The sequence below is a fragment of the Haloferax gibbonsii ATCC 33959 genome, assembly GCF_000336775.1.
In the GTDB taxonomy this organism is placed as follows: Archaea; Halobacteriota; Halobacteria; order Halobacteriales; family Haloferacaceae; genus Haloferax; species Haloferax gibbonsii.
This window is the reverse complement of sequence record NZ_AOLJ01000025.1, coordinates 109,353-150,267: the sequence shown is the minus strand read 5'-3', so window position 1 is coordinate 150,267 and position 40,915 is coordinate 109,353. Positions and strand designations below refer to the sequence as shown.

44 protein-coding genes, 1 tRNA gene and 1 other RNA gene (1 of these 46 running past the window's edge) are annotated in these 40,915 nt (G+C 69.0%); 18 read left to right on the top strand and 28 right to left on the bottom strand.

The features are described from left to right. A partial coding sequence (locus tag C454_RS17400) for a PQQ-dependent sugar dehydrogenase (RefSeq protein WP_004977610.1) occupies nucleotides 1-791 on the top strand: 791 nt, incomplete at its 5' end. 32 nt (nucleotides 792-823) lie between these two features. On the opposite strand, the gene C454_RS17395 is transcribed toward C454_RS17400, so the two are convergent. Then, nucleotides 824-1,822: a Gfo/Idh/MocA family protein gene (locus C454_RS17395; RefSeq protein WP_004977609.1), complete on the bottom strand. Its 999-nt coding sequence runs from the start codon at nucleotides 1,820-1,822 to the stop codon at nucleotides 824-826. Nucleotides 1,823-1,901: 79 nt separating this feature from the next. Here C454_RS17395 and C454_RS17390 point away from each other — a divergent pair, with 79 nt between their 5' ends. Both C454_RS17390 and C454_RS17385 read left to right on the top strand, forming a co-directional pair. Further along, nucleotides 1,902-2,123: a hypothetical protein gene (locus tag C454_RS17390; protein ID WP_004977608.1), complete on the top strand. Its 222-nt coding sequence runs from the start codon at nucleotides 1,902-1,904 to the stop codon at nucleotides 2,121-2,123. Between the two features lie 52 nt (nucleotides 2,124-2,175). Then, nucleotides 2,176-3,198: an aldo/keto reductase gene (locus C454_RS17385; protein WP_004977607.1), complete on the top strand. Its 1,023-nt coding sequence runs from the start codon at nucleotides 2,176-2,178 to the stop codon at nucleotides 3,196-3,198. 45 nt (nucleotides 3,199-3,243) lie between these two features. On the opposite strand, the gene C454_RS17380 is transcribed toward C454_RS17385, so the two are convergent. From C454_RS17380 to C454_RS17365, 4 genes are all read right to left on the bottom strand, one after another. Further along, entirely contained in the window at nucleotides 3,244-3,648 is a 405-nt protein-coding gene (locus tag C454_RS17380) for a metal-dependent hydrolase (RefSeq protein WP_004977606.1), read from the bottom strand. Nucleotides 3,649-3,660: 12 nt separating this feature from the next. Continuing rightward, nucleotides 3,661-3,894 carry a SelT/SelW/SelH family protein gene (locus C454_RS17375; RefSeq protein WP_004977605.1) on the bottom strand — a complete coding sequence of 78 codons (234 nt, stop codon included), beginning with the start codon at nucleotides 3,892-3,894 and terminating at the stop codon, nucleotides 3,661-3,663. Between the two features lie 66 nt (nucleotides 3,895-3,960). Then, on the bottom strand, nucleotides 3,961-4,617 hold the full coding sequence (locus tag C454_RS17370) for a DUF7546 family protein (protein WP_049905256.1): 657 nt from the start codon (nucleotides 4,615-4,617) through the stop codon (nucleotides 3,961-3,963). A gap of 20 nt (nucleotides 4,618-4,637) precedes the next feature. Then, nucleotides 4,638-6,044: a heme o synthase gene (locus C454_RS17365; protein WP_004977603.1), complete on the bottom strand. Its 1,407-nt coding sequence runs from the start codon at nucleotides 6,042-6,044 to the stop codon at nucleotides 4,638-4,640. A 162-nt stretch (nucleotides 6,045-6,206) separates the two neighbouring features. Between C454_RS17365 and coxB the strand changes: the two genes are divergently transcribed. Then, a complete protein-coding gene (gene coxB, locus C454_RS17360) occupies nucleotides 6,207-6,968 on the top strand; it encodes a cytochrome c oxidase subunit II (RefSeq protein WP_004977602.1) in 762 nt (253 codons plus the stop codon). Nucleotides 6,969-7,095: 127 nt separating this feature from the next. Here coxB and C454_RS17355 read toward each other — a convergent pair whose 3' ends face one another. Both C454_RS17355 and C454_RS17350 read right to left on the bottom strand, forming a co-directional pair. Beyond that, entirely contained in the window at nucleotides 7,096-7,524 is a 429-nt protein-coding gene (locus tag C454_RS17355; RefSeq protein ID WP_004977601.1) for an adenylyltransferase/cytidyltransferase family protein, read from the bottom strand. After that, entirely contained in the window at nucleotides 7,521-8,006 is a 486-nt protein-coding gene (locus tag C454_RS17350) for a Mov34/MPN/PAD-1 family protein (RefSeq protein WP_004977600.1), read from the bottom strand. The genes C454_RS17355 and C454_RS17350 overlap by 4 nt, the downstream gene beginning before the upstream one ends. A gap of 102 nt (nucleotides 8,007-8,108) precedes the next feature. Here C454_RS17350 and C454_RS17345 point away from each other — a divergent pair, with 102 nt between their 5' ends. Together C454_RS17345 and C454_RS17340 are read left to right on the top strand one after the other, a co-directional pair. Further along, the gene (locus tag C454_RS17345; RefSeq protein WP_004977598.1) at nucleotides 8,109-8,963 is read left to right on the top strand and encodes a fructosamine kinase family protein; all 855 of its coding nucleotides are present in this window, start codon (nucleotides 8,109-8,111) and stop codon (nucleotides 8,961-8,963) included. 105 nt (nucleotides 8,964-9,068) lie between these two features. Next, nucleotides 9,069-10,970 carry a DHH family phosphoesterase gene (locus C454_RS17340; RefSeq protein ID WP_004977597.1) on the top strand — a complete coding sequence of 634 codons (1,902 nt, stop codon included), beginning with the start codon at nucleotides 9,069-9,071 and terminating at the stop codon, nucleotides 10,968-10,970. 32 nt (nucleotides 10,971-11,002) lie between these two features. Here C454_RS17340 and C454_RS17335 read toward each other — a convergent pair whose 3' ends face one another. Together C454_RS17335 and C454_RS17330 are read right to left on the bottom strand one after the other, a co-directional pair. Then, the gene (locus tag C454_RS17335; protein WP_004977596.1) at nucleotides 11,003-12,691 is read right to left on the bottom strand and encodes a phospholipase D-like domain-containing protein; all 1,689 of its coding nucleotides are present in this window, start codon (nucleotides 12,689-12,691) and stop codon (nucleotides 11,003-11,005) included. Nucleotides 12,692-12,817: 126 nt separating this feature from the next. After that, on the bottom strand, nucleotides 12,818-14,077 hold the full coding sequence (locus tag C454_RS17330; protein ID WP_004977595.1) for a HEAT repeat domain-containing protein: 1,260 nt from the start codon (nucleotides 14,075-14,077) through the stop codon (nucleotides 12,818-12,820). A gap of 118 nt (nucleotides 14,078-14,195) precedes the next feature. On the opposite strand from C454_RS17330, the gene C454_RS17325 reads away from it, so the two are divergent. The 3 genes from C454_RS17325 to C454_RS17315 all read left to right on the top strand — a co-directional run bounded on the left by C454_RS17325 (nucleotide 14,196) and on the right by C454_RS17315 (nucleotide 17,009). Then, nucleotides 14,196-14,960 carry a carbon-nitrogen hydrolase family protein gene (locus tag C454_RS17325; protein WP_004977594.1) on the top strand — a complete coding sequence of 255 codons (765 nt, stop codon included), beginning with the start codon at nucleotides 14,196-14,198 and terminating at the stop codon, nucleotides 14,958-14,960. A gap of 63 nt (nucleotides 14,961-15,023) precedes the next feature. Next, on the top strand, nucleotides 15,024-16,112 hold the full coding sequence (locus C454_RS17320; protein ID WP_004977593.1) for an NADH:flavin oxidoreductase/NADH oxidase: 1,089 nt from the start codon (nucleotides 15,024-15,026) through the stop codon (nucleotides 16,110-16,112). An 81-nt stretch (nucleotides 16,113-16,193) separates the two neighbouring features. Beyond that, nucleotides 16,194-17,009 carry a DUF7547 family protein gene (locus C454_RS17315; RefSeq protein ID WP_004977592.1) on the top strand — a complete coding sequence of 272 codons (816 nt, stop codon included), beginning with the start codon at nucleotides 16,194-16,196 and terminating at the stop codon, nucleotides 17,007-17,009. A gap of 39 nt (nucleotides 17,010-17,048) precedes the next feature. Here the strand turns inward: C454_RS17315 and C454_RS17310 are convergent, their stop codons facing one another. From C454_RS17310 to C454_RS17300, 3 genes are read right to left on the bottom strand one after another with little or no spacing between them, the layout of a single operon-like run. Beyond that, complete coding sequence (locus C454_RS17310) at nucleotides 17,049-17,516, bottom strand: hypothetical protein (RefSeq protein WP_004977591.1); 468 nt, start codon at nucleotides 17,514-17,516, stop codon at nucleotides 17,049-17,051. 40 nt (nucleotides 17,517-17,556) lie between these two features. Next, nucleotides 17,557-17,934 (bottom strand): OB-fold domain-containing protein, encoded by a 378-nt coding sequence (locus tag C454_RS17305; RefSeq protein WP_004977590.1) that lies wholly within the window; start codon nucleotides 17,932-17,934, stop codon nucleotides 17,557-17,559. Further along, on the bottom strand, nucleotides 17,934-19,085 hold the full coding sequence (locus tag C454_RS17300) for a thiolase family protein (protein WP_004977589.1): 1,152 nt from the start codon (nucleotides 19,083-19,085) through the stop codon (nucleotides 17,934-17,936). The genes C454_RS17305 and C454_RS17300 overlap by 1 nt, the downstream gene beginning before the upstream one ends. A 93-nt stretch (nucleotides 19,086-19,178) precedes the next feature. Here C454_RS17300 and C454_RS17295 point away from each other — a divergent pair, with 93 nt between their 5' ends. Then, nucleotides 19,179-19,592 carry a DUF7548 family protein gene (locus C454_RS17295; RefSeq protein ID WP_004977588.1) on the top strand — a complete coding sequence of 138 codons (414 nt, stop codon included), beginning with the start codon at nucleotides 19,179-19,181 and terminating at the stop codon, nucleotides 19,590-19,592. Nucleotides 19,593-19,742: 150 nt separating this feature from the next. Further along, an RNA gene (gene ffs / locus C454_RS19985) (signal recognition particle sRNA) lies at nucleotides 19,743-20,054 on the top strand. A 167-nt stretch (nucleotides 20,055-20,221) separates the two neighbouring features. On the opposite strand, the gene C454_RS17290 is transcribed toward ffs, so the two are convergent. The 10 genes from C454_RS17290 to C454_RS17245 all read right to left on the bottom strand — a co-directional run bounded on the left by C454_RS17290 (nucleotide 20,222) and on the right by C454_RS17245 (nucleotide 29,938). Next, entirely contained in the window at nucleotides 20,222-20,497 is a 276-nt protein-coding gene (locus C454_RS17290; protein WP_004977587.1) for a twin-arginine translocase TatA/TatE family subunit, read from the bottom strand. Nucleotides 20,498-20,696: 199 nt separating this feature from the next. Beyond that, nucleotides 20,697-21,467 (bottom strand): SDR family oxidoreductase, encoded by a 771-nt coding sequence (locus C454_RS17285; RefSeq protein ID WP_004977586.1) that lies wholly within the window; start codon nucleotides 21,465-21,467, stop codon nucleotides 20,697-20,699. A gap of 113 nt (nucleotides 21,468-21,580) precedes the next feature. After that, a tRNA-Gly gene (locus C454_RS17280) sits at nucleotides 21,581-21,651 on the bottom strand. 177 nt (nucleotides 21,652-21,828) lie between these two features. After that, a complete protein-coding gene (locus C454_RS17275) occupies nucleotides 21,829-23,031 on the bottom strand; it encodes a DUF4382 domain-containing protein (RefSeq protein ID WP_049905255.1) in 1,203 nt (400 codons plus the stop codon). A 122-nt stretch (nucleotides 23,032-23,153) separates the two neighbouring features. After that, nucleotides 23,154-24,182 carry an NAD(P)/FAD-dependent oxidoreductase gene (locus C454_RS17270; RefSeq protein ID WP_004977584.1) on the bottom strand — a complete coding sequence of 343 codons (1,029 nt, stop codon included), beginning with the start codon at nucleotides 24,180-24,182 and terminating at the stop codon, nucleotides 23,154-23,156. Between the two features lie 125 nt (nucleotides 24,183-24,307). Beyond that, nucleotides 24,308-24,961: a class I SAM-dependent methyltransferase gene (locus C454_RS17265; protein ID WP_004977582.1), complete on the bottom strand. Its 654-nt coding sequence runs from the start codon at nucleotides 24,959-24,961 to the stop codon at nucleotides 24,308-24,310. Between the two features lie 85 nt (nucleotides 24,962-25,046). Further along, nucleotides 25,047-27,173, bottom strand: a complete 2,127-nt coding sequence (locus C454_RS17260; protein ID WP_004977580.1) for a type II secretion system F family protein — start codon at nucleotides 27,171-27,173, stop codon at nucleotides 25,047-25,049. Between the two features lies 1 nt (nucleotide 27,174). Then, nucleotides 27,175-28,869, bottom strand: coding sequence for a type II/IV secretion system ATPase subunit (locus C454_RS17255; protein ID WP_004977579.1), 1,695 nt, complete (start codon nucleotides 28,867-28,869; stop codon nucleotides 27,175-27,177). Nucleotides 28,870-28,971: 102 nt separating this feature from the next. After that, nucleotides 28,972-29,469 (bottom strand): DUF7549 family protein, encoded by a 498-nt coding sequence (locus C454_RS17250; RefSeq protein WP_004977578.1) that lies wholly within the window; start codon nucleotides 29,467-29,469, stop codon nucleotides 28,972-28,974. A gap of 100 nt (nucleotides 29,470-29,569) precedes the next feature. After that, complete coding sequence (locus C454_RS17245) at nucleotides 29,570-29,938, bottom strand: cupin domain-containing protein (RefSeq protein WP_049905254.1); 369 nt, start codon at nucleotides 29,936-29,938, stop codon at nucleotides 29,570-29,572. Nucleotides 29,939-30,078: 140 nt separating this feature from the next. Here C454_RS17245 and C454_RS17240 point away from each other — a divergent pair, with 140 nt between their 5' ends. Both C454_RS17240 and C454_RS17235 read left to right on the top strand, forming a co-directional pair. Further along, nucleotides 30,079-30,552 carry a DUF5793 family protein gene (locus C454_RS17240; protein ID WP_004977575.1) on the top strand — a complete coding sequence of 158 codons (474 nt, stop codon included), beginning with the start codon at nucleotides 30,079-30,081 and terminating at the stop codon, nucleotides 30,550-30,552. A gap of 124 nt (nucleotides 30,553-30,676) precedes the next feature. Further along, entirely contained in the window at nucleotides 30,677-31,303 is a 627-nt protein-coding gene (locus tag C454_RS17235; protein WP_004977574.1) for a uracil-DNA glycosylase family protein, read from the top strand. A gap of 411 nt (nucleotides 31,304-31,714) precedes the next feature. Here the strand turns inward: C454_RS17235 and C454_RS17230 are convergent, their stop codons facing one another. Together C454_RS17230 and C454_RS17225 are read right to left on the bottom strand one after the other, a co-directional pair. Beyond that, the gene (locus C454_RS17230) at nucleotides 31,715-32,389 is read right to left on the bottom strand and encodes an MBL fold metallo-hydrolase (RefSeq protein ID WP_004977573.1); all 675 of its coding nucleotides are present in this window, start codon (nucleotides 32,387-32,389) and stop codon (nucleotides 31,715-31,717) included. Nucleotides 32,390-32,451: 62 nt separating this feature from the next. Next, complete coding sequence (locus C454_RS17225; protein ID WP_004977572.1) at nucleotides 32,452-33,603, bottom strand: J domain-containing protein; 1,152 nt, start codon at nucleotides 33,601-33,603, stop codon at nucleotides 32,452-32,454. Nucleotides 33,604-33,770: 167 nt separating this feature from the next. On the opposite strand from C454_RS17225, the gene C454_RS17220 reads away from it, so the two are divergent. Both C454_RS17220 and C454_RS17215 read left to right on the top strand, forming a co-directional pair. Continuing rightward, complete coding sequence (locus C454_RS17220) at nucleotides 33,771-34,763, top strand: MBL fold metallo-hydrolase (RefSeq protein ID WP_004977571.1); 993 nt, start codon at nucleotides 33,771-33,773, stop codon at nucleotides 34,761-34,763. A 26-nt stretch (nucleotides 34,764-34,789) separates the two neighbouring features. Next, the gene (locus C454_RS17215) at nucleotides 34,790-35,080 is read left to right on the top strand and encodes a DNA-directed RNA polymerase subunit L (RefSeq protein WP_004970976.1); all 291 of its coding nucleotides are present in this window, start codon (nucleotides 34,790-34,792) and stop codon (nucleotides 35,078-35,080) included. Nucleotides 35,081-35,131: 51 nt separating this feature from the next. Here C454_RS17215 and C454_RS17210 read toward each other — a convergent pair whose 3' ends face one another. Together C454_RS17210 and hisF are read right to left on the bottom strand one after the other, a co-directional pair. Then, complete coding sequence (locus tag C454_RS17210) at nucleotides 35,132-35,692, bottom strand: DUF1684 domain-containing protein (RefSeq protein WP_004977570.1); 561 nt, start codon at nucleotides 35,690-35,692, stop codon at nucleotides 35,132-35,134. 184 nt (nucleotides 35,693-35,876) lie between these two features. Then, the gene (gene hisF, locus C454_RS17205; protein WP_004977569.1) at nucleotides 35,877-36,689 is read right to left on the bottom strand and encodes an imidazole glycerol phosphate synthase subunit HisF; all 813 of its coding nucleotides are present in this window, start codon (nucleotides 36,687-36,689) and stop codon (nucleotides 35,877-35,879) included. A 189-nt stretch (nucleotides 36,690-36,878) separates the two neighbouring features. On the opposite strand from hisF, the gene C454_RS20860 reads away from it, so the two are divergent. The 3 genes from C454_RS20860 (at nucleotide 36,879) to C454_RS17200 (ending at nucleotide 38,401) form a co-directional block, all read left to right on the top strand. Further along, nucleotides 36,879-37,034 (top strand): hypothetical protein, encoded by a 156-nt coding sequence (locus C454_RS20860; protein WP_004977568.1) that lies wholly within the window; start codon nucleotides 36,879-36,881, stop codon nucleotides 37,032-37,034. Between the two features lie 136 nt (nucleotides 37,035-37,170). Then, nucleotides 37,171-37,344 carry a DUF7550 family protein gene (locus tag C454_RS20855; protein WP_162832764.1) on the top strand — a complete coding sequence of 58 codons (174 nt, stop codon included), beginning with the start codon at nucleotides 37,171-37,173 and terminating at the stop codon, nucleotides 37,342-37,344. 85 nt (nucleotides 37,345-37,429) lie between these two features. After that, nucleotides 37,430-38,401 (top strand): quinone oxidoreductase family protein, encoded by a 972-nt coding sequence (locus C454_RS17200; protein WP_004977566.1) that lies wholly within the window; start codon nucleotides 37,430-37,432, stop codon nucleotides 38,399-38,401. Between the two features lie 47 nt (nucleotides 38,402-38,448). On the opposite strand, the gene purL is transcribed toward C454_RS17200, so the two are convergent. Beyond that, complete coding sequence (gene purL, locus C454_RS17195) at nucleotides 38,449-40,557, bottom strand: phosphoribosylformylglycinamidine synthase subunit PurL (protein WP_004977565.1); 2,109 nt, start codon at nucleotides 40,555-40,557, stop codon at nucleotides 38,449-38,451. Between the two features lie 96 nt (nucleotides 40,558-40,653). Next, nucleotides 40,654-40,915, bottom strand: the 3' portion of a protein-coding gene (locus tag C454_RS17190) for a CBS domain-containing protein (RefSeq protein ID WP_049905253.1). Its footprint extends 173 nt past the window's final position; 262 of the gene's 435 nt are visible here — the last part of the coding sequence; its start codon lies off the right edge, out of view; its stop codon occupies nucleotides 40,654-40,656.

Here is a 40,915-nt window from a genome sequence, read left to right as displayed (position 1 = left end):
CATCAGAGATGTGTATAAGAGACAGCCTCTACGTCGCCACGGGCGACGGCGGCGGCGCGAACGACGAGGGGCGCGGCCACGTCGACGACTGGTACGACGCCGTCGCGGGCGGCAACGGACAGGACGTGACCGAGAACCTCCTCGGGAGCGTCCTCCGCATCGACGTCGACTCGACCGGCGGCGTCTCCGGCGACGACGACCGCCCGTACGGAATCCCCGAGGACAACCCGCTCGTCGGCTCCGACGGCCTCGACGAGCAGTACGCGTGGGGGCTCAGAAACCCGTGGCGGCTCTCGTTCGACGGCGAGGACTGTTACGTCGCCGACGTGGGACAGGGCGCGTGGGAGGAGGTGAACCTCCTGGAGCGCGGCGGCAACTACGGCTGGAACGTCCGCGAGGGCGCACACTGCTTCCGCGCCGACGACTGCCCGACCGAGACGCCCGACGGCGCGCCGCTTCTCGACCCGGTGCTGGAGTACCCCCACAGCGGGGACGGGCCGTCCGGGGTAGCCGTCATCGGCGGCCACGTCTACCGCGGCGAGTCGATTCCGGCGCTCTCGGGCGCGTACGTCTTCGCCGACTGGCAGTCCGAGGGGAGACTGTTCGCCGCCCGCCCGAGCGAGTCGCGGCCGTGGGACATCGCGGAGATTCCCGTGACGGACCGCGACGACGGCGGGACGAACGTCCTCGCGTTCGGCCGCGCCCCCGACGGCGAACTGTACGTCTGCACCAGCGGGCGGCCGATTGTCACCGGGTCGTCGGGCGCGCTGAACCGGTTGACCGGCGTCTGAGGTCGGGGGCAGGTCGTTCCAGCGCCCGCGACTCAGGCGTCGCCGTCGACGTTGACTCGCCTGCCCGTCGTCGCCGACTCGTAGGCCGCCTCGGTCAGCGCGGTCACTCGGAGAGCGTCCTCGGCCGGGATGGCGAGGTCGGCCTCGTCGCGCGCGGCGTCCACGAAGTTCCGGAGCTTCTTCCGGGTCAACTCCTCGAAGTCGGGCGTCGGCGGCGTGGCGGTGTAGGTCATCCCCCCCTCGGCCACCTCGATGGTCTCGCCGTCGAAGGCGACCATCCCCTCGGTGCCGATGACGCGGAGCGACTCGCCGGGGTCGGGGACGCTCTGTCCGTCGCCGGAGACGCCCACGCTCGCGGTGAGGCGGTCGCCGTCGCGGTCGAGGACGACCGCGAGCGCCGAGTTCACGTCCACGTCGTGGCCGCGGTGGTCGACCGCCGCGGCGACCGTCACCGGTTTCGAGCGCGTCACCCAGAGCATCGCGTCGAGGAGGTGCGACCCCGAGTCGTACAGTTGGCCGCCGCCCGACAGCGACGGGTCGCCGCGCCACTCGTCTTTCGTCCAGCGAATCCACTCCTGTTCGAGGTGGCAGACCACCATGTGCGGGTCGCCGATGCGACCGCTGTCGACGACGCGCCGCAGTTCGTGGAACCGCGGGTCGAAGTGCCGCTGATAGCCGACCGCGAGCGTGAGTCCGCGTTCCTCGGCGCGGTCGACGAGCGCCCGCGCGCCGCCGAGGTCGGTCACCATCGGCTTTTCGAGGTGGACGTGGAGGTCGGCGTCGAGCGCCGCGAGCGCCTGGTCGAAGTGCTTGGTGTGCGGCGAGGCGATGGTCACCGCGTCGAGGAACTCGGCGTCCAGCAGTTCCTCGGTCGTCTCGTAGGTCGGCACGTCGAACTCGTCTCCGAACCGCTCGCGAACCTCGTCTACGGGGTCGACGCCGGCGACCACGCGCACGCCGTCGAGTTCGTTGAGCAAGCGGCACTCCAGCACGCCGAGGCTTCCGAGGCCGATACCTGCGACTCTGAACATGCCGTACCAGTCGCGGGGAAGCCGCAAAAGCGTGCGGGCGAGTCGCAAGGAATTACCGGGGGACCGGCGTGGGTCGGCTATGGACGACGCAGTCCTCCAGCGGTTCGCCGTCGTACTCGCGTTGGTCGGGGTGGCCCTCCACGTCACGTCGCTCGCCGAGAACCCGTCGCAGGGGTTCGTCACCGTGGGGTTCGCGGTGCTCCTCCTCGCGCTCGCGCTCGGCGGCGCGCCGGTCGCGCGCGAACTGTTCGAGGCGGACGCGACCCGCGCCGAATCGCCCGACGCCGACGAACAAGGCTGAACGTCTCGCCGCTACTCGCACGCTTTAGTCGCCCGCCGTCGTGGCATCGACCATGAGCCTCGACTATCGACGACTCGGGTCGACCGGCACCCGCGTCTCTGAGTTGTGCTTCGGCACGTGGCGGTTCGGACGGAAGAGCAGCGGCGTCCTGGAGACCGACGAGGAGGAGGCCCACGAACTCCTCGACGCGTTCGAGGAGCGCGGCGGGAACTTCATCGACACCGCCAACGTCTACGGCAACCCGAACGGTACGTCCGAGGAGTACATCGGCAACTGGCTGGCCGAGCGCGACCGCGAGGACTACGTCCTCGCCTCGAAGGTGTACTTCCCGTTCGACGAGGACAACCCCAACGGTCGCGGCCTCTCGCGGACCCACATCCGAAACCAGATCGAGGGTACGCTCGACCGACTCGACACGGACTACCTCGACCTCTACTACATCCACCGCTGGGACGAGGAGACGCCCATCGAGGAGACGCTCCGGGCGCTCAACGGCCTCGTCGAGGAGGGGAAGGTCAACTACCTCGGCGCGTCCACGATGGCCTCGTGGCAGCTCACGAAGGCGCTGTGGAAGTCCGACGTGCACGACTACGCCCGCTTCGACGTGACCCAGCCGCTGTTCCACGCCGGCTACTACGAGGACGTGAAAGACTACCTCGACGTGTGCGGCGACCAAGACGTCGCGGTCTGTCCGTACTCGCCGCTCGCGGGCGGCTTCCTCACGGGCAAGTACGAGCGCGCCGACTCCGACGACCCGACCGAGTACGTCGCGCCCGACGGCGCGCGCGGGTCGTTCGACGAGCGGTTCGACCGGTTCTACGTCTCCGAGCGCGGCTGGAAGGTGCTCGACGAGATTCGCGCCGTCGCCGACGAGGTCGACGCCAGCCCCGCGCAGGTCGCGCTCCGCTGGCTGATGGACTACCCCGAGGCGACTGTCGTTCCCATCGTCGGTGCGCGGACGACCGAGCAACTCGACGAGAACGTCGGCGCGGCCGACGTGGACATCTCGACCGACCAGTGGGAGCGCATCATGAACGCCCGCTACGACGAAGACGGTCGGCGCTGGGGCCACTAAGCGACCGCGGGCGGCGCGGGCGACCGGACCGCCGTTCGACTCTTTTCACGCGATGCCGAGGTCTCGCAGGAAATCGCAGACGACGTGGACGTAGAGCACGACCGCGAGGAACGCCGCGAGCGACCCGAGTCCCGAGAGCGCGAGCGCGCCGACCGCGACGCCGCCGACGAGGTGGTGGCTCAGGAGTCGCTTGCGGTTGAAGTCGGTGCCGAACTCCTCGAACACCCGCTCTTGGTCGAGGAGGCCGACCCGCGGGTTCGTCACCGCGAGCCGCAGGTTCGCCCAGTCGCCGCGCTGGACGCGGGCGATGACGAAGTGGTCGAGGTCGATGAAGACGCTCACGAAGACCGCGCCGGCGACGAGAAGCGGCAGGCTCCCCGGTGGGTCCAACGCTACCGCGGCGACTGTTCCGGCGACCGCCCCGACGACGGCGTGTTCGAGTGACTTCACGTCCCGCCCCGCTCAGTCGACGTGCGGACGGACCCGCCGGAGCACGAGGTCCGGGTCGAACTCGTCTTCCGACTTGTCCCAGACGCGCTCGTCGTCGACGGTGACGGTGAGAACGCCGTGGTCGCCCGTCACGAGCGCCACGCGGTCGAGCCGGTCGCCGAACTGTTCGAGCAGCGCGTGCTGTAGTTGCTCGGCGCGGTCGAGGAAGCCGCAGGGAACGCAGTATTCGATTTCGACGCTTGTCATGGTCGGACGTTCACGGCGAGCGCGTAAAAGCGAGGGGGCGAGTGACCGCTGCCGCGACCGCGACTGTCACTTCCCGAAGCCGGGCCGCCACCGGAGCAAGACGACGGTGACGAGAAAGACCAGCGTCGAGAGGTCGTACGAGAGCGTCGTCACGGTCGCCGCGATGGCCGTCCCGCCGCCGAAGACGCTCGTGGCGACCGAGGCGAGAATGGGCCACGAACACGAGACGCAGGAGAACAGGCCGACGACCCCGGAGACGGCCGCGCCCGCCGCCTCGACGACCGTGTCGTAGACGAGGAACGCGAGCGCCGCGTAGCCGACCACGCGCGCCGGCATGAGGACGAGGTTGAACAGGTCGCCGCCGTAGACGAGCGCCGGACCCCACCCCGGCGGGAGGAAGGCGACGCGAAGGCCGTCGGTCCCGCCCGGCACGGGCGAGGTGACGAGGCCGCCGGCGACCGCCAACAGCGCGAAGTAACCGACCGCGACGGCGGCCGCCTTTCGCTTCGTCGCGGCCGAGGCCGGTGCCACGTCGGTGTCGAACATGACCCAGAGGCCGACGATGACCCACGCGACGCCGTAGAGCGCGTACCGCGGCGCGCCGACGCTCGCCTCGGTGAAAAGCAGGTAGACGAACGCCAGAATCAGCGTCGTGTTCACGGCGAAGGCGGCGCGGAGCAGACTGGCCCGCGAGGGGCGGGGAAGTGCGGATGCGGTTGCCATGTGTGGGGGAGTAGCGGGGCTCAGAGCGCGAGCGTGTCGACGACGATGGCGAGGAGCAGCATGCCGAGGTAGGCGTTCGAGGCGTGGAACGCCCGGAACGCGGCGGTGTCGTCGCGCTCGTAGTGCAGGCGCACGACGAAGTAGAGGAACGCGCCGCCGAAGAGGATGCTCGTCACGAGGTAGACGACCCCGAGGGCGTCCATGACCGCGAGGCCGGCCGCGGCGACGAGCGTCGCGCCGAGCCACCAGAGGATGTGCTTTCGCGTCTCGGTCTCGCCGCGGACGACGGGCATCATCGGGAAGCCGCCGCGGGCGTAGTCGTCCTTGTAGGCCAGCGCGAGGTTGTAGAAGTGCGCGGGCGTCCACAGGAAGATGACCACGGCGAGGACGACGCCCCCGAGGCCGACGTCGCCGGTGACGGCGACCCAGCCGATGAGCGCCGGAAGCGCGCCGGCCGCGCCGCCGATGACGGTGTTCTGGACCGTGTTTGGCTTCAGGATGAGCGTGTAGACGACGCTGTAGAAGGCGATGGCGACGACGCCGAGGACGGCCGCGAGCCAGTTGACGGACGCGAACAGCGCAACCGACGCGACCGTCAGGAGCAGGCCGAACGCGACGGCGTTGCGGACGGGGACGAGGTCGACCGCGAGCGGCCGGTCGCTGGTCCGCTGCATCCGGCGGTCCACGTCGCGTTCGAGGACGTGGTTGAACGTGCCGGATGCGCCGATAGAGAGGACGCCGCCGCCGAGCGTCGCCGCGATGACCTCGGGCGTGAGGCCGGGCGAGACGGTGCCGGCGAGCGCCATCGCCGCCGACGCGACGAGACAGAGGAGCCACATCAGCCGCGGCTTCATGAGCCGGAAGTACGCGTTGACCGTCGCCTTCGCGCGGGCGACGGGCTCGGTCGGGACGGGCGGTCGCTCGCCGTCGTCGGTCGGGGGACTCATCGAGGGGGTGCCGACCGGCGCGTCGTCGGGGTCGCCGGTGGCCGCTTCGAGCGTCCACGCGAGCGCGGCGACGAGGCCGCCGAAGATGACCATCCCGAGAACCAAGTGGAGCGTCGAGAGCGCGGGGCCGACGCCGACGGTGGCGACGACCGCGCCGAGACCGGCCTGCGCCGGGTAGAGCACCGCCGACGCGGTGACGGTCGCTCTCACGCGGCGGGACGTGTCGGTCCGCCACGCCGAGACGAGCGTGGCGAGCGTGAGGAGACCGACGAGGACGGCCGCGACGCGGTGGCCGAGGGCGACCCAGCCGTCGAGCGTCGCGGGGAGCGAAAAGCCGTCTCCGCACGCGGGCCAGGCGCTACACGCGGCGGTCGCGTCCGTGAGCGCGGTCGTCGCGCCGACGATGAGCAGCAGATAGACGCCCATCGCGGTCGCGGCGAGCAGGCCGTGGAACGTGTTCGAATCGCGATTCGTGGCCACGAAATTCACCTACGGGCCTGTTGGGCCGTCCCGTATTTAGGACCCGCGCTTTTCCGCCTCGCGTTCGGGTGCCGCTCCCCCCGATATGGCGGGGGCGGGTTGATAAACGGCGGGCCGAGAGTCGGTATGCATTTATGCGGTTGTTCCTAAGTCTCGCTCAGCATGAGAAAGACGCGTTTCGCGCTCGCGTCCCTGCTCGCGACGGTCGTGATGGCGCTCGTTGCCACCCCCGCCGCCGCGCAGGCGTCCGCCACGTCGGAACTTATCAATCAGCTCAACGGGAAGCTGCTGTACGTCGCTATCCCGATTACCGTGCTGGTGGAGGTCATCCTCCTCTACACGGTCATCAAGTTCCGCAACAGCGAGCGCGCACTGCCGACCAAGGAGAACCGCCGGCTCGAAATCACGTGGACCATCGCGACAGCGATTATCCTGCTTTTCGTCGGCGTCGCCTCCTACGGCGTGCTGGCCAACGAAAACGTCACGCACCAGGGCAACGACATCGCCATGGACGACGACCCGGTCGTCGTCACGGCCGAGGCCTACCAGTGGGGCTGGAACATGTACTACCCCGAGGAGGGTAACTTCACGTCCGGCAACGAGATTGTCATCCCCAAGGACCGCCCGGTCTACTTCCAGGTGACCGCAACGGACGTGATACATGGATTCCACGTCCCTAAACTCGGCCTCAAGCAGGACGCGATGCCGGGTTCGACGAACACCATCAAGACCGTCGCCTACGAGGAAGGCACCTACCAGGGCTACTGTACTGAGTACTGCGGCGTCGCGCACTCTCAGATGTACTTCACCGTCGAAGTCGTCTCGCAGGAAGAGTACCAGAACTGGCTCGACGAGCAGCAGTCGGCCAACAGCGAGTCGTCGTCCGGCGGCTCGAACTCGACCGCGACGAACTCCACGCAGTAACGGACCTCCCTTCTCTTTCGACGCTCCCCGCCGAGTGACGACGCTCGCGCTCGTCGCGTTCGGCCGTCGGAGAATGCTTCGAAACGTCGGAATCGAATCGGGTCGTGCCTCGAAGGCGGGCGAGGTCTCAGCAGCGCCGCTCGACGATGCGGTCGATGATGCGGCCCGTCGAGAGGAGTTCGTCGTCGTGGCGCTGCTCGCGCGGCGTCGCGCGCGTGACCTCGCAGTCGATACCGCGGGCGTCGAGGGCGGCTTTGATGCCCGCCTCGTCGTGGTGTTGGTCGTAGCCGAGGACGATGACGTCGGGGTCGATTTTCTCGATAGGGACGAAGATGTCCTCGGCGTGGCCGAGGTGGGCCTCGTCGACCACGTCGAGCGCGGCGACCATGTCGCGGCGCTGGCGGTCGTCGAGTATCGGCTTCGGCTTGTGCGTCACGTTCTCGCCGCGGGCGATGATGACGTGGAGTTCGTCGCCGAGCGACGCGGCGTCAGACAGGTAGTGGACGTGGCCGGGGTGGAGGATGTCGAAGGTCCCCTGGGCGATGACCCGTCTCATCGGTCCAACTCCGCGTCGATGTCGTCCTGCGTGAAGTCGAAGAACGATTCGGGGTCGGGGAGGTCGACGTCGAGCACGTCGAGGTCGCGAACCTCGCCCGACTGGTCGAACGCCTCCCAGTCATCGAGGCCGTAGGGCGCGCCGATGATGATGTGGACCCGGCCGCTCCCGAAGGTGTCGAGGTCGGCGTCGCTCGGTCGGAGGACGCCGTTCGGGTGCGAGTGAATCGACCCGACGGCGCGGAAGTCGTTCGGCACGAGGTCGTTCCTGACGGTCGCGCTGTAGGGGTCCGAGACGGTCCCCGGGATGATGAGCACGTCCGTCACGACGTAGCCGTCGCGGTCGACGCCGAGTCGGCGGGCGTCCTCGCCGCGGAGGAGTCCCATGTACTCGTTCGGATGCGTCTCCGCAGAGGCTTCGAGCGCGAAGTCGAGGGCGTCGGCGGCGATGCCGACGACCTCCCGCGACCGGAAGAGTCGCATACCGAACCGTCCGCGGGCGCTCCATCTAAGGGTTCCGGAACGCCGAGTCGGTCGCCGGAACGGAACCGCCATACTGAGGTCGGCGCTCGCCCGAACTCGGGTGTGACGCTCGATTCCGACCTCGTCGCCCGAGCGACGAACGCGCTCTCCGCGGACGCGCCGCCGACCGCGACGACCGAGCTCGACGGCGGGCACGTCGGGCGCGTCTACCGTCTCGACTTCGACGGGCGCGACCCCGTCGTCGCCAAGGTCGGCGACACGCCGCTCGACGTGGAGGCCGCGATGCTCGACTCGCTCGGCTCCGCCGGGCTCCCGGTCCCCGCGGTCCACCACGCCGACCCCGACCTGCTCGTCCTCGACTACGTCGAGGGTTCGTCCGAGTTGACCCCCGCCGCCGAGCGCGACCTCGCGGCCCACCTCGCCGCGCTCCACGAGACGACCGCGCCGGCGTTCGGCTTCCCCTACGACACGCTCTCCGGCCCGTACCGCCAGCCGAACCCGTGGACCGACTCGTGGGTCGAGTTCTTCTGCGACCAGCGCCTCCTCCCGTGGTCCGATGCGGCGCTCGATTCGGGACTCCCGGACGCGACCGCCGAGCGAATCGAGTCGGTCGCGGGCGACCTCGACGCGCTCCTCGTCGAGCCGGCGGCACCCCGACTCGTCCACGGCGACGTCTGGGGCGCGAACCTCCGCGTCCGCGACGACCGCGTCGTCGCCTTCCTCGACCCGGCGTGTTACTACGGCCACCCCGAGGTCGAACTCGCCTACATCGACTGGTTCGACGCCGCGGGCGACGATTTCTTCGACGCCTACGACGAGTCCCGACCCATCGCCGACGGCTTCTTCGAGGAGCGCTCGCCCGTCTACGCGCTGTTTCCCCTCCTCGAACACGTCCGCGTCTTCGGACGAGACTACGTCCCGTCGGTCGAAGACGCGCTTGACGAACTCGGGTACTGACGCCCGGGTCCCCGCAGTTTTCGGGGCGAATCGAGTCGTGGGAACCGGTCGCGCACGTGAGATGCTTTTGTAAAGCTTAACACTACCCCCTGACCTAGCGGGACCATGAGCGACGAGCACGCCGGGGATTCCGGCGACGACTCGGGTCCGAATTCGGACGCACGACCTATCGTCTACGATCTCGCACCGAACTGTACCGCCGACGACGTCGAGACCGACGCCTACTACCACGCCGTCGTCAACGGCGTCGTGGAGTACGGCATCTTCGTCGACATCTCCGACTCCGTCTCCGGTCTCATCCACGAGTCCAACCTCTCGACCGACTACGAGGTCGGCGACCGATTGGTCGTCCGCCTCGAATCCGTCCGAGAGAACGGCGACATCGCGTTCGCCGAGGAAACGCCCGACGACTACCGCACCCTGACCGTCGACCACGAGCCGACCATCACGCCTATCTCCGACCTTACAGTCGGCGATTCGGTCACCGTCGAGGGCGTCGTCACGCAGATTAAACAGACCGGCGGCCCGACGGTCTTCCGCATCGCCGACGACTCCGGCATCGTCGCGGCCGCCGCCTTCGAGGAGGCTGGCGTCCGCGCGTTCCCCGAAGTCGACCTCGACGACGTGGTCCGCATGGCCGGCACCGTCGAAGACCACGAGGGAACCCGCCAGCTCGAAGTCGACGGGCTGACCGTTCTCGACGACGAGACCGCGGCCGACGCCCGCCAGCGCATCGACGCCGCGCTCGACGAGCGCGCCGAGCCCGAGCCGGTCGAACCGCTCGTGGAGTGGCCGGCGTTCGAGAAGCTCCGCGGCGACCTCGAAGACGTGGCGCGCCTGCTCCGCCGGACGGTCCTCGAAGGCCGCCCGATTCGCGTCCGCCACCACGCCGACGGCGACGGCATGTGCGCGTCCGTTCCGGTCCAGCTGGCCCTCGAACGCCTCATCACCGAGGTCCACGACGACCCCGACGCGCCGCGTCACCTGTTCAAGCGCCTGCCGAGCAAGGCCCCGTTCTACGAGATGGAGGACGTGACCCGCGACCTGAACTTCGCGCTCGAAGGTCGCGCCCGCCACGGTCAGCGGCTCCCCTTCCTGCTCATGCTCGACAACGGGTCGACCGAGGAGGACGTGCCCGCCTACGAGAACCTCGCGCACTACGACGTGCCCATCGCCGTCGTCGACCACCACCACCCCGACCCCGAGGCGGTCAACCCCCTCCTCGACGCGCACGTCAACCCGTACCTCCACGACGAGGACTACCGCATCACGACCGGCATGATGTGCGTCGAACTCGCGCGGATGATTCACCCCGACGTGACCGACGAACTGCGTCACGTCCCCGCAGTCGCCGGGCTGTCGGACCGCTCGAAGGCGGAGGTCATGGACAACTACATCGCGCTCGCCGAGGACGAGGGCTACGACCGCGAACAGCTCCTCGACGTGGGCGAGGCGCTCGACTACGCCGCCCACTGGCTGCGCTACAACGACGGCGCGTCCATCGTCAACGACGTGCTCAACGTCGGCTGCGACGACGAGGAGCGACACCGCGAGCTCGTCGAGTTCCTCTCGACGCGCGCCGAGCGCGACGTGGACCGTCAGCTCGAAGCGGCCGAACCGCACCTCGAACACGAGCGCCTCGACAGCGGGGCCAACCTCTACCGCATCGACCTCGACAAGTGGGCCCACCGCTTTACCTACCCCGCGCCGGGCAAGACCACGGGCAAGCTCCACGACCGCAAGGTCCAGGAGACGGGCGAGCCGGTCATCACCATCGGCTACGGTCCCGACTTCGCCGTCCTCCGCTCCGACGGCGTCCGCCTCGACATCCCGCGGATGGTCGCCGAACTGAACGAGGAGGTCGTCGGGGGCGGCGTCTCCGGCGGCGGTCACCTCGTCGTCGGCTCCATCAAGTTCGTCAGCGGCATGCGCGAGGAGGTCATCGACAGCCTCGTCGAGAAGATGGCCGAAGCCGACATCGACGAAGAGCTGTCGACGACGGCGTAAGGTCGCAGTCGCGGCTCACGCGGACACTTATTTTATTCTTCGAACTCCAGTCGCCTGAGCGCCGCGACTCCGACGACGACCGCGAGGGCGGCCGCGGCGACGAGCCCCGGCTTCGACTCCGCCCCGCGCCCGCTCGCCCGCCAGTCCGCCGCGAACGCCCCGCGGAAGTACGCCGCCGCGGCCGGGTCCGACAGCGCGAGGACGACTTCGCGGTTCTCGCGGGCCGAGTGGCGGTTCCAGTTGAGACTGCCGACGAGCGCGGTGTCGTCGGCGACGACGCCCTTCGCGTGAATCGCGCCGTACCGGCCGCCGGGTCGCGCGAGGCGGACCGAAAGCGGCGTTCCGGTCCTGTCGGCCCACTCGTTCAACCGCTCCGCGAGCGCGCGGTTTTCCTCCTCCACGTACCACGCGCTTCCGAGGAGGAGCCGAACGCGGACGCCGCGGTCGGCGGCGCGCTTGAGCGCGCGGACGAACGGCCCGTCCGCTTCGACGGTCGGCTGTAACACGTCGATTCGGGCGTCGGCGGCGTCGAGTCGAGAGACGACCGCGGACTCGGCGTTGTCGGGCGCGCGGAGGACGGCGATGCGGTCGACTCGAACGGACTCGGGGGCGATGCGCGAGGGGTACGAGCCGTTCGCCGACTCGGTGCGGACGAACGACCGGCCGACCCGGTACGTCTCCCACGGGGCCGTCCCCGGGAGCGACGCGTCGTCAGCGAAGGTGGCCGCGAGGTCGGCCGCGACGCTCGGCGAGCGCGCGACGACGCCCCAGCCGCGGCTCTTTCGCCCGCCGGTCCCGGCCGGTTTCCAGTTCTCGGTCATCACGAGCGCCGCGTCGTCGACGACGGCGTACTTCGGGTGGTGAAACGAGTGCGGGTCGCCGACGACGCGGACCGAGACGCCGGCGTCGACGAGGCGGTCGAGGACCCGCGCCGACCGCCGCGGAAAGCCGCCGACCGGGCTGTCTTCGACCAGCACCGACACGGCGACGCCGCGCTCGCGGGCGGCGACGAGTTCGTCGGCGACGCGCGCGGAGGAGACGACGTAGCCGGCGAGCAGAATCCGCTCGTCGGCGGACCGGAGCGTCGAGACCGGGCGCTCGGGCGAGTCGGGAAGGACGAACAGCGTCGCGTTCGCGGGGCCGTGGGTCGCGACGTCCCGTCGGGGGAGGGACCGCGGCCACCACGACCACGCGCCGTCCCGGCGTTCGAGGAGCGCGCCCTCACGGCTCCGGTCGTAGGTAAGGCGGTCGGCGACGACGCCGTTTCCGCCTTCGATGGCGGCGCTGGCGCTCCCCTCGTAGCCGCCGTCACCGACGACGCGGAGCGTGACCGTCTCGCCACCGTTGGCGAGGCCGAGGCCGGGCGCGACGACGGGGAAGTCGGTCAGGTTCGCCGCCGCGTTCGGGTCGGCGGCGACGGCGACCGTCCCGCCGGGTGCGGCGAACGAGACGGTGTCTTCGCCGTCGGACAGCGAGAGTTCGGTTCCCGCGGGCGCGGCGACGGCGACGAACTCCCCGCGGTCGCCGGGCGTCGCCGGGTCGGGCAGCGCGGAGACGATTCGAGGGCCGCCGGACGCCGACGAGTCGGCGGGCGTGGGCGAGTCGGTCGCGTTCGTCGCGTTCGTCGCGCCCGGCGCGGCCGCTATCGGCGCGGGAACGACGGCCGCGAGCAGGACCACGAGCGAGGCGGCGAGCGCGGCGACGAGAGCGCGACGTGACACACCCCGCGGTGGTCGCGTCACCCTACAAAAACGTTCGCGACCGGTGGCTCAGCGCGAGCGGTTTCGAGAGAAAGAACACGAGAGGAGAACCGCAGAACCGCGAGGGTGTCGCGTCGTCGTGCGGCCTCAGACGGTCGCTTCGGCTTCGACGTCGTCGCCGAGGAACTCGGCGGCGAGTTCGGCCTCGCGCTGGACGAGGAACGAGCGGTCGTCGACGTAGCCGGCGGCCGCTTCGAGCGCGTCTTCCGTGCCGATCTGTCGGAGCGCCCACGCGGCGCTGGCGCGGACGGAGTCCACGTCGTCGTCGGCGGCGACGTCCGAGAGCGGTTCGACGGCGCGGGTGTCGCCGATGAGACCGAGCGCGCGCGCGGCGGCCGAGCGGACGTTGTCGTTCTCGGTGACGAGTTTGTTCGCGATGGGCTGGGTCGCCTCCTCGGAGCCGATTTCGCCGAGCGCCTTGAACACGACCTTCTGGAGCGCGGGGTCGCTGTCGGTGTCGACGTAGTCGACGAGCATCTCGACGCCCTCCTCGGCCGCCATCTTGCCGATGGCCTTGATGACGCCCTTGTCGCGGCGCTTGGCCTGCCCCTCGATGGTCTCGTAGGCGCTGTCGTCGTTCATCCGCGTGAACGCCTCGATGCAGTACTCCTGCATGAAGTCGGACTGGAAGCTCTCGAAGGCGAGCGCGATCATCTCGACGTTGCCGCGCTTTTCGTGTTCCTTCAGCGCCGACAGCTCCGGCGGGTAGTCCTTGTAGTGGCCGAGCACGTCGTAGAAGCCCTGCACTTGGAGCTTCTCTCGCGTTTCGAGGTCGTCCCACTCCTGGGCGTCGTCGAGGCCGTCCGCGAGGCCGTCGGCGACCTCGATGAGGTCCGCGATGGTCTCCGCGTCCTCGTCGGCGTCGAGGTCGGCGGCTTCGACGGCCGCGATGGCGTCGTCGACGGCGGCGGTCAGCGCGTCCTCGTCGTCGCCGTCGACCGAGACGCCCGCGTCGAGCACGCCGTTGAACTCGTCGGCGAACGTCTCGACCGCGGCGACGATTTCGCCTTCGCCCTGCTCGGTCCACCGGGTGTCCGCGATGGTGGACTTGGCCTCTTCGAGCGTCTCGACGGCGTCTTCGGCGTAGGGACCGCGCTGGGATTCGAGTTCGTCGCGCAGGTCGGACAGGCGCGATTCGAGTTCCTCGGCGGGGTCGTCCTCGTCTTCGTCGTCCGGTTCGGGCAGGTCCGCGGCCTCCACGTCGGCCTCGATGTCGTCGAGCGTGGCCTCGACCTCGTCGAGGTCGGTTTCGGTCTCGGCCGCCTCGAGAGCCTCCTCGGCCTCGGTCAGGCGCTCGTCGAAGCTCTCGGGCGAGAGTTCTGTCGTATCGTCGTCCCCGTCACTCATATGCCGGAAGTCCGTTCGACTGTAAAAAGAGCGTTTCCCTTCGCTTCGCGTCTCCGGGTGGCACCGACCGCCGATTCCATCCGGGCCACTTTTTCGCGGCCCGTCCGTTCCTCCGAGCGTGACCGGTCCAACCATCGCCGTGCCACAGCGCGCGGCGTTCGACCTCGACCCGGCGCGAAACGAGGCTGACGTGCGCGCCCGCGTCGCCGACCTCCCCGAGTCGGTCGACATCGCGCTGTTCTCCGAGTACGCGCTCACGGGCTTCGTCGCGGACAACCGCGCCTTCAGCGGTGCAATCTCGCGGGAGCGCGCGACCGACTTCCTCGCGTCCGTCGCCGCCGACAACGAACTCGACGTGCTCGCGGGCTACCTCGAACGCGACGGCGAGACGCTCTACAACGCGGCCGCCTACGTCCGTCCCGACGGCTCCGCCGCGGTCTACCGAAAGCGACACCTCTGGGGCGGCGAATCCGAGGTCGTCACGCCGGGCGACGAACTCGTCGTCACGGACACGCCCGCCGGACGGACGGGACTGCTCACCTGCTACGACCTGAACTTCGTCGGCGACAGCGCCGCGCTGACCGACGAGCGAATCGACGCCCTGTTCGTCGTCGGCGCGTGGCCCGCCGCCCACTCGACGAACTGGCGACTGCTCTGCCGCGCCCGCGCCCTCGACGGGGTGCGGTGGCTCGTCGGCGCGAACCGGACGGGGAGCGGAACGGTCTCCGGCTCCGCGGGCACGGAGTACGCGGGACGCTCGCTCGTCGTCAGACCCGACGGCGTCGTCGCGGCGGCGCTGAACCGCGGCGAGCGCGACCTCGTCTGGACGCTCGACCGCGACCTGCTCGCCGAACAGCGCGCGTTCGTCGGGTCGGTGGAGTAGCCGAAACCGGACTGCATCACCGGAACCGAGGGGGGTTTTTCCGACCCCGCCCAATCGGGGTCGATGACGGACACGCTCTTTACGCCGCTCTCGCTCCGCGACACCGAGGTTCGGAACCGAATCATGGTCTCGCCGATGTGCCAGTACTCCTCGACCGACGGGTTCGCCGAGGACTGGCATCTCGTCCACCTCGGGAGCCGCGCCGTCGGCGGCGCGGGCATCGTCATGTCCGAGGCGACGGCCGTCTCCCCGGAGGGTCGCATCTCGCCGAACGACCTCGGCATCTGGTCGGACGACCACGTCGAGAAGCTCCGGCAGATAACCTCGTTCGTCTCGTCGATGGGGAGCGTACCGGCAATCCAACTCGCCCACGCGGGCCGGAAGGCGAGCAAGTCCCGGCCGTGGGAGGGGAGCGAGCCGGTCGCGCCCGAAGACGGCGGGTGGACCACCGTCGCCCCCAGCGACGTGCCGTGGCCCTACGAGGGCGAGGCCCCGCCGCTCCGGAAGCTCTCGACCGACGGAATCGACGGCGTCGTCGACGACTTCCGCGCCGCGGCCGAGCGCGCCCTCGACGCCGGCTTCGAAATCGCCGAGGTCCACGCGGCCCACGGCTACCTCCTCCACGAGTTCCTCTCGCCGGTCACGAACCGCCGCGACGACGAGTACGGCGGCTCCTTCGAGAACCGGACGCGGCTCCTCCGCGAGGTCACGGAAGCGGTCCGCGAGGTCTGGCCCGACGACAAGCCCGTCTTCGTCCGCATCTCGGCGACCGACTGGCTGAACGACCGCGAGTCGTGGGACATCGAGCAGTCGGTCCGCCTCGCGGCCGACCTCGACGACCTCGGCGTCGACCTCGTCGACGTGAGCGCCGGCGGCATCCACCCCGACCAGCGGATTCCGAACACCGGCCCCGGCTATCAGGTCCCCTTCGCCGAGGTCATCCGCGAGGAGACCGACGTGATGGTCGGCGCGGTCGGCGGTATCCGAACCGCGCGCCACGCCGACGAGGTCGTCAGCAACGGCCGGGCCGACCTCGCCATCGTCGGGCGCGAGCACCTCCGCGACCCGTACTTCGCGCTCCACGCCGCCGAGGAACTCGACGCCGACGCGGCGTGGCCGCCGCAGTACCAGCGCGCCGTCCCGCGCCGGTAGGGTACCGACCCCGACCCGCGCGGGTCCGCCACCCCTCGAATCCCTCGAACGCTTATCCCCGCGGCGGTCCAACCGTGGGCCATGAGCGACCGACGACGCGACGACGACATCCTCGACTTACTCGACGAACTCGGGGACACGCTCGACGAACTCGGCGCGGAACTCCGCGAGGAGCGCGACCGCGGTCGCGGCCGCGACCGACGCGGCTACGGCGACGACCGCTTTCGGCCCCCGCGTCCGCCGACGTTCGGCGAGGTACTGCGATTCACCGAGTCGTACACCATCCCGACGGTCATCGCCGTCCTCGAAGCGACCATCGCCTCCCTCGAACTCCTCCGCCGTCTCATGCGGCTGTCCGACCCCGGCCGCGCGATGGAAGACGCCAGAAGCGAGACGGAGTCCCGGATGCGGAGCGTCCCGAAGAGCGCCGTCTCCGGCGTCGACCGCGCCCTCGACGAACTCAGAAACGCGCTGTCGGAGGCCGACCTGCCGACGAACCCCGAGGCGCGCGACGTGATGGACCGCGCCCGCTCGCTCGCCGACGAACTCGACGAGCGAATCACCGAGGCCGAGCGCGAGCGAACGACCCGAGAGCGTCGCTGGCGCGAGGACGAACGCACGTTCGAATCGGAGTGGCAACGGCGCGACGACGCCCGGCGTTCCCGCGACGAGGGCCGCGCCTCCAGCGACGCCGAGCCGGTCGGCACGGGGCCGGTCCGAATCGACGTGACAGAGGAGGCCGACCCGGACGGCGGGGACGACGAGAGCGACGGGCCGAAGGTCGACGTCGACGCCGAACTGGAGTCGATTAAGCGCGAGGTGAAGGGCGGTGAGGCGGGCGACGACGACGGAGACGGGTCCGACGCCGATGCGGGCGACGAGCCGAGCGACCGCTGAGCGGCGGCACGCGCGCCCTCCGTGCGGAGCGATTCCCGGTTACCGCGCCGGTCGAACGTCCACGCGAACCACGTCGCCGACCCACGCCGCAAGCGCGAGGAGCGCGATGCCCGCGCCGCCGGTCACGAGGACGGGCGTGAACTGCACGCCGTTGACGAGGACCAACAGCGCGAACAGCAGCGAGATGACCCCCACGACCGCCAGCGCCGACGCCGCGCCGACGCGCCACCACGCGAGGCCGGTCGTCTTCGACTTCCCGCGGACGACACGGGAGACGCCCGCGGCGACGACGCCGAGGGCGACGAGATAGGCGGCGAAAAACAGGTCGTAGCCCGCGCCCGCGGAGCCGAACGCGACTTCGAGGGCGTCGAAGCCGACGATGAGCAGGTACGTCGGCAGTTGGAACGGTTGGAACTGGACGCCGTAGCCGAGGCCGTACAGCCCGGCCAACACCGCCGTGGCGACCGCCGCGTCGCGCGCGAAGGTGACGCCGCTGGTGCGGTTCATAGGCGAGATAGAAGGTGTAGTTATATCAACACTCGCCCGCTCAGAGCGGTTCGAAGCGGTAGCCGTCCCACTCCTGACTCGCGGGCTCGCGGATGCCCGCGCCGGGTTCGCGGAGTTCCTCGCAGTAGACCGGGCGGACCTCGTCGCCGATGTCGACGTCGTCCTCGCCGGTGACCTGCCCGATGGCGCGGACGGGTTCGCCGTCCACGTCGAACTCGACGATTGCGAGCGTGTTTGGCTGTCGGACGCCCGGCGGCGTCGCCGTGGAGGTGGTCCACGTCAGCACCGTCGCCGTGTAGTCGCTGAGGTCCACCGTGCCGACCGGTTCCTCGCCGCCGGGACCGACCGGGTGGCCGGGGTAGGTGATGCTCCCGTCGGGGTAGCGGTACGCCTCCATCGCGGGTTCGTCGTCGGACATTATCGGGACTCCATGATGGTCGTGGTCACGCAGTTGCCGAAGCCGCCGACGTTGCACGCGAGGCCCACGTCAGCGTCGACCTGCCGCTCGCCTGCGTCACCGATGAGCTGTTTGTAAATCTCGTACACCTGCGCGACGCCCGAGGCCCCGAGGGGGTGGCCCTTCGACTTCAGGCCGCCGGACGTGTTGATGGGAAGGTCGCCGTCGCGGTCCGTGACGCCCTCCTCGACCGCCTTCCAGCCCTCGCCCTTCTCGAAGAAGCCGAGGTCCTCCGACTGGAGGAACTCGAGGATGGTGAACATGTCGTGGAGTTCGGCCACCTCGATGTCGTCGGGTTCGAGGTCGGCCATCTCGTAGGCGATTTCGGAGGAGTTGACGACGCCGCCCATCGTGGTCGGGTCGGCGCGCTCGTGGACGACGTGGGTATCGGTCGCGCCGCCGATGCCGGAGATGACGGCGTAGTCGTCGGTGTACTCGCGGGCGACCGACTCGGGGCAGAAGACGAGCGCCGCCGAGCCGTCGGTGATGGGACAGAAGTCGTAGAGGCGAAGCGGGTCGGCGACGACCGGCGAGTCCATGACGGTGTCGAGGTCGACCTCCTTGCGGAACTGGGCGTGGGGGTTGTCGACGCCGTTTTTGTGGTTCTTGACGGCGACCTTCCCGAGCGACTCCCGCGGGGCGTCGTAGGTGTCGAGGTAGAGCCGTGCGGTCAGCCCCGCGAAGGAGGGGAGCGTCACGCCGTGTTTGTACTCCACCGGGTGCGTCAGCGAGGCGATAACGTCGGTCGCCTCGGCGGTCGAGCGGTGGGTCATCTTCTCGCCGCCGACGAGCATCGTCATGTCGGACGCGCCGGAGGCGACCGACTGCCACGCGGCGTAGACGCCCGCGCCGCCGGACGAGGAGGTCTGGTCGATTCGGGCGGTGTAGGCGGGCATCGCCGCGAGGTCGTGGGCGAGGGCGTTCGGGACGCCCGTCTGGCCCTCGAACTCGCCGCTCGCCATGTTCGAGACGTAGAGGTGCTCGATTTCGTCGGGTGAGACGTCGGCGTCCGCGAGCGCGGCCTGTCCCGCTTCCGCGAGCAGTTCGCGAATCCACGCGTCTCGCTGCCCGAACTGGGTCATCGATGCACCGATAATCGCTACGCGGTCCATACGCGCACGTCGTCGCAGCGCGATTTAAAACCGGGCAATCCCTCGCCGGCACGTCTCAAACCGTTTATCAGTCGGTCGCCCGAACGACCGGCCATGGACGCCGAACGCCTCGCGCCGACCGTCGGAATCGTCGGCGCGCTGCTCCTCGCAATCGCCGTCGCGATTCCCGCCGTCGCCATCGAGGGTGGGGACGGACAGGTGGCCGCCTACTACGCCGCCGGTCCGGTCGGCATCTCCTTCGTCGGGATGCTCGCGCTCCTCGAAATCATCGTCTTCCTCTCCGGCGGACAGGAGCGGACCGACCCGGCGACGGCCGCCGGACTCGCCTTCGTCCTCTCGCTTTCGATGCTCGGCATCGCCGCGCTGTGGTCGTTCTCCATCGACCCGACGCTCCTGTTCAGCTTCGACCAGCAGTACTCGTGGCTCACCTACCACCGCTGGTCGGTCGTGGCCGCCGCGTTCGTCACCTTCGTCGGCGGCGCGTGGTACGCCCGCGGCGTGTTGTAAGCCGGCGTCGGCGGTGCCGGTGTCGACGCCGGTATTGACTCGTTTTCTCGCGCTCCGCTCTCGGAGCGCCGCGTCGAATCACCCCGACGGTGTCCCTCGATTTCACCGCACCCGAGTCGAAAGGCCCTTAACAGTCGATGGATAATGAGGGAGTGGACTAGGTCGGGCAGTTAGGCCCTGCTCTTCACCCGCGAAATAGGTCTTCAGCGGGGACCGAACACGGGCGCGTCCGGTCAGACCGGCGCGGGCCCCGGAAGCCAACGTAGAAACCTCGTCCTTCGGGGACAGCGGCTCCGCGTACCCCTTCCGCAGGGAAGGGTTCGCGCGGTTCATCGGTGGTACCCCGCCAGGCGCGGAAGCGAGCAGCGGACCATCGGACGTGCGTCGCTCGAGGGATCGCGGGGTGGAGGAGGCAACCGGGATTCCCCACGTCGGAACGCCGGGCAACCTCGCTGTCCACCCATTCATACCTCATCGCAGTCACCCGCCGACCGGCCGGTCTCTCGGTCGCGGATTCGACGTACAGCGTCCGAGAGCCCTTGCTCCGGCGGTGCGTACCGCACGCGCGACTGTCGGCACTCGGCGAACTGAAATACCGCACAAGGGGTCTGTTTCCCCGGGGGAGACGCTTACTGTTTGTTCTCGGCTTCCGTCTCGGTCGCTTCGGCCGCGGCCTCGGTCTCGTCTTCTTCTTCGTCGTCGTCGCTCTCGCCTTCCTCTGCGCCCTTCTTCAGTTCGTCTTCGATCTCCTCGCGGCCGCGGCGGAACTCGCCCATCGCCTGGCCCGACGACCGGGCCAGTTGGGGGAGTTTGTTCGCGCCGAACAGGAGGACGATGATGAGCAGGACGATGAGCAGTTCTGGGCCGCCCGGGAGTCCGGGGAACAGCGGAATGGAATCCAGCATTACGTTCGGTTACGTTCGGGGGGAAGATAAGAGAGACGGTCCGGGATTGAGACCCGAAGTCGCCGTAGTCCGCGTATCTCGGGGGCTCGTGGACGTTCGAGCGGCACGACGGACCGAGCGTCGGACCGACCGCGTCAACCGCGTATCGGTCCCGCCTCAACCTCGGAACTGACCGCGTCAGCCGCGGGCCAGCCCCGCGTCACCGCCAACTGGTCCAGCCGCCGTCGACGACGATGGACTCGCCGGTGACGTACTTCGAGAGGTCGCTGGCGAGGAAGACCGCCACGCCGGCCACGTCGTCCGGTTCGCCCTGCCGACCGAGCGGAATCATCGCGTTCAGCTGCGCCATCTGTTCCTCGCTCGTCTCCTCGGCCCCTTCCGGGCCGATTTTGGTCTTGATAGCGCCGGGGTGAATCGCGTTCACCCGGACGTTGTCCCCGCCGAGCCCGTGGGCGAGCGAGTACGAGAGCGTCCGGACGGCCCCCTTCGACGCGCTGTACGTCGGGTAGTTACCGTTGCCGAAGATGCCGTTGACGCTGGAGACGTTGATGATGCTTCCGCCGCCGGACTCGACCATTCGCGTTGCGGCCGCCTGCGCCCCGAAGTAGACGCCCTTCAGGTTGATGTCCATCATCCCTTGGAACTCCGCTTCGGTGACTTCGAGGAACTCCTCGGGCCGCCAGATGCCGGCGTTGTTCACCATCACGTCCACGCCCCCGAACGCCTCGGCGGCGTCCATCGCCTCCTCGAACGCGGCCGGGTCGGTCACGTCGAGTTCGACGTACGTCGCCGACGAGTCGGTGTCCGATTCGATTTTCTCGTGGGTCGGCGCGCCGCCTTCCTTCGGCTCTTCGCGGATGTCGCAGACAACCACGTCCGCGCCCGCCTCGGCGTAGGCCAGCGCGATTCCCCGTCCGATACCCGAGCTACCGCCGGTGACGACCGCGACGCGGCCGTCGAGCAGACTCATCTGTAATACACCTCACACGAATATGGTGGGAACGATAGTTAAGGATAGCCGCCAGTTCCGACGACGTGAGAGTCGCTGAACGCTCTCCGTGGCGAACAGCGGTCCGGAGAAGATGCACCGGCTGGGAATCGAACCCAGATAATTGGCTTGGAAGGCCAATGTCTTACCATTAGACCACCGGTGCTCATTTCATTCGCACCGTGCATCGACGGACTCCGTCCGTCTCAACACCGGTGCTCGCTCGCTTCACTCGCTCGCACCGAGCCTCGGCCTCGCTTCGCTCGGCCGAGACACCGGTGCGCGCGAACGTCGCGTCTATCCCTTCATTCTCGACGCCCCAATAAGGATGTTACCTTTTCGGTCAGGCGACGAGGGAGGTCGATTCGCCGCCCTCTGCGGGGTTGTCGGGGGCGCTCCCGAGGAACTCGAACTCGAACTCCGACTCGGCCTCGGTCTCACCGTCGACGACGACGACCGTCACGTCCCGCTCGTCGGGGATGGCGACGCCTAACTCGCCGTCGGCGTCGGTCGTGCCGGCGGTCTCGCCGTTTATCGTCACCGTCGCGTTCTCCACGGGCGTCCCGTTCCGCGTGACGACCACCGTCACGTTCTCGCCGGCGGAGACGTTCCCGTCGAAGCTCACGGTGAGGTCGCTCTCGGCGTCGACTTCGGCGCGCTCGCCGTCGTCGGTCCCGTTTTCGCCCGCTTCGACCTCGGCGTTCGCCTCAGCCTCGGCCTCGGCTTCCGCGTCTGCCTTCTTTTCCGCGCCGACCTTCGTAATCGGCACGTCCGTCCCGGACTCGCTCACGACGGGCTTGAGGATGTACTTCCCGCTGCCGCCCGCCTCGAACGCCGTGATGTCGAAGACGAAGTCGACGGATTCGCCGTTGCCGACTTCGAAGTCCGTGTTGAGCTGAAGCTTGTTACTCGGGAGCTTCACGTTGACCCGTTCGCCGGTCTTCAGCGTCCCGTTCACGTCGCTCACGTGCACGAAGACCTTCGTGTAGTTGCCCTCCGGCACGTCGTACTCGCCGACGAGACTCGCGTTTTCGCCCTGCAGTTCGGTCAGGTCGACGGTCACGTTGTCGACCTCGTAGGTGACGCTCGATTCGCCTTCGGCCGCGTCGGTGTCGTTCGCGTCGACCGATTCTTCGACCTCGGCGTCGGCGTCGGCGTCAGCGTCGACCGACCCGTTGGTCGAGGCGGACGCGTTCGTCGCGTTCGCCGTCGCGTTGGCTTCGAGTTCGACCTCGACGCTCGCGTTCGCCTCCGCGTCGGCGTTCGTGTCGTTCTCGGCGGACTCGGAGTCTGCGTCCTCGGTTTCGACCTCGGTCTCCGACTCGGCGTCGCCGTCCGCGCGGACGAGCGTCACGCGTTCGATGGTGACGTTGAGGTGTTCGAAGTCGGCGATGGCGTTCTGCTCGTCGCTCACGTAGAAGTTCACGGTCCCCGTCCGGGCGGCGTCGCCGTCGGACGACGCGGTCGTCGTCGCGTCGGCGGCCCCGTCGGTCTGCGTCTCGGTCAGCGTGCCGGTCCCGCCCGCGCAGCCGGCCAGTACGACCATGAGCGCGAGCAAGACAGTCGCAAGTCCAGTACGTTTCATCGTGGGAGACCGTACTGGCCGAGAGAACTTTAGAAGGGTGTTCGTACGCCTCGGTTTTCACCGAATTTCGCCGAATTACGGCCTCAGTCGTCCGCGTGTGACTCGTTAAACTGTTTCGCCTTGTCGAGCAGTCCGGGGGAGATACCGGGCACGTCGTCGACGCTCACCGCGCCCTCGGCGCGAATCTCGTCGAGGCTCTTGGGGAACTCGCGGAGCTCCATGTGGATGGCGATGCCGGCTTTCGCTCCCTTGCCCATCGCCACCGGAATCTGGTTGTGACCGGGGGTGATGTCGCCGACCGCGAACACGCCGTCGACGTTGGTCCGGCCGTGGTCGTCCACCGGGACCGTCTCGTCGTCGTTGAGCTCCACGTCGAGCGCCTCGAACAGCGTCGTGTTGTAGTTCGAGCCGTACATGGCGAAGCCGCCTTTGTACTCGCGGACGGTGCCGTCTTCGAACTCGAAGCTCTCCAGCCAGCCGTCGTCGCGCTTCGTCATGCCCGAAATCTCCGATTCGACGATGTCGACGGGGTGCGCGCGGACGAGTTCGTCCGTCTCGTCGGACCACGTCGGCTCGTCGCCGCGGAGCAGCAGGTCCACCTCGTCGGTGAAGTTGAGCATTATCATGGCGACGTAGGCCGCGGAGTCCGAGTGGCCCATCACGTACACCGACTCGTCGACGAACATGTAGGCGTCGCAGTGCAGGCAGTAGTGCAGGCCCTTCCCGGTGCGGGGAAGTGGCGGGTCGGGTCGCTCGTCGTTGAAGCCGACGCCGAGGACGACGCGGTCGGCGACGAACTCGCCCTCGTTGCCGACGAGGCGGAACCGGCCGTCGTCCAACCGCTCCGCGTCGGTCACGAAGTCGCGGTGGATGTCGGTCCCGTAGTCTTCGAGTTGCCCGCGCGCCGTTTCGAGGAACTCGTTGCCGGAGACGTCCTCAGTGACGCCGATGACGTTGTGCGTGTCGAGCATCATGGCCGCGCGGCCGCCGCCGCGGTCCACGAGCGCGGTGTCGTGGCCCAGCCGCGTCGTGTAGAGCGCGGTCTGGAGCCCCGCGGGGCCGCCGCCAACGACGACAACCTCGTACTCCCGTGGTTCGTCGGTCTCGGTCATACACGGAGATTCGTCCCGGCGCTCTTAAGCCCACATCACCTGTGCGCGGCCGGCATCCACCCGGAACGTGTTAGCAATTAACACTGCGAGCCGCGCCCGCGACGCCCGCAATCCCCAACCGACGTTCAGCGGCCGGCGACGACGGCGTAGCAGTTCCCGCTGGACACCGTCGATTCGACGACTGCGAGGTCGCTCGCGTCGAGGTCGGCGTCGAACTCGTCGGGCGCGTAGATGTGGTAAAATCGGGGCACCGTCTCGCCGCCGGGGAGCGTCCAGTCGACCGTCGTGTCGAAGCCGTCCTCGCGGTCGAACGTGTCGTGGGCGGTGCTCCACGCGCTGACGACCGCGCGGCCGTCGGCGTCGAGCACGCGCGCGAGTTCGTTCAGGCTCGCCACGCGCGCCGCCCGCGGCGCGAGGTGGTGAATCGTCGCCACGTACACCGCGAGGTCGAAGGCGTCGTCGGCGAAGGGGAGCCGCGAGGCGTCGCCCTGCACGAGTCCGGCGTCGAAGCCGCGCTCGGCCGCTCTCGCGACCGCCTCGTCGAGCAGGCCGCGGCTCACGTCGAGGCCGACGACTTCCTCGGCGTGCGCGGCGAGGAGTTCCACGTGCCGGCCGTTGCCGCAGCCGAGGTCGAGCGCGCGGGCCGCCGCCCCCGACTCGGTCGCGTCGGCGACGAACGACTCGACTTCGGGCCACGGGTACTCGCGGGTCGACGCGAAGTGCGACGCGATGCGGTCGTACGTCTCGCGGACCCCGTCTCGGGGTTCGTCTCCGTCCATGCCGGTCGGTCGAGGCGGCGAGACAAAGACCGCACGGGTCGCGGGCGCGGCCGGCGGCTCCGGTCGTCGGCCGAGCCGCGCCGGTTCAGATGAACATGAACGTCACGTAGGTGATGACGAGCAGGACGGCGGCGTGTTTGACCCCGTCGGCGACCTGTCCCTCGCCGAGCTGTCCGGCGATGAGTCCCGAGCAGAGCCCCTGAATCGCCGTGACGTGGAAGAACAACAGCGTGTAGGAGGCGGTGTTCACGTCGCGGAGGCCGGAGAACGCGCCGGAGGTGACGCCCGCGACCTCGCCGGAGCCGATGGCACCGGCGCTGGCCTGCTCGACCGCCGGGATGAACGACACCGTCAACGCGGCGACGATGCCGAGGAAGACGAGAAACGAGATGTAGATGACGAGGAGGTAGGTGACCATCTCCTGGTTCCGCTCGCGGGCGAGTCGGCGGCTGTCTTGGGCCTCGTTGGCCGCGATGCGGAGCACGGGCGCGAGGTCGCCGCTCGCGCTCATCGCGTTGGTGATGAGCGTCACCGACCGCGACACCATCGGGCTCGTCGTCCGGCGGTCCATCCGCCGGAGCGCGGTCTGGGCGTCGGCCCCCCAGTCGATGTCGCGGACGGCTCGGTCGACCTCGTCGCCGAGGGGGCCGAGGTCCGACGCGGACACCCGGCGGAGGCTCTGAACGACCGTCAGCCCGGCCTCGTTGACGCTCGCGAGGCGGTCGAGGAAGTCGGGCATGCTCCGCTCGATGGCGCGAATCCGCCGCTTCCGAAGCTCGTGAAACGCCGAGACGACGACGAGCGCGCCGATTGCGGCCTCCACGACGTGTTGGTCCACCGCGTCGGCGACGCCGAGGAGCGTCGGGTCCGCGGGGAACGTGGTCCGCAGGGCGACCCAGACGAGCCCCAGCGGAACGGTGAGCGCGAGCGTGGCGAGCGGATGGCGGCCGAGGGTGTCGAGCGGGCGGTCGAACCAGTCGCGAACCGCGCGGAACCGGTCGTAGGCGGCGAGTCGCTCGCGGTTCGCGCGCCACGGGTCGCCTCCGGCGTCGGTCTCGCCGCCGTCGGTCGCCGGGGCCGAACCGACGCCGCCAGTCGCGTCGATGCGCCGGAGCGACGCGCCCGCGGTCTCCGCGTCGTCGTCGGCGACCGCCGCGCCCCGGAGCGACTCGGTGATGCTGTCGATGTAGACGACGAAGCCGAAACTCGCCAGCGGGATGCCGAGGTAGCCGACGATTCGGATGAGCGTCAGCGTGTCCGCGAGGACGAGACCGATGACGACGAGGACGGTGATGAAAAACAGCGGCCCGGCCACGAGGACGGTGACGTACACCTCGGCGAACGTCGACAGGAGGTCGAGATACTGCTGTTGTTGAGCCTCCGCCTCCGCCTGAAACCGCTCGTACTGCTCTTGGAGGAACGACGAGAGGTTGCGACCGCTCCCCAGCACGCTGGCGAGGTTCTCGGCGAACTCTTCGAGGCTCGGACTCGGCGTCCGCGTGGCCATCGTCTGGAGGGCGGAGAGCACGTCGGTGCCGAAGGCGTCCATGTCGCGGACGACGATGCTGACCTCCCGCGCCGCCTCGCCGTAGATTGCCTCGTTTCGGGCCAGCGTCTCCAGCACCTGCGGGAACGGCATCCCCGACCGCGACAGCGCGAAGACGAACGCGACCGTCCGCGGGAGCGTCGCCTCGATTTCCGACGAGCGGGTGCGGGCGCGCTCGGTGAGGACGTACCACCGACCCCAGTAGACGCCGAGCGCGAGGAGCGCCCCGAGCGTCGCGCTCGAAAGCAAGAGCGCGAGAAACAGGTCGCGGAGCGGGAGCGCCTGGATGCTCGTGAGCCCGCCGAGGAAGCCGAGGGCGGCCGGAAGAACTTCGCGAATCGCCTCGGACTGAACGGCGAGCGTTTCGAGGGTCACCGCGGCGAGATAGACGCCGAAGACGCTCCCGGCGACGCCGAAGACGGCCGCCATGAGGAGCGTCCGCGAGGCGTACACGCGGTGGGTGACGCTCACGTGGGCCGCTCGCAGTTGGTTTCGCTGCTCCCTGCGCCGGGGGTTCTCGTTGGCGACGTAGAAGCCGAAGACGGAGAGGGCGACCCGCGAGACGAGGAGGTCGGCCGAACGGCTCACCGGCGACAGGACGACGGGGAGAACGAGGAGGACGGCGAGAACGAGGGGGAGCAGGTACAGGTACTGCGCGGCGGCCATCTCAGGCCTCCGTGCCGGCGTCGACGATGTCCTCGTCGGCCTCGACGCGCCGCATCACGTCCTCGGAGTCCGCGTAGTACTCGTTGATGAGCGCGGTAAAGCGCCGGTAGTCCGAGACGTCCTTGTCGAGGAGGTACTTGAGGAACACCTCGCGGCGACGGAGTTCCCGACGGAGCTCCGTCCGCGACCAGCCGTTCTCGCGCTGGATTTCGGTGAGCAGCGAGCTGTCGTTCTGACTGAACGTGTCGGTCTCTGGCTCCCACGCGAACGCCGACGAGTAGTCGAGTTCGCCGGTCCGCTGGTCGATGTCGCCGATTTCGCCGATGGTCTGCGAGCGGCGGACGCGCTCGCCGTCGTGGCGGGTGAGCGTCTGGACGCACAGCAGGTCGAGCGACTGCACCATCGCGCGCGGGACGTTGATGGGCTCGTTTTCGAGGCGGTTGATGACCGTCTCGATGCTGTCGGCGTGCATCGTCGAGAACGTCGTGTGCCCCGTGTTCATCGCCTGGAACAGCGTCACGGCCTCGTCGCCGCGGACCTCGCCGACGATGATGTACTCGGGGCGGTGCCGGAGCGCCGAGCGAAGCAGGTCGTACATCGAGATGTCGGTCCCTTCGTGGAGGCGCTCGCGGGTGACAGACGACAGCCAGTTATCGTGGTAGAGCGCGAGTTCGCGGGTGTCCTCGATGGACAGCACCTTCGACCGCGGGGGGACGAACATCGACACCGCGTTCATCGAGGTTGTCTTCCCCGAGGCGGTGCCGCCCGCGAAGATGAGGCTCTTGTTGTGTTCGATACAGAGCCACAGGTAGGCCATCTGCTCGATGGAGAACGTGCCGTAGCGAACGAGGTCGATGGGCGTGAACGGCTCTTCGGCGTAGAGGCGGATGGTGAAAGCCGACCCGCGCGGGGTGACCTCCTCGCCGAGGGCCAACTCGGCGCGCGCGCCGTTCGGGAGCGTCGTCCCGAGCACGGGGTCGCCGACGCTGATGTGCTGGCCGGAGCGCTGGGCGAGGCGGATGACGAAGTTGTCGAGTTCCTCGGCCTCGAACGAGACGTTGGTGGCGATGTCCGTGTACTCGTCGTGGTAGACGAAAAGCGGCAGGTCGTAGCCGTCACACGAGATGTCCTCGATGTGCGGGTCCTTCATCAGCGGGTCCAGGCGACCGTAGCCGTGGAAGTCCCGCCGGAGGTAGTACAACAGCGTGTAGAAGGTGTTCATGTCGAGTTCCAGCCCGTACTGTTCGAGAAGCGACTGGAGCTCTTCGACGAGCGCCGACTCGGTCCGCGGGTCCGCCTCGCGGCGGTACAAAAGCGGGTCGCGCACGTCGGTTCGAACGCGTTCGAGCAGCGACGCCTCGAACTCGTCGAGGTCGGGTTCGACGGTGTGGTACTGGTGGGCGGTCGCGTCCGTGTCGTAGGTGACGACGACGTAGGCGAAGGGGGCGTTCACCCAGTAACGCTCGACCTCCTCGTGGCCCTCGGGAATCTCGTAGGTCCCGAGCGGCGTGTCGTCCGGCGTCAGCGGGAGCACGTCGAGCTTCGACCCCCGGAGCATCTCCGCGGTCCGGCGCAGGAGCCGCTGGGTCTCGGCGGTCGCGGCGTCGAACTCCCCGTCGGCGAGGAGTCTCAACACCCCTCGGTCGCCCCGCGGGTCGCGCGTCGCCTTCGTCTCGCTCGTGATATCTCGTGCCATCGTCACCCGGTTGGTTGGTCGGGAGGTATGGGGGGTTGGAACTTAAAAGGTCCGCGCGGGAGACTGTCACTCGGCGAGAACGACCCGGCCCGCGGCTCGCGTTCAGGTCCGGTCGACCGTCAGGAGCACGCCGGCGAGAACGAGCGAGATGACGACGCCGAGCGGGAGCGGGATGCCCGGAAGCCCGCGCGTCGCGAGCAGATACGTCGACGCGGCGAGGACGACGCCGACGACGCCGAGGAGGCCGCCGAGGACCCGAACGGGGTCGACCGGCCCGGCTTCGACCCGCTCGTCGCGCAGGTAGTAGACCAGCGAGAACAGGACCGCGAGCGCCAGGACGGCCGCGCCGACGACCCACGCCTGGTAGGCGACCGCGACGGTCTGTCCCGACTGGAGCGACAGCGCGGACAGCGGGCTCCTGACCGCGACGCGGCTGGAGAGGCCCCACGCGAACTGAATCTCGGCGAAGGGGAACCGGACGAAAAGCAGGCTCACGCCCGAGAGGTTCGGCGTGTACGTGACGTTCCACGGGAGGAGCGCACAGAGCCACGTCGAGACGACGGCCAGCGCACCCGCGTGTTCGGAGCGGACCCAGACCATAGGACAATCGCACGGGCTGACAGGTAAAAACTACCGACAGTAGGGGCGGGCCGACGAGACGACGGGGCCGCGGTCGGGAACGAACACGCCCGGCCACCCCTCAGGAGAGCCGTTCGGGGTCGCCGTGAGTCAGGTCGCTCGCCTCGGCGTCGCCGGTGTTGAGCGTCTCGGTCGGCTCGACGAGGAGGACCTCGGTCGGTTCGAGCGCCACGGGCCGGTGTTCGACGCCGCGGGGGACCACGAGGAGGTCGCCCGACCCGAGTACCGCGTCGTCGCGGTCGCGGAACTCGATTCGAAGCCGCCCGTCGCGGACGAGGAACAGCTCGTCGGTCTCGTCGTGGGCGTGCCAGACGAACTCGCCGTCGAGTTTCGCGACCTTCACCGCGTAGTCGTTCAGCTCCGCGGCGATTCTCGGGGCCCACGTCTCGTCGAACGACGCGAAGCTCTCGTCGAGGTTGACGGGTTCCATATACGGTCCGCTCGCGGCGGCGGCCGATAACCGTTGCGTCGAGAGCGCGTCGAACCGGCGTAATCGGCCGGTTTCGGCGTCGGAACGAGGGTCCGGCGGCGTCACGTTAATAGGCCGCGCAGTACAATCGACAGTACGGAATGCGGCGTGACTACTTCGAACTCGATGTCCGCGATGTCGATTGGTACGAGGACGACGGCGACCCTCGCCAACCGACGGTATCTATCGACTTCTACGGCCCGGCCGAGGAGCTCCGGTCGCGGTTCCTCTCGACCAGCGGCGACGTGCTCGCCGCGGAGGAACTGGACGTCTCCTTTCGGCTGCAAGACTCCGTCGACGACTCCGACGCCCGAGGCGTCGTGAGCGTGACGGACCGACTCACCGGCGACTACGTCCTCGAACTCAACGCCCGCGCCGACGACGTGTTGGACTTCATCCGCGCGGCCCGCGAGTACGGGCGCGCCGCGGGCGACGACGAGGGCCGCTACCGCGTCGACGTGGCCATCGAGGGCGACCACTTCGAGACCTTCGAGAAATCGACGTTCCTCGTCTACGACGGCGACGGGACGCTCCTGCGGAGCCAGAGCCTCATCCCCTCGGGCGTCGAACTCTGACCGAGGCCCTCGGCGGGGCGACCGCGCGGACGACGTTCTCTCTCGACGCGTCCCTCACGCTCGTTCGTGTACGATATCGGGGCGAACCACGTCTTCTTTACCGACCGCTCCCACAGAGAGTACCGTGAGAAACGTAACCGACCGCACGAGAAACCCGTTCGACATGCGACCGTCGTGTGACCGGTACGTCCCCGGCTACGGCGACGCCAACGCCGACTTCCACGTCATCGGCGACCACCCCGGCGTCCACGGGGGCATCGAGACCGGTATCCCCTTTTCGGGGGATGCGGGCGACAGACTGTTCCCGGCGCTCGAAGACGGCGAGTTGCTGGTCGAGGCGGGCGACGAACCGACGGTGAACCGCACGTTCTTCTCGTATCTGCATATGTGCGTGCCGGACGGGACGCCGTCGGCGGCCGACTACACCGACATGGAGCGCTTTTTCGACGCGGAACTCCGCGCCATCGCCGCCCACGTCCTCCTGCCGGTCGGCGCGGTGGCGACGAAGCACGTCCTGAACAACTACACGTCCGTCGGCTGGAAGACCGACGTCGACATGGAGACGCTCCACGGGAAAGAACTCCGCGGGAGCGGCTTTCTCGTGTTGCCCATCAAGGACCCCGACGAGTGGGACGACGGCGACCACGACGAACTCGTCGCCGGCCTGCTGGAGCTCCAGTCGACCGACTTCCGCCGCGAGTCAGACCTCGGTCGCTTCATGCCCGGAGCGGACCCGTACCTGGTCAGATAGCGTATTTTCCGCCGTATTCGACCGTCGTCCGCGGATTCGATAGATTCTTCACGATTCTGCCGTTCGTTCGTCCAGTAACAACCATGAAGGTTACGATATGTTCAGTTGATGCGGCTATATGACTCACATAAGAGCATATTTATCCAGTCGTTCTGGAGGGCGTGGTTCTAATTGGCGATAACAAAGGACTTTTTACAACTAGTGTCCAACGTGGTGTTGACGCGCGTGGTTCGATTCACTTCCGCCGGGCGCGTCAGGCAGCTGTGAGACTGGTGCTCCTCACAGTGGCTTGGTCAGTCCGGGGACCTGCGCTCGGCCGCGGTCCCCGCTCTTAACTCAGACGCGAGCGACAGCTCGGTTTCTCGCCGTCACGCGACCGCGTAATACCTCCCGAGAGCGGTCGCTGTCGGATTAGAGCCTGTCCGCGAGTCGCTTCAGCGCGCCGTATCCGTACGCCGTGACCGGTTCGCCGTGTCCCATGGCGACCACGTCGACCGGCGGACAGCGTGCCACGAACTCGCGGACGCTCCGCCTGTTCTCCGCGGCGTCGGTCGCGAGTACCCCCGGCAACAGCCCGAGGCTCCCGTTCGACTCGCGGACCATGTCGCCGACGAACGCGACGCCGTGGTCCTCGTGGACGAACGCGGTGTGACCGGGAGTGTGTCCGGGCGTCCGATACGCGACGAAGCCGCCGAGCTCGTCGCCGTCGCGGACGACCTCCACGGGGTTCGTCGGTCGGTCGAGAAACGACGTGAGCACGCGCTGCGCCGCGCCCTTCGCCGACCGGAGCGACGGCTTCGACGCGCCGGTCAGGTGCGAGGCGTCCGGCTCGGCGAGGTGAATCGGCACGTCGTCGCGGAGGCTGAGCGAGGCGAGCGTCCCGACGTGGTCGAGGTCGAAGTGGGTCACGAGCACCCGGTCGATAGCGCCGGGGTCGAGGTCCACGCGGGCGAGACCGCGGAGGAGTCGGCCGCGGTCCCGCGGCGTCCCGGCGTCGACGAGCACCGTCTCCGAGCCGTCGGAGACGAGGTACGCGTTCACGCCGCGGAGTCGGAACCGCCGGACCGAGTCGGTCGGGATGGCCATACCGAACCGTCGGACGCGAACGACAAAAATCGTGGGCGACGGCGACGCCGCGGTTCGAGACGTTACCGCGAGGCGAAGAGATACCGACCCGCGTCGACGACGAATCCGCCGGCTCCGAGGAGCGGACAGACGACGAACCCGAGGAGGTCGACCGCGACGGGTCGCCCGACGCCGACCGCGCCGGCCGCCACGAGCGCCAGCGGCACGGTCGCCGCGAGCGCGTAGAACCACGTGGTCCACGCGTGGCCGAACCGAGCGATGACAGCGGCGAGCGAGACGGCGAGCAGCGCCGCCGCGACCGGGAAGACGAGCACCGTCGGCGTCGACGTCGAGGCCGCGGCTTGCAGGGCCGCGAGGCTCGGCAGCGACAGCGGCGACGACGCGAGGAGTCCAGCGGCGGGCGCGGCGGTGTCGAGCGACGCGAGCGCGGTCACGAATCCCGCGCCGTCGCCCGCGAGGTGCCACGCGAAGCCGCCGAGGTACGCGAGGAGCGCGAGGAGCGAGACGCCCCACCCGTACCAAAGCGGGTTCGTCGACCCGGACGCGGTCGCGGCCGCCGACTCGGACCCGCCGCGCTCGCGTTCGAACCGGCCGGTCGTCCCCGTCCGACCGGACTGCGAGTTTCGGGCGCGGGTGCGCGAGGACCCGCCCGCGGTGGTCGACTGTGTGGAGCCCGTGGACCGCGACGAGGACGACGAGGAAGCCGACCCCGAGGTGCGCGAGCGACTCGTCCGATTCGACCGCGACGAACTCGCGGTCGAGGACGAAGACGACGCGCGTCCGGAACTCGACCGTCGGGAGGACGACGACCGGGACGACGAAGAAGTGGACCGCGACGAGGACGACGAGGACGAAGACGATGTTGTGGACGAAGACGACCGCCCCGACGACCGACTCGAAGTCGACCGGTCGCCGGCGTTCGACCCGCCGGAACCGCCGTCCTCTCCGGCTTTCCCGGGGTATTTGAACTTCGTCAGACCGTCGAGGCGCTTCTCGACGTACGTCCCGTGACCCATCCGGTCGTAGTCGGCGCGCTCGGCGTCGTCGGTGAGGACTTCGTAGGCCTTCCGGACGACGGTGAACTGCGCGGTCGCTCGCTCGTCGTCGTTGACGTCGGGGTGGTACTCCCGAGCGCGCTGACGAAAGGCCTGCTTTATCTCCGCCGTCTCGGCGTCGCGTTCGACCCCGAGGAGTTCGTAGAAGTCCACCGGCATTCGACGTGCGATTCGATGCAACGCCGGCTTTTGAATGTACCGGGCGTTCGGTCGGCAAGCCGGGCCGTCAACGGACCGGTCGACGGCGACCTCCCGACAAACCGCGGGACGCTGGGGCCGCCAAGACCATTCGGAATAATCATGAAGCTCGACGGCCAGGTGGCCGCATGGAACGGATACGGCTGGGTAACACCGTCTTCGAGGGCTTGAACAACGCCTACCTCCTCCCCGGCGACCGGCCGACGCTGGTCGACGCCGGCGTCGCGACCGACTCGGTTCGCCGAGACCTCCGCGAGGGACTCGACGCGGCCGGCTACGGGGTCGCCGACCTCGAAGCAATCGTCCTCACCCACTGGCACGCCGACCACGCCGGTCTCGCGGGCGAACTGCAGGCCGAAAGCGGCGCGCCGGTGTACGTCCACGCCGACGACGCGGGCATCGTCGCGGGCGACCCAGACGCCATCGCGGCCGAGCGCGAGATTCGCGAGCGCCGCTTCGGGGAGTGGCGTATTCCCGAGGAACCGCTCGCCGAAGTGACCGCGTTCCTCGACGGCCACGACGACCTCCGAGGCGACCGGGTCGACGTGACGCCCGTCGAGGACGGCGACCGCATCGCCGCCGGCGACGGCGACCTCGAAGTCGTCCACCTCCCCGGCCACGCCGCGGGGCTGAGCGCCTTCGCCTTCGACGGCGAGCGCGGCCGCGAGGCGTTCGTCGGCGACGCGATTCTCCCGAAGTACACCCCGAACGTCGGCGGCGCGGACCTCCGGGTCGACCGCCCGCTCGAAACCTACCTCGACAGCCTCGCGCGCCTCGTCGACCTCGACTTCGCGCGGGCGTGGCCCGGCCACCGCGACCCCATCGACGACCCCGCCGGCCGGGCGCGCGTCATCGCCGAGCACCACCGCGAGCGCACCGAGCGCGTCGTCTCGGTCCTCGACGAACACGGCCCGGCCGACGCGTGGACCGTGAGCGCGCGCCTGTTCGGCGACCTCTCGGCCATCCACATCCTCCACGGCCCCGGCGAGGCGTTCGCCCACTTGGACCACCTCGTCGCCGAGGGCGTCGTCGCGGCCCCAGACGGCGACGGGCGGTACGAACTCCTCGACGCGGACCCGGACTTCGACGAACTGGTCGCGGTCCCCGAGACGAAACGTTAAAACGCCGCTGGAGGGAACGGAGAGCCATGGAACTGCGGGTCATCGACAAGACCGACGAGGAACTCCGCATCGAAATCGGCGGCGAGGACCACACCTTCATGAACGTCCTGAAGGGCGAACTCCTCCAGACCGACACCGTCACGGCCGCGACCTACGACGTGAACCCCGAGCAGTCCGGCGGACAGACGGACCCCGTCCTCTCCATCAAGACGGAGCCCGGCGTCGACCCCCTCGACGCGCTCGCGGAGGCCGCCCGCGGCGTCCAGCGCACCGCCGACGACTTCACCGACGCCTACCGCGCCGGTATCGACGCGTAATCTGCGGGTTCTCTCTCGTTTCGCTCCGACCGTGAGCGGCGCGTTTCTCGGTTACTCGTCTCCGCCGCCCGGTCCCTCGTAGTCCTTCTCGCCGGCTTCGATACGGACTTCGAGCCAGTTCTCCATCGGGACGAGCGGACACTCGTAGCGCGGCGAGTAGGCGCAAAACGGGTTGTACGCGTCGTTGAAGTCGACGACCCACCGACCGTCGTCGGTCCGGTCCGCGGCTTCGAGGTCGAGGTAGCGGCCGGCCCCGTAGGTCTCCTCGGTGTTCGTCTCGTCGCGGAAGGGAACCCACAGGCGGTCCTCGTCGGCGTCGGCGCGATAGGCGTCGAGGGAGTATGCCTCTCCGTCGACCTCGAACTCGAAGCGCCCCCACGCGAGGTACTCGCGCTCGCCGTCGGTCGAGGTGCCGATGGTGATGCGCTCGGGGTCGTCGTACGCCCGGAGTTCGAGTTCGAACCGGAGGGCGGGGTCGGGGTCGAAGTAGTCGAGGCCGTCGAAGAACTCCCGCTGGTCCGGCGGAATCGGCGAGTTTCGGTCCGCGGCGAGATAGCGGTCCTTCTCTTCGCGGTGCGTTCGGAGGGCGTCGAGCCACGCGTCGTCGGTCATCTCGGGTCGAGATACGGCGCGCGAGCGGGTTAAGATTAGTTCCGACTGTGCGGGGGGCGCACGACCGGCGGGCAGGGTCGGTGGCGGGCAGGGTCAGTGGCGGGCGGGGCCGGCGGCGGGCGCGGAAAGAGGGACGAAGAAGAGCGAAGAGAGACGAAGAGTGTCGGAGAAGGGACGCGGACGCTTACAGTCGCACCGGCACGTCGCGCTCGTCGAGGTACTCCTTGACGTCCCGAATGGTGTACTCGTCGAAGTGGAAGATGGAGGCGGCGAGACCGGCGTCCGCGCCGGCCTCGCTGAAGACCTCGTACATGTCTTCGGGGCCGCCACAGCCGGAGGAGGCGATGACGGGCGTCGAGACGCTGTCGCAGACGGCCTTCGTCAGCGGGATGTCGTAGCCGTCTTTCGTCCCGTCGGCGTCGATGGAGTTGATGAACAGCTCGCCCGCGCCGCGCGATTCGGCCTCGCGGGCCCACTCGACCACGTCGACGCCGGTTCCCTCGCGGCCGCCTTTGACCGTACACTCGAACCAGCAGGACTCGCCGTCGACCTCGACGTAGTGCTCGCCGTCCTCGTCGTAGCGTCGCCGGGCGTCCACCGAGATGACGATGCACTGGCTGCCGAAGGAGCGCGCGCCCTCCTCGATGAGGTCGGGGTTCTGGAGCGCCGCGGTGTTGATAGAGACCTTGTCCGCGCCGGCGCGGAGCGTCTCTTTGATGTCGTCGCGGGTGCGGATACCGCCGCCGACGGTCAGCGGGATGAACACCTCGTCTGCGACCTTCGAGACGGTGTCGAGCATCGTCTCGCGCCCCTCTGCGGAGGCGGTGATGTCGAGGAAGACGAACTCGTCCGCGCCCGCCTCGTTGTACAGTTTGGCCATCTCGACCGGGTCGCCCGTGTACTTCAGGTCCTCGAAGTTGACGCCGGTGTAGACGGCCGGGTTCCCGTCCTCGTCGAGGTCGACGTCGATACAGGGGATGATGCGCTTCGTGAGCATTCGCTACCGAATCGTTGGCGAAAGAGCCGTTTCACCGTTTCGACTACGGCAGGTGGTGGGCGGGATTCCGACCACCTCGACGAGTCGCCCGGTGACCGCGAGACTGAGCCGGTTCCCTCGCCGTTCCCCGCGGTAGAGCCACCTTGATGACCCGTCCGTGAGAACCACGACGCGATTCCAGTCCGAACGATGGTGGATTCAGCCGAGCTACTCAGCCTGCTGGTGGTCGTCGAGTTCGTGGTGATGGCCGCGATAGTGGCGCTTCTGGTCCCGCTCGACGCCGCGATTCCGTTCCTCCCGCTCGCGCTCGCGTTTGTGGTCGTGCTGTATCTGTCCCGGACCTGACCGTGCTGTTCCGGTCCTGCCCCGTCCGGCGAGGCGTTCTCCCGCGACTGGCTGCCGACTCGTCGGCCGCGGCGGTCGCGCCGTCCGCGGACGACGGTTAGGTGCGTTTTTGTACCGCGAACCCGTCGCCCCGCGTATGAGCGACGACCACGACCACGGCGACCACGGACACGACGACCACCACGCGGACGAGGACGCCCGCGTCACCTCCCCGATGCAGGACTTCTCGATGAGTCAGGTCACGACCGGTATCCTCGTTCTCGTCGTCGGCCTCGTCGTCGTGTTCGGCCTCCCGCTGGCGCTGGCGTAAGCGCGCTCGGGACCCCCGGAACCGGCAATTTGTACGAACTTCCGCGTTCTCTCCGCTTTTACGACCCCCGGCGCTACGACCCGGCGTGAAATCTATCGTCGTCACCGAGTACGGAAGCTCCGACAGCCTCGAACTGCGCGAGACCGAGACGCCCGAGCCGGGGCCGGGCGAGGTCCGCATCGCCGTCGAGGCCGCCGGCATCAACTTCGCCGACATCATGCAGCGGCGCGGGACCTACCGAGACGGCCCGGAGCCGCCGTACACGCCGGGGATGGAGGCCGCGGGGACTATCGACGCGGTCGGCGACGGCGTCGGCCGCGAGGTCGGCGAGCGCGTCGTCGCCATGACCGGCGGCGGGGCGTACGCCGAGTACGTCACCACGCCGGCCCCGACGCTGTTCGACGTGCCCGAGTCGATGTCGTTCGCCGAGGCCGCCGGCTTCCCGGTCCAGTTCCTCACCGCGTACAACTGCCTCCACGAGTGGGGCGACCTCGACGACGACGAGCGCGTGCTGATTCAGGCGGCCGCCGGCGGCGTCGGCACCGCGGCGGTCCAACTCGCCGCCCACGCCGGCGTCGAGACGTTCGGCACGGCCAGCACCGAGGAGAAACTCGACCTCGCGGCCGACCTCGGACTCGACCACGGCATCCAGTACACCGAGGAGGACTTCCGCGAGGTCGTCGCCGACGAGACCGACGGCGCGGGCGTCGACCTCGTCCTCGACGGCGTCGGCGGCGAGACGTTCCGGCGCAGTCTGGACGCCCTCGCCGACTTCGGCCGACTCGTCACCTACGGCGCGGCGTCCGGCGACGCGGCCGAGGCGGACCCGACGCGCCTGCTGTTCGAGAACAAGTCGGTCATCGGCTTCCACCTCGGAAGCGCCATGCAGCAGCGTCCCGAGTCGATTCTCGGCGCGGTGCCGGAACTGTCCGAACTGCTCGCCGCGGGCGAACTCGACGTGGTCGTCGGCGAGACGTTCGCCCTCGAAGACGCCGCGGCGGCCCACGAGTACATCGAAGCCAGAAAGAGCAGCGGAAAAGTCGTCCTCGAACCGTAGCGAAAGCGGTGTGACGCGGCACCGCGTTTTTTCAGTTTAGTTTCGGTTCAGTCGAGTTCGCGAGCCAGCACGTCGCGCAGATCGGCGATATCGGCCGCGTCGTAGGCGGCCTCGTCGCCGTCGACCGCGACCGAGAGCGTCGCGTCGTCGGTCGTCGTTCCGAGGTCGACGACGGGCACGTCGCCCGCGAGGTCGCGGAGCGCGGCCTCGTCGGTCGTCTCGACGACGACACGACCGGGCGTCTCCTCGAACAGCGAGACGTAGTCGGCGACGGACACGTCCGCGCCGACCTCCTCGGTGACCATCTCGGCCAGCGCGACCGCGAGGCCGCCGTGGCTCACGTCGTGGACCGCGACGGTCGCCTCGTCCGCGGCGACGGCCTGAATCGTCTCGACCGCCGTCGCGGCGTCGGCGTCCTCGGGGAGCCCCGGGAAGGCGTCGGAGCCGCCGGCGTGTTCGAGGACCGCCGAGCCGCCGAGCGCCCCGCCGGAGTGGCCGACGAGGAACAGGTCGCCCTCGCCCGAAAGCGAGAGGCCGGGCGAGGAGCCGTCCGCCTTGCCGACCATCGCCAGCGTCGGCGTCGGCGGAATCGGGCCGGAGACGGAGTCGTTGTACAGCGAGACGTTGCCGCCGACGACCGGGACCGAAAGCGCCCGGCACATGTCGGCGAGGCCGTCGACGATGCCCTTGAAGCCGCCGTACACGTCGGGCTTCTCGGGGTTGCCGCCGTTGAGGCAGTCGACCGTCGCGAGGGGCGACGCGCCCTTCGCGGCGAGGTTGGTCGCGTTCTCGAAGGCGACCGCGCGCGCGCCGTCGTAGGGCGCGGCGGTCGTCCAGTTGGGGTCCGCACCGCCGGTGAACGCGAGTTTCGTGTCGGCCTCGGGCACGTCGAGGAGCGCCGCGTCGTCGCCGGGGCGGCGGGCCGTCCGCAGGCCGACCTCGTGGTCGTACTGGCGGTAGACCCAGCGCTTCGACGCCGTGTTGGGGTCGGCGACGACCGCCTCGAACGCCGCTTCGAGGTCGAACGCGGGCAGGTCGCGCGTCGCCGACTCGGGTTCGACCGAGTCGAGGTCGTTCATCGGCGCGCCCTCCGCGAGGAACTCCGGCGGCACGTCGACGACGGGTTCGCCGTCGAAGGTGCAGACGTAGTTGCCCTCGGCGACCTCGCCGATGACGGCGCTCCCGAGGTCGAAGCGGGCGGCGAGTTCCTGCACGCGCTCGACGTTCTCGGGGGTCACCTCGTAGCACATGCGCTCTTGGGACTCCGAGAGGAGAATCTCGAAGGCGTTCATGTTCGGCTCGCGCTGGTGGACCTTCTCGAGGTCGATTTCCGCGCCGAAACCGCCCTTGGCGACGAGTTCGGAGGACGCGCCGCCGAGACCGGCGGCCCCGAGGTCGCGGGCGGACTCGACGAGGTCCTCGTCGATGAGCGCCTCGTTGCACTCGATGAGCAGTTTCTCCGTGTAGGGGTCGCCGACCTGCACCGCGGGCCGGTCTTCGGTCTCGGCGTCCTCCGCGAGGTCCTCGCTGGCGAAGGACGCGCCGCCGAGGCCGTCGCGGCCGGTCGAACTGCCGACGAGAACGAGTTTGTTACCCGCCTTCTGCGCTTCGGCCGTGACGAGGCGGTCGGCCGAGAGGAGGCCGACGCAGGCGACGTTGACGAGCGGGTTGCCCTCGTAGTTCTCGTGGAACGAGGTCGAACCGGTCACCGTCGGGACGCCGATGGCGTTGCCGTAGTCGGCGATGCCCTCGACGACGCCGTCGAGGAGGTACCGCGAGTGCTCGCGGTCGAAGTCGCCGAAGTAGAGGCAGTCGGCGAGCGCGATGGGGTACGCGCCCATCGAGAGGGTGTCGCGGACGATGCCGCCGACGCCCGTGGCCGCGCCGTCGTAGGGGTCGACGTAGGAGGGGTGGTTGTGGCTCTCGATACCGAGCGTGATGTAGGTGTCGTCGTCCAGAGCGACGACCGCGGCGTCGTCACCGGGACCGATGACGACCTGGTCGCCCTCCGAGTCGAACGCCGACAGAAGCGGGCGAGACGACCGGTAGGCGCAGTGTTCGCTCCAGAGGTTTTCGAAGAGTATCTCCTCGGCCGGCGTCGGGTCTCGACCGAGTTCGGCGACGACGAGGTCGCGGTCCGCGTCGGAAAGCGTCATTCACTGGTATGGTCAGAACGCACATTGTAAACCCTTTCTATGTGCACGAACGTGCGTAAAATGTGGTCGGAGTCGCCGTCGTCGCCCGCATCCGACTCACGCGGGCGTGTACGGCGGCGACTCGGCGCGGATTATCTCCGTCAGCTCGTGCATCTCGTCTTGGAGCAACACGAGCAGGTCGTCCATCGTGACGATACCCGTCAGCCTGCCGCCGTCGGTTATCGGCGCGCGCCGGACGCCGTGTTCCCGCATCTGCCGGAACAGGTCGAAGACGCCCACGTCGGCGTCGACGGTGAACGGTCGCTCGGTCATCGCGTCTCTCGCCGTCATCCCGCTCGTGTCGCCGCCGGCGGCGACG

What these genes read in the sequence shown, in the direction of transcription:
- C454_RS17385 (WP_004977607.1), top strand. Translation starts at nt 2,176, where the DNA reads ATGAGCCTCGACTATCGACGACTCGGGTCGACCGGCACCCGCGTCTCT.
- C454_RS17220 (WP_004977571.1), top strand. Translation starts at nt 33,771, where the DNA reads ATGGAACGGATACGGCTGGGTAACACCGTCTTCGAGGGCTTGAACAAC.
- C454_RS20860 (WP_004977568.1), top strand. Translation starts at nt 36,879, where the DNA reads ATGGTGGATTCAGCCGAGCTACTCAGCCTGCTGGTGGTCGTCGAGTTC.
- C454_RS17230 (WP_004977573.1), bottom strand. Translation starts at nt 32,389, where the DNA reads ATGGCCATCCCGACCGACTCGGTCCGGCGGTTCCGACTCCGCGGCGTG.
- C454_RS17290 (WP_004977587.1), bottom strand. Translation starts at nt 20,497, where the DNA reads ATGCTGGATTCCATTCCGCTGTTCCCCGGACTCCCGGGCGGCCCAGAA.
- C454_RS17285 (WP_004977586.1), bottom strand. Translation starts at nt 21,467, where the DNA reads ATGAGTCTGCTCGACGGCCGCGTCGCGGTCGTCACCGGCGGTAGCTCG.
- C454_RS17340 (WP_004977597.1), top strand. Translation starts at nt 9,069, where the DNA reads ATGAGCGACGAGCACGCCGGGGATTCCGGCGACGACTCGGGTCCGAAT.
- C454_RS20855 (WP_162832764.1), top strand. Translation starts at nt 37,171, where the DNA reads ATGAGCGACGACCACGACCACGGCGACCACGGACACGACGACCACCAC.
- C454_RS17225 (WP_004977572.1), bottom strand. Translation starts at nt 33,603, where the DNA reads ATGCCGGTGGACTTCTACGAACTCCTCGGGGTCGAACGCGACGCCGAG.
- purL (WP_004977565.1), bottom strand. Translation starts at nt 40,557, where the DNA reads ATGACGCTTTCCGACGCGGACCGCGACCTCGTCGTCGCCGAACTCGGT.
- C454_RS17250 (WP_004977578.1), bottom strand. Translation starts at nt 29,469, where the DNA reads ATGGTCTGGGTCCGCTCCGAACACGCGGGTGCGCTGGCCGTCGTCTCG.
- C454_RS17240 (WP_004977575.1), top strand. Translation starts at nt 30,079, where the DNA reads ATGCGGCGTGACTACTTCGAACTCGATGTCCGCGATGTCGATTGGTAC.
- C454_RS17210 (WP_004977570.1), bottom strand. Translation starts at nt 35,692, where the DNA reads ATGACCGACGACGCGTGGCTCGACGCCCTCCGAACGCACCGCGAAGAG.
- hisF (WP_004977569.1), bottom strand. Translation starts at nt 36,689, where the DNA reads ATGCTCACGAAGCGCATCATCCCCTGTATCGACGTCGACCTCGACGAG.
- C454_RS17305 (WP_004977590.1), bottom strand. Translation starts at nt 17,934, where the DNA reads ATGTCCGACGACGAACCCGCGATGGAGGCGTACCGCTACCCCGACGGG.
- C454_RS17370 (WP_049905256.1), bottom strand. Translation starts at nt 4,617, where the DNA reads ATGGCAACCGCATCCGCACTTCCCCGCCCCTCGCGGGCCAGTCTGCTC.
- C454_RS17260 (WP_004977580.1), bottom strand. Translation starts at nt 27,173, where the DNA reads ATGGCCGCCGCGCAGTACCTGTACCTGCTCCCCCTCGTTCTCGCCGTC.
- C454_RS17350 (WP_004977600.1), bottom strand. Translation starts at nt 8,006, where the DNA reads ATGCGACTCTTCCGGTCGCGGGAGGTCGTCGGCATCGCCGCCGACGCC.
- C454_RS17270 (WP_004977584.1), bottom strand. Translation starts at nt 24,182, where the DNA reads ATGACCGAGACCGACGAACCACGGGAGTACGAGGTTGTCGTCGTTGGC.
- C454_RS17395 (WP_004977609.1), bottom strand. Translation starts at nt 1,822, where the DNA reads ATGTTCAGAGTCGCAGGTATCGGCCTCGGAAGCCTCGGCGTGCTGGAG.
- C454_RS17375 (WP_004977605.1), bottom strand. Translation starts at nt 3,894, where the DNA reads ATGACAAGCGTCGAAATCGAATACTGCGTTCCCTGCGGCTTCCTCGAC.
- C454_RS17355 (WP_004977601.1), bottom strand. Translation starts at nt 7,524, where the DNA reads ATGAGACGGGTCATCGCCCAGGGGACCTTCGACATCCTCCACCCCGGC.
- C454_RS17390 (WP_004977608.1), top strand. Translation starts at nt 1,902, where the DNA reads ATGGACGACGCAGTCCTCCAGCGGTTCGCCGTCGTACTCGCGTTGGTC.
- C454_RS17275 (WP_049905255.1), bottom strand. Translation starts at nt 23,031, where the DNA reads ATGGTCGTACTGGCCGGCTGCGCGGGCGGGACCGGCACGCTGACCGAG.
- C454_RS17255 (WP_004977579.1), bottom strand. Translation starts at nt 28,869, where the DNA reads ATGGCACGAGATATCACGAGCGAGACGAAGGCGACGCGCGACCCGCGG.
- C454_RS17215 (WP_004970976.1), top strand. Translation starts at nt 34,790, where the DNA reads ATGGAACTGCGGGTCATCGACAAGACCGACGAGGAACTCCGCATCGAA.
- C454_RS17265 (WP_004977582.1), bottom strand. Translation starts at nt 24,961, where the DNA reads ATGGACGGAGACGAACCCCGAGACGGGGTCCGCGAGACGTACGACCGC.
- C454_RS17310 (WP_004977591.1), bottom strand. Translation starts at nt 17,516, where the DNA reads ATGAACCGCACCAGCGGCGTCACCTTCGCGCGCGACGCGGCGGTCGCC.
- C454_RS17330 (WP_004977595.1), bottom strand. Translation starts at nt 14,077, where the DNA reads ATGAGTGACGGGGACGACGATACGACAGAACTCTCGCCCGAGAGCTTC.
- C454_RS17315 (WP_004977592.1), top strand. Translation starts at nt 16,194, where the DNA reads ATGAGCGACCGACGACGCGACGACGACATCCTCGACTTACTCGACGAA.
- C454_RS17300 (WP_004977589.1), bottom strand. Translation starts at nt 19,085, where the DNA reads ATGGACCGCGTAGCGATTATCGGTGCATCGATGACCCAGTTCGGGCAG.
- C454_RS17320 (WP_004977593.1), top strand. Translation starts at nt 15,024, where the DNA reads ATGACGGACACGCTCTTTACGCCGCTCTCGCTCCGCGACACCGAGGTT.
- C454_RS17295 (WP_004977588.1), top strand. Translation starts at nt 19,179, where the DNA reads ATGGACGCCGAACGCCTCGCGCCGACCGTCGGAATCGTCGGCGCGCTG.
- coxB (WP_004977602.1), top strand. Translation starts at nt 6,207, where the DNA reads ATGAGAAAGACGCGTTTCGCGCTCGCGTCCCTGCTCGCGACGGTCGTG.
- C454_RS17245 (WP_049905254.1), bottom strand. Translation starts at nt 29,938, where the DNA reads ATGGAACCCGTCAACCTCGACGAGAGCTTCGCGTCGTTCGACGAGACG.